Raw genomic sequence first — 53,023 nt, 5'->3', positions numbered from 1 at the left:
CTTCCTCCGTTCACCCCGGCGGCGTTCTTCACCGAGGTGAACCTGGTCAGCCCGATCGCACTGGGCCTGCTGGTCTCCGCATCGCTGTATCTGTACGGCGTGTGGCGCCTGCGTCAGCGCGGCGACCACTGGCCGCCAGGGCGGACAGCGGCGTTCATCGCAGGTGGACTCGGGTCCGTCGCGGCGGTGACGGTGACCGGCATCGAGGCGTACGACACGACCCTGATCTCGGTCCACATGGTCCAGCACATGGTGCTGTCCATGGTGGGCCCGATCTTCCTGGCCCTCGGCGCGCCGACCACACTGGCCCTGCGGGTGCTCCAGGCGCAGCCGCGCAAGGCGCTGCTGGCCGTCCTGCACAGCCGCTACGTGCGCGTGCTGACGTTCCCGCTGGTCGCGTTCGGGCTGTTCATCGCGAACCCGTTCGTCCTCTATTTCACCGACGCGTACCGGCAGACCCTCGAACACGTATGGGTGCACGAGTTCGTCCACTTCCACTTCATCGTGACCGGCTGCCTGTTCTTCTGGCCGCTGCTGGGCCTGGACCCGCTGCCCAACCGCTGGCCGTACCCGGGCCGCGCCCTGCTCATGGTGCTGAGCGTGCCGTTCCACACGGTGCTCGGGCTGACGATCATGCAGAGCACCGTGCTGCTCGGCGGCGACTGGTACCCGAACCTGGGCCTGAGCTGGCTGAACCCGAAGGCCGACCAGGTGACCGCGGGCGGCATCCTCTGGGCCGGCGGCGAGATCGTCAGCGTCACGATGCTGGGCATCCTGGTGGTCCAGTGGGTCCGCCAGTCGGAGCGGGAGGCCCGGCGGATCGACCGGGCGCTGGACCGTGAGGAGGCCAAGGCCGCGGCAGGGCAAGATGTGACCCGACCGGAACCCGACGCCGGGTAACAAGTTCGGTACGATCCCCCGGGACCTAGGACGTGAGGTGGGGCACAAGATGAGCGAGTACACCGTTCTGCTCTACAGCGATGACGCGGCGGTGCGAGACCGGATCCGGCTCGCCATCGGCACGCGGCCCGCCGCTGATCTGAAGGTCGAGTTCGCGGAGGCTTCCACCTGGGAAGAGTGCCGCCGCCTGCTCGACGAGTACGAGATCGATCTGATGATGCTGGACGGCGAGGCGACCCCCGCCGGCGGCATCGGGATCGCTCGCCAGACCAAGGACGAGTACCTCAACCCCCCGCCCACGTGCGTCGTGATCGCCCGGGCCGCGGACCGCTGGCTCGCGGCCTACGCGCAGGTGGACGCGACCCTGGTGGCTCCGCTGGACCCGGTCACGACCGGGCAGACGGTGGCCGGACTGCTCCGCGCGCGCCGCGACGGGGCGATCCCGCTGGGGACCCTGGGCACCATTCCCCGCTGACGTCGACAAACCGACACATAACCCCTGGAGGCAGCGCCATGGGCGCACGCACCTGGCCCAATCTGACGAGCGCCCTGCTGCGTGGCGAGGAGCTCGCCACCGCGGACACCGCGTGGGCCATGGGCGAGATCATGGCCGGCAACGCGACCCCGGTGCAGATAGCCGGGTTCGCGGTGGCGCTGCGGGCCAAGGGTGAGACCCCGTCGGAGCTGGCCGGCCTGGTCGAGGCGATGATCGCCAGTGCCACGCTGGTCCGGCTCCCGGAGGAGACCCGGACCAGCGCGGTCGACGTGGTCGGCACCGGCGGCGACCGGGCCAACACGGTCAACATCTCCACCCTGGCCGCGATCGTGGTGGCCTCCGCCGGGGTGCCGGTGGTCAAGCACGGCAACCGGTCGGCCTCGTCGACGACCGGCTCGGCCGACCTGCTGGAGCACTTCGGCCTGCCGCTCGACCTGGGCCCGGCCGGCGTGGCCCGGTCGGTCGCCGAGGCCGGCATCGGCTTCTGCTTCGCGGCCCGCTACCACCCCGGCATGCGGCACGCCGCCGTCACCCGGCGCGAGCTGGGCGTGCCCACGTTCTTCAACGTGCTCGGCCCGCTGACCAACCCGGCCCGGCCCACCTCGGCCATGGTCGGGTGCTTCGACCCGCGGATGGCGCCGGTGATGGCCGAGGTGTTCGCCCAGCGCGGCGACTCGGCGCTGGTGGTCCGCGGCGAGGACGGCCTGGACGAGTTCACCACCGCGGCGCCCACCCGGGTCTGGATGGCCCGGGACGGCAAGGTCGAGGAGCTGCTGCTGGACTCGGTGGAGCTGGGCCTGGCGCGCAGCCAGCCGGCGGATCTGCGGGGCGGCGAGGTGGCGTTCAACGCCGACGTCGCGCACCGCCTGTTCGCCGGTGAGAGCGGTCCGGTGCGGGACGCGGTGGTCCTGAACGCGGCAGGCGCGTTCGCGGCGCAGAGTGGCTTTCCGGGCGATTTCCGGGAGACGCTGCGGGCCGGGATCGAGCGGGCTGCCGAGGCGATCGACTCCGGCGCCACGGCCGCTCAGCTGGAGCGCTGGGTGACGGCCGCGCAGGCCGCCAAGGCCGCCGAGTAATCGGGAATTCCTTCAACACGCCGCTGCGAATGCCCGACTACGTCCGATTCACGTGACAATGTCCTGAAGGACATTCGGGTAATTCCACCTTCCCCTGAAGGAGACACCCGTGCAGGAACGCGAACTCCGATGCGTCATCTGCGACGGCGACATGCTCTTCGAGGTGCCGCCCTGCGAGGACGGCCACGACGAGTGCCCCGAGCTGGTCTGTACCCGCTGCGGCGCCGCCGAGGTGGTCGCCCCGATCGTCGTACACCTCTGGATGCCCGGTAAGGGCAGACGCATAGCGCCCGCACAGCGCACCGCAGCCTGACAGACGTCGAAGGCCCGCACCCCCGAGGGGATGCGGGCCTTCGACGTCGAACAGTCAGATCAGAGGTGGGCTTCCGGATGGCGGGTGCCCGAGTAGTACTCGAAGAGCAGGCCGCACGACGTGACGATCACGCAGATCAGGCCGAAGGCCACCAGCCACCACATCCAGAACACCAGGCCGAGACCGGCCACGGCCGCCGACAGGGCGATACCGAACGGCCAGTAGCTGCCCGGGCTGAAGAAGCCGACCTCGCCGGCGCCCTCGGCGATCTCGCCGTCCTCCCGGTCCTCCGGCCGCAGGTCGATACGGCGGGCGACGAACCAGAAGAAGCCGGCGCACATCGAGCAGAGCAGACCGGAAAGGATCAGGGCGACGACGCCGACCCACTCGGTGCCGCCCCGGAAACCGGCCGCGTCGGGATCGGTGCCCGAGATGTTCCCGGTGTTGAGGGTGTAGACCCCGTAGACGGCTGCCGCGGCGAACAGGAACGCGGCGACCGCGGCGAAGATCTTGTACTCGGTCCTCACGTCAGTCCTGCTTCCCTGCGGCTACGGTCTCGGGCTGGTTCCAGGTGTGCGCCTGGCGCCGGGTGTTGAACGGCGAGGTCTTGGTCGCGTACACCTCGTTGCCGGTGTACCCGATCGCCCCCATCGCCTCCTGGGTCGACGAGCCCGACTTCTTCGCCTCGAGGAACTGGTCGAACTTCTCCGGCGAGACGACGACCAGCTCGAAGTTCATGAAGGCGTGGTAGGTGCCGCACAGCTCGGCGCACCGGCCGACGTAGCGGCCCTCCTTGTCGAGGGTCACCTCGAACACGTTGCGCACGTTGCCCGGGAACACGTCCCGCTTGAACAGCATCTCCGGCACCCAGAACGAGTGGATGACGTCCTTGCTGGTCTCCTCGAACCGGATCTTCTGGCCGACCGGCAGCACCAGCAGCGGGATCACGTCGGATGAGCCGACGGTCGAGGCGACCGTCTCGGCTTCCTCGCCCATCCCGTCGCGGTAGTTGAACTGCCAGTTCCACTTGAACGCGACGACCTCGACGACCTGGTCGGGGTTCTTCGACAGCTTGTCGACGTTGGTCTGCACGATCGCGGTGTAGTAGAAGAGCACCGCGACGATCAGGACCGGCGTGACCGTGTAGAGGATCTCCATCGGCATGTTGAACCGGGTCTGCACGGGCAGCTCGTCGCCGCGCTTGCGATACCGGATCACGCACCAGAAGATCAGGCCCCACACACCGACGCCGACCGTGAGGGCCGCGATGGTCGACGCGATCCAGAGGTCATACATCTCGTGTGCCTGGAGGCTGATGCCCCGGCTCGGCCAGCCGAAGTGGCCGAATGCGTCGCCCCAGTCCGCGATCGAACAGCCCGAGAGCAGCACCAGCAGCGTCGCGCCGCCGAGACCCAGCCCGGCCGCCCGGCCCACTGCCCGCGGCCTAGAGGCCGAACTCCTTGCGCCCACCTGCTTCTGCCTCCTTAGCAGCGCCGCCTGCCGAAACCGGACACCTGGCGGCAAGGCTCACCGACGGTCGCACACTACTCGACCAGGAACGGTCCGCCCGCCACCGGGGGGCCGTCGCGGAAAACACCCGGACAACCGGACGATACCGTTCCGTGTGTGGATTACACAGGCGATCCGGCCGGGGCGCACGCTTACCTGGACGCCGCTACCGCGGCGCCCCTGCATCCGGTAGCGCGTGAGGCACTGCTGGCCGCCCTCTCCGACGGATGGGCCGACCCGGCAAAGCTCTACGCGGCGGGGCGGCGGGCCCAGCAACTGCGCGACGCGGCCACCGCGGTGGTCGCCGAGATTCTGGGTGTACGCCCGGACGAGCTCACCTTCTGGCCGTCGGGCACCGCGGCCGCGCAGGCGGCAATCCTCGGCGGCCTGGGTGGCCGGAAACGGGCCGGCCGCACCCTGGTCCACTCGGCGATCGAGCACTCGGCCGTCCTGCACGCGGCCCGCACCGCCGACGCGGTGGAGGTCGGCGTGGACCGGCTGGGCCGGCTCGACCTGGACGCCTGGGCGGACGCGGTCCAGGCCGGCGGAGTGGCGCTGGCGAGCCTGATCGGCGCCAGTCACGAGGTGGGAACGGTGCAGCCGGTGTCGGCCGCGGCCGGGTTCTGCGCCGACGCGGGCGTGCCGCTCTTCGTGGACGCCGCCCAGATCGTCGGCCGGGCGCCGATCCCTTCCGGCTGGTCGCTGCTGAGCGCGAGCGCGCACAAATGGGGCGGACCGCCGGGAGTGGGCGTGCTGGTGGTCCGCAAAGGTGTGCGCTGGCTTTCCCCGTACCCCTCTGATGATCTTCATCGCCCCGGGAACCCGGGCGCGCTCGCCCTCCCGGAAGTGGTCGCGGCGGCCGCGAGCCTGCGTGCCGTGGTGAGTGAGGCGCAGGCCGAGGCGGCGCGGCTGAGCCCGCTCGTGGACCGGATCCGCGAGCGTGTCGCGGCCACCGTGCCGGACGTGGAGATCGTCGGCGACCCGGTGGACCGGCTGCCGCACCTGGTGACGTTCAGCTGCCTCTATGTGGACGGGGAGGCGCTGCTGCACGCCCTGGACCGGCACGGATTCGCCGTCTCGTCCGGTTCATCCTGCACGTCGTCGACGCTGCGTCCCAGTCATGTGCTGGAGGCGATGGGTGTTCTCAGTCACGGCAACGTGCGGGTCTCGCTGCACCGGGACACGTCCGAGGCGGACGTCGAACGGTTCCTGGCCGTGCTGCCGGAGCTGGTGGCCGGCATCCGGAAGGAGGCCGGGATCTGATCACCCTCGACTGCCGTGGGCTACGCTGCCCGATTCCGGTGATCCGGCTGGCGAAAGCGATGCCGCAGGCAGAGATCGGCGAGATCGTACGGGTGCTCGCCGACGACCCGGCCGCGGCCGGCGACATCCCCGCCTGGTGCCGGATGAAGGGCCAGGAGTTCGTCGCGGCCGACGGCCACGCCTACGACGTACGAAAGATCACCTGAGATAGTCGATGACCTGCGGGACCGGGTCCTTGGCCAGGTGGGTGTCGACGACCAGGCGCGGGCCCAGGTAGGGCTCGTACTCGGCCTGGCGCTCCAGGACGCGCACCCAGTCCGGGACGCCCTCGTGATCGCGGGCCTTGTAACGCTCCTCGACCCGGCGGCGGTGCTCCACGTCGTCGCCGCAGACCACCTCGACCACGCGCAGCGGAACCCGCATCCGGTCGGCCAGATCGGTCCACAGCTCGCGGGCCGCCTTGACCGGGTTGACCGCGTCGATGATCACGTGGTGACCGATCCTGATCTGCTCCTCGGCGAGCGCGGCGACCACACCGTAGGCGGCGAAGCCGGGCCGTGGCTCGTGCACCCCGTATCGCTGCAGGGTGAAGTCGACCGTGTCGACGGCGAGGACCGCCGCGGGCAGCTCGGCTGCGACCGCGGCGGCCAGGGTGCTCTTGCCGACTCCGGGGAGACCGGCGAAAACCGCTAGAACCATGACTTGAGGTCTACGCCCTCACGCCGGGAGGAAGGGCGCGATCTCGGCAGCCGCCTCTTCGCCGTACGCCTCGGACAGCCGCTTGCTGAAGTCGGAGGGGCGGATGTCGTACTCCTGGGTGCCGATGGTCTCCAGCACCAGCGCCGCCACCAGCGAGCCGACCTGCGCGGCCCGCTCGAGCCCGAGACCCCAGGAGACGGCCGCGAAGAAGCCGGCCCGGAAGCCGTCGCCGACACCCGTCGGGTCCTCGCCGATCACACCCGGGATGACCGGCACGTGGATACGCTCGATGTCGCGCCCGGTGATCTCGACGCCGTCCTTGCCGAGCGTGGTCACGCGGACCCGTACCTGCTCGAGCACCTGGTCACCGGTGAGGCCGGCCTTGGTCTCCAGCAGGGACCGCTCGTACTCGTTGGTCATCAGGTACTCCGCGCCGCTGATCAGGCTCAGCACGTCGGAGCCGTCCATCCGGGCGAGCTGCTGCGACGGGTCCGCGATGAACCGGTAACCGCGCTCACGGCACTCCTGGGAGTGCCGGATCATGGCGGCCGGGTCGTTCGCGCCGACCAGCACCAGGTCCAGGCCACCGGCCCGCTCGCTCACCGGCGCCAGCTCGATGTTGCGCGCCTCGGCCATCGCGCCCGCGTAGAACGAGGCGATCTGGTTCAGGTCGTCGTCGGTGGTGCAGACGAACCGGGCGGTGTGCGCCACGTCGCTGATGTGCACCGAGTCACAGTCGACGCCGTGCCGCTCGAGCCACGACCGGTAGTCGGCGAAGTCCGCACCGACCGCACCGACCAGGATCGGCCGCAGACCCAGCTTGGCCATGCCGAACGCGATGTTCGGAGCCACGCCACCGCGCCGGACCACCAGATCGTCGACGAGGAAGGAGAGCGAGACCTTGTGCAACTGGTCCGCGATGAGCTGCTCGGCGAACTTGCCGGGGAAGTGCATCAGGTGGTCGGTGGCGATCGAACCGGTGACGGCGATCTTCATGTCGGCCCTCGGGGGTCGGGAAACAGGGGGCGTTACGGGTTGAGACTACCGGTCGGTTACAGCAGACAGGCCGTCCCGTTAACGGGACGGCCTGTCTCGGTGTTGCTGTCGGCTCAGTGGAACGAGTCACCACAGGCGCAGGAGTTCTGCGCATTCGGGTTGTCGATCGTGAAGCCCTGAGCGTCGATGCGGTCGGCGAAGTCGATGGTCGCGCCCGCCAGGTAGGGAGCGCTCATCCGGTCCACCACGACTTCGACGCCGCCGAAGTCGCTGACGACGTCTCCGTCGAGCGAACGCTCGTCGAAGAAGAGCTGGTAGCGCAGGCCGGAGCAGCCACCGGGCTGTACGGCGATGCGCAGGCGCAGGTCGTCGCGCCCTTCCTGCTCGATCAGGGCCTTGACCTTCACCGCGGCGACGTCGGTGAGGTTGATGCCGGACGGGGCAGTCGCCTCGGTCGACTCGGTGTGCGCTTCAGTGGTCACTAGGTATCTCCCTGCCAGGTGCGGTCATGTGCCGTACCAGGCAACGCTAACCCCATTCCCTCCGATTCCCAATCCGGGGGAACGCAGATCACCCCGCTACCTACCTGCTCCACTGGCCGGCGAGCCGGGCGGCGAGTTCACGCAGGCCACGGGCCGGTTCAGCGAGAGCCGTCTCGACATTGCCGAAATGCTCCACGAGAGTGTGCGTCTCGGTCACCCCGGCGGCCGAGGCCTCACGCTGACCGGTCTCGTTGCGCCCGGCCAGCACCACGCAGGGCAGGCCACGGTCCCGGGCACCGGCTGCGATCCCGGCCACCACCTTGCCGCGCAGCGACTGGTGGTCGAACGAGCCCTCACCGGTGATCACCAGGTCGGCGGCGTCGAGTTCGGCGTCCAGGCCGATCAGATTCGTGACCAGGTTGATACCCGAGGTCACCCGGCCACCGAGCGCGATCAGCGCGGCACCGATGCCGCCGGCCGCTCCCCCGCCCGGCTGCACGGCCAGGTCCTTGACGTCGAAGGCCCGTTCCAGAACACCGGAGAAGTGCTCCAGCGCTGCGTCCAGCAGCAGTACGTCCTCGCGGGAGGCGCCCTTCTGCGGGCCGAAGACGTTGCTGGCGCCGTGCAGGCCGGTCAGCGGGTTGTCGACGTCGGTCGCCGCGACCAGGCGGGCCTGGCGCAGCTGCGGGACTCCGTCCAGCGAGACCGCGGCGCCCAGGGCCGCTCCGCCGTACGGCAGGGCGTAACCGGCCACGTCCAGCGGGGCTGCGCCGAGAGCGGCCAGCATCCCGGCGCCGGCGTCGTTGACCGCCGAGCCGCCGAGCCCCACGACGATCTCGGCCGCGCCGGACTCCACCGCCGCGGCGATCAGCAGGCCCAGGCCGTACGACGTGGTGGTCCTGGGGTCTCTCTCCTCGGGCGTCAGCAGGTGGAGCCCGCACGCCTGGGCGCTCTCGACATAGGCGACGCCACCGGCCAGCAGGATCTCGCCGCGGGCGGGACGGCCCAGTGGATCGACCGTGTCGACCGGGATGCGCCGGCCGTCGAGGGCGGTGGCCAGCACCTCGACGAAACCGGGGCCGCCGTCGGCGAGCGGGCGCTGGACGAGGACGTCACCGGGAGCGGACCAGCCGTCGGCGACGGCTCGGGCGACTTCGGGGGCGGAGAGGGTGCCGGCGAACTTGTCCGGACAGATCAGTACGCGCACCCCGCGAGTGTGGCAGCACACTCATCCACGCGCAGCTACCGTCCCATCCGCTGTGCGAACATGACTGACGTGACGTCGACCTGGACCGAACCCTCGAACACCCCGCTGGCCCTGCTCCTGCTCGGCAAGGGCACCGATCCGGCGAGCGAGCGCGGGGTGGACTGCCCCGGCGATCTGCCCGCACCCAGCGACCCCGATCTGGTGGCCCGCGCCACCGCCGCGAAAGCCGCGCTCGGCGACCGCGTGTTCGTCCTGGGACATCACTACCAGCGTGACGAGGTCATCCAGTTCGCCGACGTCACCGGTGACTCCTTCAAGCTCGCGCAGCAGGCCGCGGCCCGGCCGGACGCCGAGTTCATCGTGTTCTGCGGCGTGCACTTCATGGCCGAGAGTGCGGACATCCTGACCGGTACAGGGCAGCGCGTGATCCTGCCGGACCTGGCGGCCGGCTGCTCGATGGCCGACATGGCCGTGCTCGGGCAGGTCGAGACGGCCTGGGAGCACTTCGAGGACCTCGGCATCACCGACCAGATCGTGCCGGTGACGTACATGAACTCGTCCGCCGACATCAAGGGCTTCGTCGGGCGCAACAACGGTGTGGTCTGCACCTCGTCGAACGCCAAGCGGGCTCTCGACTGGTCGTTCGAGCAGGGCTCGAAGGTGTTCTTCCTGCCCGACCAGCACCTCGGCCGCAACACCGCCGTACTCGAGATGGGTTTCGACCTCGACGACTGCGTCCTCTACGACCCGCACAAGCCCCAGGGCGGCCTCACCGACGAGCAGCTGATCAACGCCAGGATGATCCTGTGGCGCGGCCACTGCTCGGTGCACGGCCGGTTCACCATCGACAGCGTCCGTGAGGTCCGCGAGCGCGTCCCCGGCGTCAACGTGCTGGTCCACCCCGAGTGCCGGCACGACGTGGTGCGCGCCGCCGACTACGTCGGCTCGACCGAGTACATCATCAAGGCCCTGGACGCGGCGCCGGCCGGTTCGGCGTGGGCGGTGGGCACCGAGCTCAATCTGGTACGCCGTCTCGCGCTCGCCCACCCGGACAAGCAGATCATGTTCCTCGACCGGGCGGTCTGCTACTGCTCCACCATGAACCGGATCGACCTCCCCCACCTGGTGTGGACTCTCGAGGAGCTGGTGGCCGGTCGCGTCCCGAACGTGATCACGGTCGACGAGAAGACGGCACGCGAGGCTCGGGTCGCTCTCGACCAGATGCTCGCCCTTCCGTGACGGTGGGTAGTCAAATGAATCCATCCATAAGGTGGATTCTTTAAGTCTGTCTTACCCAACAGCATTTGAGCGGCGTTTCGATGCTCGCCACGGCTGCCGTGGTTGTCACTCAGCGCTATGCTTCCCCGGTTGCAGAATCGGGTACCCCCGCCCGCGCTCTGCCTACTCGATCTCGGGCGCCTGCGCGCCCGCCGGCTGGAGGTTACGTTGACCGAAGATGTCCTGGTCGTGCACGGTGGCACGCCGCTGCAGGGGCAGATCCGGGTCCGTGGCGCCAAGAATCTCGTCTCGAAGGCCATGGTGGCCGCCCTGCTCGGTGAGTCCCCGAGCCGCCTCTACGACGTCCCGCGTATCCGGGACGTCGAGGTGGTCAGCGGACTCCTCGAGCTGCACGGGGTGAAGGTCTCCGCCGGCGCCGAAGACGGTGAGCTGGTGATGGACCCCACCAATGTGGAGAGCGCCAGCACCGACCAGATCAACGTGCACGCGGGCTCGAGCCGGATCCCGATCCTGCTCTGCGGCCCGCTGCTGCACCGGCTCGGTCACGCGTTCATCCCGGACCTGGGCGGCTGCCACATCGGCCCGCGGCCCATCGACTTCCACATCAGGGCGCTGCGCGAGTTCGGCGCGGTCGTCGACAAGACCCCCGAGGGCATGCACCTGAGCGCCCCGAACGGTCTGCACGGCGCCAAGCTGGAACTCCCGTACCCGAGCGTCGGCGCCACCGAGCAGGTGCTGCTCACCGCGGTCCGCGCCGAGGGCGTCACCGAGCTGCGCAACGCCGCCATCGAGCCCGAGATCATGGACCTGATCTGCATCCTGCAGAAGATGGGCGCCATCATCACGGTGCACACCGACCGGGTCATCGAGATCCAGGGCGTCCCCCGGCTGTACGGCTACGAGCACAAGCCGATCCCGGACCGCATCGAGGCCGCCAGCTGGGCCGCCGCCGCGCTCGCCACCCGTGGCGAGATCGAGGTGGTCGGTGCCCGCCAGGCCGACATGATGACGTTCCTGAACGTCTTCCGGTCCATCGGCGGTGAGCTGAAGATCACTGACGACCGGGTGGCCCGCGACGGTGTGACCGGCGCCGAGGGTGGCATCAAGTTCTGGCACCCGGGCGGCGAGCTGAAGGCCGTCGCGCTGGAGACCGATGTGCACCCCGGCTTCATGACCGACTGGCAGCAGCCGCTCGTCGTCGCGCTCACCCAGGCCCGGGGCATTTCGATCATGCACGAGACGGTGTACGAGCAGCGGCTCGGATACACCGAGGCGCTCAACTCGATGGGCGCCACCATCCAGGTCTACCGGGACTGCCTCGGCGGCACCCCGTGCCGTTTCGGCCGCCGCAACTTCATGCACTCCGCGGTCATCGCCGGCCCGTCCAAGCTGCACGCGGCCGATCTGCGCATCCCCGACCTGCGGGCCGGGTTCGCGCACCTCATCGCGGCCCTGGCCGCCGAGGGCACCTCACGGGTGTACGGCGTCGACCTGATCAAGCGGGGCTACGAAGATTTCGAGGCCAAGCTGGCCGCTCTCGGCGCTCACGTCGAGCGGCCCTGATCAGGGTTTTTGTCACGATCGACGGCGCGGTGTGTAACACACCGCGCCGTTTGGCTACGCTTCTGGGGTGTCCCCGCTGTTTCGCCGTAAGAGCACCGACCTCGTAGCCGACGCGACCGCCTCGGTGGCCGAGCCGGAATCCGCCGTGCCCACCCGCAAGGGCTACACCCCCAGCAAGAAAGAGCTGGGCGTGGTCACCCCGAAACGGACCGTCCAGGGCCGCCGCGTCCAGGATCCGGCGCCGGCCAGCCGCAAGGAGGCCTACAAGCAGCTGCGCGAGCGGCAGCGGGCCGAGCGGCTCGAGGCGTCCGAGGGCATGCGCAACGGTGACGAGCGCTACCTGCTCGCCCGTGACCGGGGCCCGGAGCGGTCGCTGGTCCGCGACATCGTCGACTCCCGCCGCACCGCCGGGTCCTACTTCATCGCCGGCGCGGTGATTGTGCTGATCGGCTCGTCGATCGCGATCCCGGCCGTGCAGCTCGCCAGCAACCTGCTGTGGGCCGCGCTGGCGCTCGCCGTGCTGATCGACAGCATCCTCATCAGCCGGCGCATCAAGAAGCTGGTCCGGGCTCGTTTTCCGGAGACCACGCAGCGGCTGGGCGGGCTTTACTTCTACGGCATCATGCGCGGTCTCACGTTCCGCCGGATGCGGGTCCCCAAGCCGAAGGTCGACCTGGGCGCCTCCGTCTGACCCCTGCCCCGCGCCCATCCTCCGTGCCCACGGTGGCCGCCCGCCGCGGCCACGGTGGCCGCCGCCCGCCGCCCGCCGCCCGCCGCCACGATCTTGCGAGGTTGCGCCGTTCCGGCAGCCGCAACCCCACAAGATCTGCTTCACGCCCGACGCGACGACCACCACAGACTTGCCGCACCGCCATCGCGGCCGCCCCGCACCGCCGCCCGCCGCGCTCCGCCCGCCGCGCTCCGCCACGATCTTGCGAGGTTGCGCCGTTCCGGCAGCCGCAACCCCACAAGATCTGCTTCACGCCCGACGCGACGACCACCGCAGACTTGCCGCACCGCCATCGCGGCCGCCCCGCGCCGCCGCCCGCCGCGCCGCCGCCCGCCGCCCGCCGCCCGCCGCCACGACCTTGTGAGGTTGCGCCGCCTGGGCAGCCGCAACCTCACGAGATCTGTCGGAGACTGGACGTGATGGTCACCGCGGCGTGAAGCGAGCGGAGGCAGCAGTGCTGGGGTGGCTATTCGAGGCCGGCCAGGCGTAGTAGGGCGGTCACGGCGGCTGCGGCGATCACCACCACTACGAATGGCGCCTTTCTCCAGGCCAGCAGGGCGCCGACCAGGACTCCCGCGGGGCGGGCGAAGCCGGCGAACTCGCTTCCGGCCATCAGCGCAGCGGTGGCAGCGAGCGCGGCCAGCAGTGCGGCGGCCGAGATCGGCAGCAGGCGCTGCAGCGAGGCCGAGAGTTCCAGGCGGTCACGGAGCAGCACTCCGCTGAGGCGGAACGCGTAGGTTCCGGCGGCCAGCACCAGGATCGCGGCGATCATCGGCGTTTCCCCTCAGAGACACAGCCGCCGCGCTCGGCCAGATGCACCGGCCGGTCAGCAGCAGCAGCGGGTGGGGCTACGGGCTCTGAAGCTGCGGTGCCCGAAGCTGCGGTGCCCGAAGCGGCGGTGCCCGGAGCTGCGGTGCCCGAAGCTGCGGCCTCTGAAGCTGCGGTACCTGGAACTACGGCCTCTGAAGCTGCGGCCTCTGAAGCTGCGGCCTCTGAAGCTGCGGTACCTGGACCCGCGGTTCCTGGACCTGCGGCTCCCGGACCAGCGGTTCCTGAAGCTGCGGTTCCTGAAGCTGCGGGCTCTCGAGCTGCGAGCTCTGGGGCTGCAGGTCCTGGAGCTGGGGGCGGGGGTGCGTTGCGGCGGCGGCCGGGGCGGAAGAGGACGGCCAGGCCCAGGAGGGCGCACATCACCGGCAGGCCGGCCGGCAGGATCGGGGTCAGGAGGACGGCCACGGCCGCGCCGGTCAAGGCTGCCAGGCGGGTTTCGCGGTCGCGTAGGGACGGCAGGATCAGGGCTATCAGGCCGGCCGGGAAGGCGGCGTCCAAGCCTAGGGCGTTCGGGTCGCCGGTGGCGCCACCCAGCAGGACACCCAGGATCACGCCGGTGTTCCACGTCACGAAGAGGGTGGCGCCGACCGTCCAGTAGATTTTGCGGCGCGCGGCCGGGTCGGATTCGGCCAGGGCGAAGGCCACCGTCTCGTCGGTCATGATGTGGCTGCCGATCAGGCGGTCGCGCCAGCGGGGGCCGATGGTGTCGGCGACCGCCAGGCCGAACGGCAGGTGGCGGGCGTTGAGCAGCAGGCCGGCCAGGACGGCCGCGATCGGGTTGCCGGCCGCCAGCAGGCCCACGGCCAGGAACTGGGCGCCCCCGGCGAAGACCAGCACCGACATCATGACCGGAACCCAGGCGGGTAGCCCGTACGCGATGGTGATGGCTCCGAAGGACGCGCCGACCGCAAGCGTGGCGGCTGCCAGGGCGCCGATGTCTCGCAGCTGGGCGCGTGTTCGATATAACGTCCCCATAGTTCGACATGCTGAACGATACGCGAGTGTTCGTCAAACCGAACGCTGTAGACCGATGGAGCGAACATGCAGCAGCCGGCACCGCCGCTGGCCGTCATCGCCGCCGCCCTGCGCCGGGAGCGGGACCGGGCCGGGATCTCGCTGACCGAGCTGGCCCGGCGGGCCGGACTGGCCAAGTCGACCCTGTCCCAGCTGGAGTCCGGCAGCGGCAACCCGAGCATCGAGACGCTGTGGGCGCTCGGTGTCGCGCTCGGCGTCCCGTTCAGCCGGCTGGTCGAGCCGCCGTCGTCGCCGGTGCGCGTGGTACGGGCCGGCAGCAGCCCGCGGGTCCGGGCGGAGGGTGCCGACGTCTACGGGACGCTGCTGTCCGCCGGGGTCCCGGGCACGCGTCGCGACGTCTACGTGCTCGAACTCGAGCCGGGGGCGCGCCGGGATGCGGATCCTCACATTCCGGGCAGTGTCGAACACATGGTGGTGGCCGGGGGCCGGATCCGCACCGGGCCGGTCGATGAGCTGGTCGAGGTCGGGCCCGGTGACTACGTCACGTTCCCGGGTGACGTGCCGCACAGCTACGAGGCGCTGGAGCCGGGCTCATGGGTGATCCTGGTCATGGAACACCGCTGAGCCCAGCCGCCGAAGCATCGCGAACAGCCCGGTAGGTCAGCGCTCGGTGTAAAGGCGGGCCACCACGTCCTCGATGTCGGGTTCGACGACGGACAGGTCGCGGACCGCGACGGCGGCCACCAGGCCGGCCACCGCCACTCCGGCAGTGACCGAGTCCAGGGTGAACGTCACGCGATGACCATTAGCGGTCACCGAGGTGAGCGTCGTGCCGTCCAGGGTGAAGCCGTCGGGCAGGGGCCTGTCGAGGTCGGCGACGAGGCTGCGACGGGAACCGTACCGGGCGTGCAGCGCCTCGATGCTGCCGTCGTGCACCACCCGGCCGTGGTCGATCACGACGAGGCGCTCACAGAGGCGCTCGATGTCGGCCAGGTCGTGGGTGGTAAGCACCAGGGTCACGTCACCGGTACGGCCCAGCTCTGCCAGGAACGACCGGACCGCCTGCTTGCTCACCACGTCCAGACCGATCGTCGGCTCGTCGAGGAACAGCACCTCGGGGCCGTGCAGCAGGGCCGCCGTCAGCTCGCCGCGCATCCGCTGGCCCAGCGACAGCTGCCGGACCGGTGTGTCCAGGAACTCGTCCAGGTCCAGCAGGTCACGGCAGCGCCGCAACCGGGTCGCATGGCCGGCGGCCGGCACCCGGTAGACGTGCCGGAGCAGCTCGAACGACTCTCGCAGCGGCAGGTCCCACCACAGCTGCGAGCGCTGGCCGAACACCACGCCGATCCGCAGCGCCAGCCTGGTGCGCTGCGGGACCGGGGTCAGGCCGCACACCGACACCTCGCCGGAGGAGGGCGTCAGCACTCCGGTGAGCATCTTCAGGGTCGTCGACTTGCCGGCGCCGTTCGGGCCGATGTAACCGACCATCTCACCGCGCTCGATGGTGAGGCTCACGCCGTCCACGGCGGCTACCGTGCGTTTCAGCCGCCGGAATCGGCCTGCTTTGACCCGTACAGTGAAATCCTTCTTGAGGTCTTGCATTTTGATCATGACCCGGTGCTCCGGTAGTGGCGGATGCCGGCGCGCCAGACACCGGCGGCGATCGTGGCCGCGCCGAGCGCGACCAGCGGAGACAGGAAACCGGCCCAGGCCGGCAGACCGAGCGGATCAGCGCGGCCCAGCAGTGCGAGCGCCGGCTGGTAGGCGACGAAACCGAATCCCAGCGCGTACGCGAAGAGATTGCGGAACCAACTGCCATAAACCGAGATGGGGTACGAGGTGAAGTCGCGCCCGCCGTAGGTGAAGGCGGCACCGATCTCCCCGGAGTCGACCCACCAGAACGCCAGGCTGGCACTCAACACGAAGATCGACCCGAAGAAGACCGTCGCCGCGAGCGGGGTCAGCACGATCAGAAACAGTCGTAGCGGCGTCCAGTGGATGTCGTTGGCCGCGACCGCGACACCGAGCACCACGAGGCCGAACACCACCCGCAGCGTCTTGCGGATCGGCAGGTCCATCAGCAGGAGCTGCGGCAACGCGGGCAGCGGACGGACCAGCACCGCGTCCAGCGTCCCGGCCCGCACGTAGGTCTTCAGGCGATCCACGTTACCGACCGCGAAGTCGGCAAGGGCGAAACCGGCCGAGCTCAGGCCCACGATCAGAACCGCCTCGCGCAGCGAGAACCCGCCCACCTCCGGGGTCGCCCGGAACAGCACCAGCACCGTCAGCACGTCGAAGACGGTCGCGCCCATGTTGCCGAACACCTCGACCAGGAACGAGGCGCGATAGACGGTCACCGACCGGATCTGCGCGACACCCAGAGCCGCATAGGCCCGCCATTCACCCACCCTGTACCACCAGGCGCTTCTCGGCCCGCCGCTGCAACAGCCCGGCCAGCGCCAGCATCGCCACCGCCCACCCGGCCTGCACCACCACCAGACCGGCCTGCAATGCCGGGCCGTCCCGTTCGGCGATCACGTCGAGCGGCGCCTGCAGCAGGCTCGGCAACGGTGTCGCCAGCCACAGCATCACCAGGAACTCCTGCGGAAGCAGCCGCAGCGGGAAGTAGAGGCCACCCAGCACCCCCGAGCCGAGAGTCCACAGCGTGATCGGGCCGCGGGCGTCCTGCAACCAGTAGGCGGTCGAGTTCACGACATAACGGCACCCGAAACAGATGATCACCGCGAGGAGTACGGACAGCGCGAACAGTGGCACGGTCTGCCACCGCTGCGGGGTGTGCAGCGGGAAGAACAGGGCTCCGGCCAGCAGCGGCGGTCCGAACCGGGTCATCATGCCGTGCAATGCCCGGCCCAGGTCGGCGGCCAGATAGGCGGTGACCGGGGCGATCGGACGTAACAGGTCGGCCGCGATGTCGCCGGTGCGGATCCGATCGGCCAGCTCGGTCCAGCCCCAGATGCCGATGACGCTGAGTAGACCTTGGCCCACCCAGACATACAGGGCCAGCTGTTCGGCGTCGTAACCGCCCGGACGCTGCCCCGCGGCCTGCTCCGCCACCGCGAGCAGCACGTAACACCGGAGGAAGCCGAACACGATGTTGGTGAACGTTCCGGCTATGGTGGCTTGCCGGTAGGTCGCGTACCGCCGGAAACCCGAGCCGATCAGCGCACCGAAAGTAGCGACGGAGGCGCGGAACGGACCTAATCGAGAGATCGTCGGCACGCTGGCGTCTCGCTGGTCCACGCCGTTAATCTCCTTTCCAAACCCCCGCAACGGAGCCGGGCGACTCTACGCGGGTCCCCGGTTCGGGCGCGGCTCATTTTCTGACCGGTCTCATATATCTGACAGGTGGAGTTCGCCGTGACGGAGCGTTGCCATTCGACGGGCCACCCATGGGGCGCCCGATGAACGGCTGGAGCTCCCGGCCGGGCGACAGCTGGGACGACGAGCCCGCCTGGGTCTACGAGATCACCTGGGAGTGGGAGCCGCTGCCCGGGCAGCGCTATCCCGGCGACCCGGGCCGCCGCAAGGCCGTGCACACCCCCGTCTACGAGGCATCCCGGGGCGGATCCGCGCCGGCCAGTTCGGCACCGGTGAGCGGTGCCGGCCGTGGGCGCGCCGTCGTTCCGCCCGCTGATCAGAATCAGCCGTCACGGGACTCACGGGACTCACGGGACTCACGGGACGAGCCTTCCTGGAATCGGCCCGCTCAGACGCACAACCCGATGCCCGAACAGCGGCGCGGTGCCGCACCCGTCTACGGCCAGTCCGGGCCGGTTTCCTCCGCGCCCGTCTCGCCCGGGCGGATGCCCTCCGACGCCTCCGGGTGGGGGCGTGGGCCTCAGCCTGGCTCCCCCGATCCGTCGCCGGGTGGGCAGGGGCCGCGCGGTGGTCCTGGTCAGTTCGGCGGGCCGGGCCCGCAGGGTCGTCCGGGGCAGCAGGGACCCGGCGCCGGGCCGGTTCCTCCCGGCGGCCGTCCCGGTCCTCAGGGCGGGCCTGGTTCGCAGGGCGGGCCTGGTTCGCACGGCTTTGGTCCGGGCTCTTCCGGCGGCCATCCCGGTCCTCAGGGCGGGCCTGCTTCGCACGGCGGCGGTCAGGGATCTTCCGGTACGGCGTGGACCGGTGGACCGGGCGCACCGGGACAGCCGTCGCACGGCGGGCCCGGCCGGCATGAGGGTGGGCCCGGCCGGCATGAGGGTCACCCCGGTCGTCACGAGCACGGCGCGCCTGGCCGCTTCGGCGCGCCCGTCACACCTGCCGCCTCGGCGGGGTTCCCTCCGGGTCAGGACCCGAGCTATCACGGGCGCCGTCAGGCACCGGAGCAGCAGATCCCGCGTCAGGGTGGCCCGGAACAGCAGATCCCGCGTCACGGTGGCCCGGAACAGCAGATCCCGCGTCAGGATGGCGAGCCCCGGCCGGTCAGCGGACCGACGTCGCCCGCCGGGGCCGCCTACGGCGCGGCACGTCCGGTGCCCGCCGAGGCCTTCCCGGCCTACGCCGACGACCGCCGTACGTCCCGTGACGGGCGCACCCCGGACGCACCGTTCGACCTGCGGCCCGCACCACAGGACCGGCGCTCTCCGGCCCCGTCACGTCCGGCGGCGCAGCCGACCCGCGTCACGCCGTCGCAACCGGTGAATCCGGCCGCCGTCTACCCGGCCGTGCCGGGGCACGGGCCCGGTATGCCGGTGCCCAGCCAGAGTCGTGGCATGGCCGGCGGGGCCGCTCCGGTCTCCGGGCCGGCCGGGATTCCGGGCCAGGCCGCGTCCGGGCAGGGTGTCCCCGTCGCCGGGCACGCCGCTCAGCAGATGTCGGGACATGCCGGAGTTCCGGGCCAGCCCACATCCGGGCATGCCGGAGTTCCGGGCCAGCCCACATCCGGGCATGCCGGAGTTCCGGGCCAGCCCACATCCGGGCATGCCGGAGTTCCAGGCCAGCCCACATCCGGGCATGCCGGATCCGGGTCGGTCGGATTGTCCGGCCAGGTCGGTTCCGGGCACGGTGCGGTTTCCGGAACGGCCGGACATCCCGGTCGGGTCGCGCCCGGGCAGGGGGCGTCGGTTCCCAGCACGGGTGGGACGTACCCGGCCGGGCCGGAGACGACGCAGGCGCTGCGGGCTCCTGGTGGACCGGGTCAGGCGCCTGCGAGCGCCGCCGGATCGGATCGGCACGCCGGATCCGGCGCGGCACCTGTCTCAGGGCCGGCGGCGACGGGACCGCGCGCGGGATTCCCGGCCGCCGCCGGGTCGGTGTCGGGGCACGCCTCGGTCGCGCCGGTCTCCGGACTCGCTTCGAACGGCGGAGAGTTCGGCACGGGTGCGTCCGCGGGCCATGATTTGCGCGGGATGCCGGGCGTCGCACCAGCCTCCGGGCCTGCCGGAGCGTCACCCGGACACCCGGCAGCCGGGACCCCCGGGGCGACTGCCGGCTACCCGGCCGCCGGGACGGCTGCTGGCTACCCGCCCGCCGGGACGGCTGCTGGCTACCCGCCCGCCGGGGCGACTTCTGGCTACCCAGCCGCCGGGACGGCTGCCGACCACCCGGCCCCCGGGGCGACTGCCGGCTACCCGGCCGCTGGGCCGGCTGCCGGCTACCCGACCGCCGGGACCGCCGGGGTGGCTGCCGGGCACGGGGCGGTCGCGCCGGTCTCCGGGCCCGCCGGTGTCGTGCCGCCCGGGGCCACCGGTGGACACGCGGGGGTCGCGCCGGTGTCGGGGCCGGCCGGAGGTGCCCCTTCCGGGACCGCCGCTGGACATGCGGTCGCGCCGGTTTCCGGGACGGTGGCGCACGGCTCATCCGGCACCGGAGCAGGGGGTTCGTTCCCCCGTGGACAGGAGCCTGCCGGGGGCAGTGGCTTCGGCGGCGCCGGGTTCGGCGGTCGTGGGCATGACGACGAACAGGATCCGACCCGGCCGCTCGACCCGCGGCGGCTCGGGCATGTCCCACCCTCGGAGACCCGTCACGAGGTCACGCAGAACCTGGACGATCCGACGCGGCCCTTCGGATTGCGGCGGTCCGGGGCGGAGACGTCCGGGCTTCCCGATGAGCGGGTCCGGGCGATCGATCCCCGCGGGTTCACCCCGGCGGCGCCCGGCGCGCCGGGCAACGTCGAGCGTGGTCCCGTCGCGGATCAGTGGCAGCACGGGAACGTCCAGCCAGGAGTTCGCGCCGACGCCGCCGACCCGGCTCGGCCCGAGACCGGCCGCGGGCCGGGAACCGGATGGGGGCCGGGGGCCGGATCGGCGTCCGGCACGCCGGCCGAGGTGGGCGGTGCCCGATCGTCTCCCGCAGAGCCCGCCACGCCGTTCGCGGGAGGGGCCACCACGCCGCACGCGGCGGAGCCGGCGGTGCCGTTCGCCGCGGAGGCGGGGCTCGCTCCGGTCACCGGCGCGCCGACGGCGCCCGTTCCGACGACGGAGGAACCGGAGACCCACGGTCTCGGATGGCTCCTGTCGATGAGCGGGCTCGGGGCGACCACTCCGGTTCCCGAGGCGGAACCGGTCGAGGCGGTCGAAAGCGTCGTCCCCGAGGCACGTCCGCTGGGCTGGTTCGCTCCGGTCGAAGGGGAAGACTCCGACGACGACACCCCCGCCGGAGATACTCCCGCCGGGGACACTCCTGCCGGAGCCGAGAGCACAGACGTCACGCTCACCGAGACCGGCCCGGTGCTCAGCGAGCCCCAGGACGTTCCGGCAGCGGATGGGTCCATATCACCGCAGGACGCTCCCGGTCCGGCTGAGCCCGCCTCGCTTCAGGAAGTCTCGGCGACCGGTGAATCCGCATCGCCGCCTGACCTCCCCGCACCGGTTGCACCGGCGTCGTTCCAGGATGTTCCGGCAACCAGTGAGCCGGCAGCCCTGCAAGACTTCGCTGTACAGGGTGAGGGAACCTCGCCTCAGGAAGTCCATGCAGACAGCGAATCCGCAATGCCGCAGGACGTTCCGGCTTCGACCGCGCTCGAAACGGCTCAGGACGTTCCGGCGACCGGTGAACTCGCGGCGCCGCATGAGGTACCGACGACGGCTGAACCCGTGTCGCCTCCGGAGCTTGCGGTCAGGGACGAGTTCGCGTGGCCGGGGGATGTTCCCGCCTCGCCTCACGACGTCCCGGCAGCCGGTGGCGTCGCTGCACCGCACGATGTTCCGGCAACGGCTGAAATCGCGTCGGCTCCGGAGCTCCCGGCGGGAGAGGAGACCGCCTGGTCGCGGGACCTCTCGGTGCCGGGTGGCCTCGGGGCGGACGACGGTACGGGTTCGGCCACGGCCTCGCCGGTTGAGGATGTCCGGGCTTCCGGCCGGTCCGTGTCGCTCGATGGTGATGCGGTTGCTTCGGATGACGGCATCGCGGCTACGGACGGGTACACGTCGGCTAAGGACATCACGGCGGCGATCTCGGCCGGCTCCGGGGCTGCGGGGAATGACGACTCGTCTACCGGGCTCGCCGCTGGTGAAGGCCTCACGGCTGAGACTGCGACGGCTGAGGACTCCGGCGCGTGGCCGGATCGGGTGGAAAGCTCGCGGTACGAGTCCGGTGCCGTCGAGGACGACTCGCCGGGCTCTGAGGACGGAGACGTCGAGGACACTCCGGCCCAGCTCGAACCGGATGCCGCCCCGCCGGAGGCGGCTGAGCCGGCCCTCGCGGACGCCTCGGACAGCGTGCCGCAGTCTGATCTCGGCGAGTCGGGCGTCACACACCACGACGTGGCCGGCGGTCCGGATGACCTGAGCGGGCCGGTGACGGGTTCCGAGGACGGCCCGTCGGATACCGCAGCGGCCGGGGCCGGGGTGGTCGCCGGATCGTCGCCGGTCGAGGAGGAGGACGAGGAGGAGGACGAGGACACGGTCTTCGTCTCGCGGGTGCTTTCGGCCGAACCGGAGACCACCGTGGCCGAGGATGCGGATCCGGTCGGCGAGCCGGGTGTCTCGTCGCTCCCGCACGGTGATCCGGGCGGATTGTGGAAGGTCGAAGAGCCGGCTTCGGAGACTCTCGACGAGCCCACGCTCGTCGTCAGCCGCCGGACGGACGCCGAGGACGTCACACTCTCACCTGAGGCGGCCGATGAGCCGACCGCGGTGGTGGTGGCCGGGTCCGATGAGGAGACCCTCGTCACCCGGGCAGAGCCGGTCGAGGACATCGACGAGGCCGGCGGGAAGCCCGACGTGGCGCTTGCCGGACCCGGGGTGGCCGAGGAGGGCACCGCTCCGGAGGGGGCCGCTCCGGACGTACCGCAGAAGAAAGACCTCGAAGCCGGTGCCGCGGCAGAGACCGATGGGGAACCGGCGTCGCGCAAGGGTCTGCCGGAGGCGAAGGTCGAGCCGGTACGCCAGCGGCGGGACCAGCCGGCTCCGGCCGACCGGCGGCGGGCCGATCCTGAGCAGATCCTGGCGTCCTACCCGTGGACCTTTGACCCGCAGACGCTGCGGGAGCAGGTCGACGAGCCGGACCGGCTGTGGGATGTGGCGGATCGGCTCACCGACCGGCTGGAGTTCGCCGAGCGGGACAACGTCCGGGCGGGGCTGCTGAGTCTGCGTGCGGTGGTTCATCGGATCCTGGGTGAGCTGGACGACGCGCTCGCCGACGGGCGGGAGGCGCTGCGGCACGCGGAGGCCGCCGGTGATCTGCGGACCACCGCGATCGCGCGGGCCCGGCTGGCGCACGTGCTGCAGTGGCGGGGTGAGTTCGCCGAGGCGGACCGGATCTATGCCGAGATCGACTCGCCGGAGCTGCCTTCGCGGCTGCGGGCGGAGATCCGGGAGCTGGCCGGGCGGTCGGCGTTCGAGCAGGGGCGTTATCTCGAGGCGGTCAATCACTTCGAAAGAGCCTTGGATGTACGCCGGGGCGAGGACCCGGACCTGGTCGAGCGGATCGAGCTGGCTCTCGACGCGGTCGCGCGGCGCACCGGTGACGGCTGGGGACCCTACCCGCGGAGCCGGGACGAGGTGCTCGGGCTGCCGGACGCTCCGGTTCCGCTGCTCGACGACGGTGCCGGGCTGTGGGGGTACGCCGCCGCGGTCGAGCCGCGCTATGCGGAGGCGCTGCCGTTCGCCGAGGGTGGCGCCTGGGTGCGTAAGCCCGATTCGGCCGCGTGGGAGCTGATCGACCCGCACGGTGAGCTGCTGATTCCGGCGGCTCACGGGTACGTCCGGGTGAGCCGGTTCTCCGAGGGCGTCGCCTGGGTGGCCCGTGACGACGGTGGCTGGTTCGCCATCGACCGGGAGAACCGGATGGTCGGGGCGGCCGGCGGGTTCGAGGAGGCGCGGCCGTTCCGGCGCGGGCTGGCCCTGGTGCGGCAGGGTGGCGTCTGGGGCGCCGTCGACCGGCACGGGCGGATCGTGGTGGCGCCGCGGTTCCAGGGGTTCGCGACGGTGCTGCACGTCGGCGGGCCGGTGGACGGGTTCACCGACGACGGGCTGGTGGTCGTGGACGCCGGCGAGCGGTTCGGGGTGCTGGACCGGGCCGGGCGGGTCGTGATCGAGCCGGTGCACGCGGCCGTGGTGATCCACCCGGGGGCGTTCCTGGTGCGTAACGCCGCCGGGTTGTGGGGCGCGCTGAGCCGTACCGGCGCGCCGATGATCGACATGGGCCACCGTGACGTCGCCTCGCTGGTCGACGCGCTGCCGGAGGAGACACGGCCGGTTCTCTAACCTGAGGGGATGGAATTCCGTCATCTCGGCCGTTCCGGCCTGTTGGTCAGCGAGATCGCCTACGGCAACTGGATCACCCACGGTTCACAGGTGGAGGAGGAGGCCGCGATCGCCTGTGTGCGCGCGGCCCTCGACTCCGGCATCACCACCTTCGACACCGCCGACGTCTACGCCGGCACCCGTGCCGAGGAGGTGCTGGGCCGGGCGCTGAAGGGTGAGCGCCGTCAGGGGCTGGAGATCTTCACGAAGGTGTTCTGGCGGACCGGTCCCGGCCGGAACGACAGCGGCCTGTCCCGCAAGCACATCATGGAGTCGATCGACGGGTCGCTGCGGCGGCTCGGCACCGACTACGTCGACCTCTACCAGGCCCACCGGTACGACCATCACACTCCGCTCGAGGAGACGATGGAGGCCTTCGGCGATGTCGTACGCCAGGGCAAGGCGCACTACATCGGCGTGTCGGAGTGGACCGCCGAGCAGATCCGGGCCGCGAAGCCGCTCGCCGACGAACTGCGTGTCCGGCTCGTCTCCAACCAGCCGCAGTACTCGATGCTGTGGCGGGTCATCGAGGCCGAGGTGGTGCCCGCCTCGCAGGAGCTGGGGCTCGGTCAGATCGTCTGGTCGCCGCTGGCGCAGGGCGTGCTGACCGGCAAGTACAAGGCGGGGCAGCAGCCGCCGGCCGGTTCGCGGGCCACGGACGAGAAGTCCGGAGCCGGGTTCATCGCCCGCTGGATGGAGGACGACGTGCTGAACGCGGTCGCCCGGCTCGAACCGCTGGCGGCCGAGGCCGGGCTCACCATGGCCCAGCTGGCCGTCGCGTGGGTGCTGCAGAACCGGAACGTCTCCGCGGCGATCATCGGAGCGTCCCGGCCCGAGCAGGTCAGGGACAACGTCAAGGCGTCCGGGGTGAAACTGGACGACGGCCTGCTGAAGGCGATCGACGAGATCGTGGAGCCGGTCGTGACCCGCGATCCGTCGCTCACCTCCAGCCCGGCCGAGCGTCCGTGACGCCTTCTTACTGCGCTTACTGCCAGAACCTCATGAGCTGCAGTCCGGCGGCGTAGAGCTCCCAGTCGACGCCGATCAGCCCGGCCAGCCAGTCCACGCCGGTGAAGAACCACGTGCCCACCTGGGTCTGCCACAGCAGCAGGAACAGCACCAGGAAGCCCCAGGGCGCGATCAGGTTCCACGCGCGCTGGTAGGCCGGGCTGAGCCACGGCTGGATGATGCCGCCGCCGTCCAGGCCCGGAATCGGCAGGAAGTTCAGCACGCTCGCCGTCACCTGCAGGAACGCCAGCGCGGCCAGGGCCGCCCAGAACGGCCCGTGGCTGTCGTCGGTGAGCGTCACCCGGCCACCGCCGACGACCACCTCCGGCGCCAGGCCGGTCAGGAAGGGGAACGCCACCACGATCGCGAGGACCACGTTGGTCAGCGGGCCGGCCGCGCTGATCAGTGAGTCCTTCACCTTGCTCTGGATGTAGCGGTGGTCGACCCAGACCGCGCCACCGGGCAGGCCGATGCCGCCGAGGATCACCACGACCACCGGCAGCACGATCGACAGCAGCGGGTGGGTGTACTTCAGCGGATTGAGCCGCAGGTAGCCCCGCTCGGCGACGGTCACGTCACCGGAGAAGTAGCCGAGCACGGCGTGGGCGTACTCGTGCAGGCAGAGCGAGATCAGCCAGCCCGAAATGATGAACAGGAAGACGTCGATCTTGATGTTGCCGAAGTTCGTCCAGGTCATCACACCGCTCACCGCGAAGACGGCGACGATACCGACGAAGACCGGGCTCGGCACGAAAGCGTTGCGTGGAGTGCGGGTGTAGACCGGTTCGTACGTCACGGCGATCCGCTCACTCGGCCGGGAGAAGGCTCATCTGGTAGTCGACCCGGTCGTCCTCGACCAGGGTGACCGTGCTGACCCCGGCGGCCTGCAACTGCCGCCACTCCTGGCCGATCCACGACTCGGCGTCGGCCTGACTGCTGAACGACTCGTCCGGGCCTTCGACCGGCTTGCCGTCGACGTCTTCGTACCGCCAACTCCACGGCATACAGCCGCCCCCTCACGTCATACCTCGGTGGGCTTCCACCCTACGGGTTCCGGCTGTGCGACCCGGCTCTAAGGTACGGGGCATGTCCGAAGATCGGTGGAACACGGTTCTGGTGCTCGGTGGTATCCGGTCCGGCAAATCCGGGTTCGCCGAGTCCCTGGTGGCCGGCGCGACCTCGGTGCGGTACGTGGCCACCGCGACCGGCGGCGAGGACGACCCGGAGTGGCTGGCCCGCATCGAAGCTCATCAGCGGCGGCGCCCGCAGTCCTGGACGACAGAGGAGACCGGCGCGGATCCGGCGGCGCTCACCGAGTTGCTCCGGCAGGCCGGGGCGGACGAGACCGTGCTCGTCGACGACCTGGGCGGCTGGGTGGCCGCGGTGCTGAACCCGGCCCGGCAGCCCAACGACGACGAGGCCGACGTGGCGGCGCTCGCGGCGGCCGTCCGTGAGACCGCGGCCCGGGTGGTGCTGGTCAGCCCCGAGGTCGGGTTGTCGCTGGTGCCGGTGACACCGGTCGGGCGGGCGTTCACGGACGCGCTGGGCACGACGAACCAGTCGCTGGCCGAGGCCGCCGACGGTGTCGCGCTCGTCGTCGCCGGGCAGCCGACCTGGCTCAAGGGCGGCCCGCTCGCCCCGATCAAGGCGGCCCCGGCCGTCTCCCGGCCGATCGCCGTGCCCACGCCGTCGACGCCCGCGCCCCCGCCGCCGCCCGTCACCGTGGTCGCGCCCGAGCCCGAGCCCGAGCCGGCGCCCGTGCCCGCGCAGGTCAGCGCGCTGTCCGGCGCCACGATGACGCTGCCGCTGGTCGCGTCCGGGCTCACCGAGATCACCCCCGGCATGGACCTGCCCCTGCCCAGCTCCGACGCCGGCCCGGACGCGCGGGAGCGCCTGTCCCGGCTGGACCTGCCGGGCGGCGGGCTCGGCACGCTCGAGGAGGCCGTCGAGTTCGCCGCGGCCACCCAGGACACGGTCACCCCGCGGGCCTGGACGACAGCCCGGCTCGTGGTGATCGGCGGCCGGCGCAGCGGCGGGGCGATCGCCGGCACCGACACCGCCGATGTGGAGCGCCGGATCGCCGAGGCCGAGACCGGAACCGGTCTGCTCGGCCGCCTGGCCGGCCAGGCCGGAGCAGACATCTCGGTGCTGCGGACCGAGCCGGCCGGCGCCATGGAGGACGGGCCGGTCGCCGACGAGGCCGCCGTCGAGACCGCACTCCGGCAGGGCTGGCAGCTCGCCGACGGCGCCGCCGACGCGGGGCGCGACGTGATCGTGCTGGCCGGCATCAGCGCCGGCATCGAGGCCGCCGCGACCGCGGTGCTCGCCGCCACCACCGGGGCCGAGCCGGTCGCCACGCTGCCGCGGGTGCCGGCGCCCGGCGGCCGGTTCGACGACGCGGCCTGGATGGTCCGCTGCGCCACGGTCCGCGACGCCATGCACCGGATCCGGCAGGAGCCGCGCGGCGCCACGGACATCCTGCGGGAGATCGGCGGCCTGGACATCGCGGTCGCCACCGGGCTGCTGCTCGGCGCCGCCGCCCGCCGCATCCCGGTGCTGGTCGACGGCCCGCTCGGGATCGCCGCCGGGCTCGTCGCCCGCGACCTGGCCAGCCAGACCCGGCACTGGTGCCTGCTGCCGGAGGCGGGCACGCTCACGCTGGTCAAGCAGGGTGCGGACGTGCTCGGGCTGACCGCGGTGCTGCAGATCGGGCTGGACCTCGGCGAGGGCGCGAACGCCCTGTCGGTGCTGCCCGTGCTGCGGTCGGCGATCGGGCTGGCGTCGGCGCTGCCGGTGCACCCCGCGCTGCTCGGCGAGGTCGGTGACGGCGGTCTCGGCCTGCCTGAGGAGACCGGCGACGAGTTCGACGCCGAGGAGTTCGCCGAGCCGGAGCCGCACGGTCCGGGGCCGGCCACCACGGGTGTCTGACGGGATCCGGCTGGCCGTCACGACGCTGACGGTGATGCCGCTGCGGGCGGGCCGGGTGGACCGGTCCACCGCAGCGGTGGCGATGGCGGTGGCGCCCGTGGTGGGTGCCGCGCTGGGGCTCGTGCTGGCCGGTCTGCACCTCGGCCTGCGGGCTGCGGGGTCGCCGGACCTGGTCGCGGCCGGGATTACGGTCGCGGCGGGGGCGCTGCTGACCCGCGGGCTGCATCTGGACGGGCTGGCGGACACGGTGGACGCGCTCGGGTCGTACCGCTCGGGGGCCGCGGCCCTGGAGATCATGAAGAAGCCCGACATCGGGCCGTTCGGGGTGGTCGCGCTGGCCGTCACCGTGCTGATTCAGGCCGGGGCGCTCACCGCGGCCGGTCCGTGGGCGATCGTGACGGCCTGGGCGGCCGGACGGCTCGCGATCACGGTGGCCTGCCGCCGTGGGGTGCCGCCGGCCCGTCCGGACGGTCTGGGCGCGATGGTGGCTTCCACGGTGCCGCTGTGGGCGGTCGCGGCCGGCGCGGCCTCCGTCGTGGCTCTCGGTCTCGCGGCGGTCCCTGATCGTCCGTGGCAGGGGCCGGCCGCCGTCGTCATCTCACTGTTCGCGGTGGTCCTGCTTCTGCGTCATGCGGTACGCCGATTCGGCGGCATCACCGGCGACGTGCTGGGCGCGTCCGTCGAGCTGGCGGTGACGCTCACCCTCGTGACCGTCACCCTCGCCTGAACCCTCGCCATCCCAGCCGGGTCATACCGCTGTCTTCCGCGGCCTGAGACAGCGGTGCGGCACAGCCACCGGAATCCCGCCGGGTCGTACCGCTGTCTCGGAGCGGCCGAGACAGAGCGGTACGACCCGGCTGCGGAGATCCGTCAGTGGGTGGACGGGGTCACGAATGGCGGCTTGACCAGGCGGGCCTCGGTCCGGCGGCCGCGGATGTCGATCTCCACGAGGTCGCCGTCGGTCAGGGCGGCGTCGGTGTCGATGAGGGCCAGCGCGATGCCGACCTTCTTCGTCGGGGAGAACGTGCCGCTGGTCGTCTCACCCACGGCGCGCTCCCCCGCGTACACACTCATGTGCCCTCGTGGGATGCCGCGCCCGGTGACTTCCAGGCCCCGCAGCTGCCGCCGCGGCCCGGCGGTCTTCTCGGCCTGAAGGGCCGCCTTGCCCCAGAAAGCCGGTTTGTCCCAGCCGACCGCCCAGCCGGAGCGGGCCTGGACCGGGCTGATGTCGAGGGTCAGCTCCTGGCCGTGCAGCGGGTAGCCCATCTCGGTGCGCAGCGTGTCGCGGGCGCCGAGCCCGCACGGGCGGACACCGGCGTCGATCACCGCGTCCCAGACGGCGGGCGCGTCGTCCCACCCGACGACGAGCTCGTAGCCGTGCTCGCCGGTGTACCCGGTGCGGCAGACGGTCAGCTCGACCGCCGCTGACGAGGCGCCCCGGAAGGACGCCGTGTCGAACGACATGTAGCCGTGGCCGGTGGGCAGGCCGAGCTTGCCGAGGATCTCGGCCGACTGCGGGCCCTGAACGGCCAGGATCGCGAAGTCGCGGTGCTCGTCGGTGACCGTCAGCCCGTCCGGGGCGGCCGCGGCGAGGCGGCGGACCACCTCGGCGGTGTTGGCCGCGTTCGGGATCAGGAAGACGTGGTCGTCGTCGTGCAGGTAGGCGATCAGGTCGTCGACCACGCCGCCGCTGGAGTCGCAGCACAGCGTGTACTGCGCCTTGCCGGGGGCGATGCGGCCGAGGTCGTTGGTGAGGCAGGCGTTGACGAAGGCGGCCGCTCCGGCGCCGCGGATCCGGGCCTTGCCGAGGTGCGACACGTCGAAGACGCCGGCCGATTCACGGACCGCCGCGTGCTCCTTGAGGACGCCTCCGCCCGCATACTCCAGCGGCATGTCCCAGCCACCGAACGCGGCGAATTTCGCACCCAGCGCGGCGTGGCGATCATGCAGAGGGGACTGAAGCGACGCGGCAGACATGAGACTCAACTTACCGGTGACCTTGGCCAGGTTTCCGAGCAGGTCAGCCGTTTGACGACCCCTAAACCGGCCACCACATCGGCACGTCCAAAGCATCGGCCAACCGGTCGGACATCCCCGGGACAACGCCGTCCCGTGGGAGTTCGCTCCCCCGGACACACGATCCCCGCCGCATACGCTGCGTAGCAGAGTCGTCACATGGATCTCATCGCCGAGTACCGCAGCCACCTCACCGACCTCGCCCGCTCCCCCCGCACCATCGACGACTACGAGGGCATCCTCCGCCGGGCCGACCGCCAGCTCCCCCACGGCCTCGCCGGCGCCTCCGCCGACGAACTACGTGCCTGGATCTTCGTCGACCGGAGAGGCCCAGCGTCGCGCCTGCTCTACCGCACCATCGTCTGCGGCTTCTTCGCCTGGGCGACCTGCCCGCCCGACGACCCGGACACCCCATGGCTCGACTACGACCCATCCCGGCACCTCCCGCAGGTGCGGCGGCCGCGCCGTAAGCCGAAGCCCGTCAGTACCGAGCAGCTCACCGACATGCTCGGCCGGGCGACCGCCCCGTACCGAACCTGGTTCCTGCTCGCGGCCTACGCCGGGCTGCGGTGCGTGGAGATCTCCCGCTGCGACCGGGAGCACGTCACCGAGGCCCAGGTATGGGTGCCGTCGGGCAAGGGCGACCGGGAGCGCTACGTGCCGACGCACCCGGCACTGTGGCGGGCGGTCGCCGACCTGCCGGCCGGACCGATCGCCCTGGACCACGACGGCGTGACCCGGCTGACCCCACAGAAGGTCGCACACCGCGGTAACCACCAGCTGCGCAAGATGCAGGCCGGCGCGTCGATGCACCGCTTGCGGCACTGGTTCGGCACGCAGACGTACGCCCGGACCAAGGATCTCCGGACCGTCCAGGACCTGCTGGGGCACGCCGACGTGTCCACGACGCAGGGGTATGTCGAAGTCGTCGACGCGCAGCGCACCGCGGCGGTCGCGGCTCTGCCAGACTTGACGTGAAACACCAAAGGAGGCGCCGGGCTCAGTGAGAATGAGCCCGGCGCCTCTGTCTGTGCGGTTCAGCGGTAGCGGCGTACCACCCTTGCCCGGCGCCATCGCGTGTTCGCGGTACCGGCTGCGGTGATGGTGCGCTGGTTGCGGCGTTCGGCGTACTCGATGCGCGGCGACCAGGTCTCACGGCGGCTGACAACGATGACCTCGACGAGCCCGGCACGGAGCAGGTCGTAGGCAGCGTTCCAGTCACGGACGATGCCGTAGAAGTGGTAGCCGCACGCTTCACAGTGTTCGAGGCTGGCGGCGGTGGTTTCGTCGGCTCCTTCTGGACAGAGAACTGCAGCGCTTGTAGGCACGATCCCCCCGATCGTTTCCTGTTCCCGCAGGTAGCGGGGCTGGGGAGACAGTCAATCTTGGTTACCCGCCCGACCACATCCCGTAACCGGCCCGTCACGCAGTCGATCGTTTTCGGTCACCTCTCAGCCGAACGGTTAACTTTCCGTGCGACTGCCCGATTGGAACATGCGTTCCATTGCCTGCGCCGATCCGACCGTGCATGATGTCGCCCGACTAGAGACGCCTCCGGCACTGCCGGAGGCGTCAGGGATCATCTCCATAGCGTCAGGACCATGCCGCGCACGGGCCGTCTCATGGGTGCCGCCGAGATCGCGGCGCGGCTCCGCGTAGGCGAGACCAGGGCCAAGCACTACACCAGCCTCCCCACCTGGCCCGCCACCTACGACGAACTCGCCATGGGCCGCGTCTGGGCCACCGAGGACGTCGAGGCATGGATCGTCGAGCACCGGCCCGACCTCAACGAAGACGCGGACGAGTAGCCAGGGCCAGCTGACGCAGGAACCCCACCGCCTGCTCGCGGTCCTGATGCGTGCCGATCGGGGCAGAATCCCCGGGCCGCCAGGACGCCCAGCGAACGGGGAGATCGGGTAGCTGCTCGGTTGCCACGTAGCCCAGCACCTCACTGCCGTCGACGATGAGTTCGCGGGTCATGCGCGCCTCCATCCGCCGACCGCGACACCGCAGTGCGGGCACGGCTCCTGCCGCTGGTTGGGGTTCGTGCCGGCCGGGAAGTCCGTCTTCTTGCCGCAGAGGTAGTGCAGCCAGGTCACCATCGGCGCCACGCCCCGGACGGGTCGCGCCAGCCGAACAGCAGGCGGCTGTCGGGGATGGGCCCGAACTCGCGGCCGGGCGGGTAGGTGGCACTCAGGCGCACGTAGGCGCCGTGGTCGGTTCGGCGTGAGACGATCGCGAACCGCTGGAACTGAAGGATGTACGGGTCGTCGTCGGTCGGCACCACAGTCACTTCGGCACCTACGTGCGGTCGCATACCGCCTCCCCAGGAAGAGCGGCAGGGCGGACATTCCACTGGTCACCGCCTCGCCGCGGGCTGGCGCGGACGGACGGGGTTCGCCCATCTCTGGGATCCCAGAACCGCCCGCACCGCAGGACTTTAGGACCCGCTAGGAGGATCGTCTAGAGCAACCGGGTCTTACGTACCAGTAAGGGTGAAGTCACTTAGCGTCTGATCTTGTGGACCTGAGCGACGTACGCATCATGGGCACGGCCGAGATCGCCGCGCTGCTCAACGTCACGCCCGCACGGGTCTCGCAGATCGCCGACAGCCGCAAACTCGACTTCCCGCGCCCGCGCTGGGAGATCAAGGCAGGCCGGGTCTGGCTCGCCCAGGACGTCGAGGCGTGGGTCGCCGAGCATCGGCCAGCGCTCGCCGAGGAACCCGAGGGTTCGTAGCTACCCGCGCGGCCCGTACTTCCGGTTGAGCGTCGACTTGCTCAGCCCGGTCTCTTCGCACAGCACCGTGTCCGGCACGCCCGCGACCCGCGCAGCGTGCGCGTCAGTCCACGCTTGATCTTCAGTGTCACGGGCTTTCTTCGCCGATTTCACCGCCACCGCGAGCAGTCTCCGCTGCTCATCGGTCAGTTCGGTGATCGGCCTTGGCATGGCGGTCACGCTATCACCCCTGTCTCACTTGACACACGGTCCTGTGTGGCGTGTACGTTGTTAGTGTTCCATTTGGCAAACTAACACACCGTCGGGATGGCGAGGCAGGACCACGTCGTCGGCCACCCCGGACCCAGACCCGCCGACTGCGGAGGAACCCCGTGACCATCACCGCCACGCCGCCGCGGCGCACCCGCGAGCAGCTCCTGACCGAAGCCCGCCAGCACGTCGGGTCCGGCTCGATCCCGTCCATCGAGACCCTGCGGGCGACCTTGCGCGTGCGCCGGGAGACCGCCGCCGACGTCTGCCGCACCCTGTCCCAGGAGCGCGCCCAGCGCCGCGCCGAACGTGCCCGCCAGGGCCGTGCCGCGTTGGCCGCGCTCGCCCGCCGGAAGAGGCCGCGCCCCCGCCCGGCCGTGGTGATCGCGTCCGTCCCCGAAATCGCCCCGGCCCCGGCCGCCGAGCTGGCCGCGCCCGCGCCGGTCGAGGTGACCGGGATCGTTCGAGACAAGGCTGTCGCGCCGGTCGCCAAGGCTGCCCAGACCCCTCCCCGCCCTGCTAAGCCGCTTCGCACGTGGCCGGTTCTGATCCTGTGCCTGCCCGCGTTCGTCGCGATCTGGGGCGGCTGGGTCGACCTCGGCGGCATGACGGGCTTCGGCGTCGTCCACCCGTTCCCCGGCATCCCCCGCCTCGAGGATTTCACGATCAACACGGCGATCACCCTGCCGTTCGGGATGGAGACCTACGCCGCCTACGCGCTGCACGTCTGGCTGTCCGGGCGCGCCCATGGCAAGGCCCTTCGCTTCGCCCGCAACTCGGCGGTCGGGTCGCTCCTGCTCGGCTTCAGCGGACAGAGCCTCTACCACCTGATGGCCGCTGCCGGCTGGACCGTCGCCCCGTGGCCGATCACCCTGCTCGTCTCCGGCATCCCCGTCGCCGTCCTCGGCATGGGTGCCGCACTCGCACACCTCGTCCGCTCAGACGCCCACCAGTAAGGAGACAGACGTGCGCGGCACGTACACCCGATGGACGCAGGGACCCGGCGGCATGCTGACCGCCGACATCCTCGGCAGCGACACCAACGTCCAGGCCTGCCCCAGCACCGGCACCGTGCTCGCCTGCGTGCCGGACCGGCCGATGTCACCGGACGAGGCCCGCATGGTCGGCGTCCGCCTGGTCGAGGCCGCGGCGCTCGCCGACGGCGACCGGAGCATCCGCAAGTAGGACCCCCGGCAACTCACCCCCCTTCACAAAGGAGAACTTCACCGTGTCGGAGACCAACGGCGGCAAGCCCCGATCCGGCTTCCTCGGCGCCGAGGACGGCGCGCTGCAGGACAACGTCGCCTTCCTGGAATGGTGCGAGCGAGCCCGGTTCGTGCTGCACGCCGGCGCCCTGGAACTCGGCATCTTCGCGTCCGAGGCCGACGCCCGGTTTCGGAAGGTGTCGCGTGGCCTGGTCATCGCCAACATGTCGTCGACCTACCGGGCCCGCCAGGTGTCCAAGCCGATCGCGCAGGCCGCCGAGGCGCTGGTGGTGGCGTCCCGGTACGTCATCACCGCGTCGAACCGGTACCAGGCCGTCTACCTGCCCGAGCTGGAAGCCGCCGGCTGGAAGGGCCACACGTCCAACTCCGCTCACGGCTTCCGGGCGATGTGATGGCGCGGAAGGCGAAGCTCCGGCCCGCCGGTGACGGGTTCGGGTCCGTACACACCGTGCGGATCCCGCTATGGCCGTACCTGGTGGCGCCACTGTGCTGCACGGCGGCGCTGCCAGGCGCCTGGGCGGGGCACCACTTCTTCGCCCGGGACGCCGGGTCCGCCGGCTGGACCGGCTTCTCCCTGGCCCTGACCGCAGTCGGGCTGACGCTGTTCGTGTTCGTCGCGTCGATGCCGCGCGGGCGGGTCATGAACTTCATGGCCACCGCGAACTCGGTGCTCGCGTTCCTGTGGCTCGTGCCGGCCACCCTGAACGGCCCGTGGTCGAAGGCGATGATCGGCACGTGGCTGCTGCTGACGCTGCTGATCTCGGTGGCGTGCGCGGTGTACCGGATCATGCGGCAGGCCCGCGGCGAGGATGACGGCAGCGGCCGGATCCTGAATGGCGAGTTCGCCGAGCTGGGCGACGCGGTGAAGCAGCTCAAGGGCGTTAAGTTCTCGCGGCCGAAGGTCGACGGGGCGAAGGTATCGGCGACGATCGAGATGCCTCCCGGCCGGACGTTCGCCGAGGTTGCCGCAGTGAAGTCCGAGCTGGCGTCACTGCTCGACGTCAAGGCAACCTCGATCCGCACCATCGATAACGCGGACTCTGAGCGCCGCGGAGTCGTCAGCGCGGTGCCCGTCGACCAGCTGCGCGATGCGATCCCCGACCCCGGCCCGTCGGCACCGGGCCGGTCCATCGCGGAGCCGATCGTGCTGGGCCGGGCCGAGGACGGCGGCGATGCCGAGGTGATCCTGCCCGGCGACCCGAAGGCCCACCGCAACGCGGTCGGCATGATGGGCGTCGTCGGCATGTCCGGCTCCGGCAAGACCGAACTGCTGCTGCGCCTGGGCAAGGAGGTCGCCACCCGCACCGACGTGGACCTGACCATCGCGGACGCCCGTAAGGCCGGGCAGCTTCCCGACTGGCTCAAGCGGGCGTCCAAGCGGGTGGCGGCCGGCGCCGACGAGGCTGAGGCGCTGCTCGACACCCTTGAAGCCCGGGTCGCCGAACGTGCCGGGCAGCTCGGCAAGCGGGGTTTCAAGCAGTGGGAGCAGGGGTGTGGCCTGCCGTTCGAGGTCTACATCATCTTCGAGGCCGCGAAGGTGGTCGCCGGAAACCCGGCGATCGTCGACCTGGCCGAGTCGGTCCGCTCGGTCGGCATGTGCCTGATCCTCGAAATGCAGCGGGCCACCTACGACCGGCTGCCGACGTCGGCGCGCAGCAACATCACCACGTGGGTCGTCCTCGGCGTCGAACGCGACGAGGATGCCGTCGCGGCCCTGTCGGAGGAGACGCTCCAGGCCGGAGCCGCACCGTGGAAGTGGAAGAACGCCCGGCCCGGCTACTTCTACCTGGAGTGGGCGGGCCGGGACCGCGAGCTGTGGTCGGCGCCGTGCCGGTCGTTCATCGAGAGCGACGAGCAGCGGGCCGCCGACGTCGCCGAGGTGCTCGGCTGGACGGACGCTCCCGTCGCGGACGTCCAGCCGGCACCGAAGCCGGAGGTGGAACCCGAGCCGGAGGAGATGCCGGGGCTGGATCCGGGCGACCCGCCGGACGACGTCGACCCGGCCGAGCCGATCCGGGTGCCGGACGACTTGCCCCGGATTCCGCTGGGGGAGGGCCGCAAGCTGCCGACCGCGGTCGCCATGGACCTGCTCCGCTCGCACATCTGCGACCTCGGCGACGCCGGCGCCGAGTACGTGAAGCCGTCCGAACTCGGGGATGTGCTGGCGCAGACAGGCCTGTCCGGGTCGTGGCTGTACCAGGCGCTCAAGGACCTGACTGCGGGCGACGAGCCGCTGCTGGCCAAGCCTCAGCGGGGCGTCTACCGGATCCTGATGCCTGCCCCGGTGTGACGACGAGTGATCAAGGCCGGGCTCATGCGCACGGTGCACACCGTGCGATCGGGTCCGGCCGGGTCCTGTGTAGGGGCCCTGTGAATGCGCCATATGAAAGACGGTGCGAACCGTGTGAACGATACGAAGTCACGGAGAGTGAATCATGGGAGTAGGGATCGCCTTCGGGTTCGGGGTGATCGTCGGCGCCCTCGCAGCCTTCGCCGGTGGCCGACGATACGAGGCCGCCGCGGCGGCGAGCATGGTCGCGGCCGGCTACGTCAGCATCGCGCGGGCTCGATGGCGGGCCGCCTTCCGGTCGGTCGCGCTGGCGGCGCTCGTCATCGCCGTGGGGGCAGCCGTGGTGATGGCCAGCAGGTGACCCCAGACGCAGAGAACCGCCCCACCCGGCCGCGATGGCCAGGTGGGGCGGTTCTGTGACGGGCGCAGGAAGGTCTACGGGTTCGTTCGGCGCACCGCGCTCGGGTCGTTGGGCTCACCGACGGTCGACGTGACGATCGACGTCAGCAGCGAGGCGATCGCTGCCAGGGCGCCGACGGAGGCGACGTCGCCCCAGTTGACGTCCAGCACGCCCATGCCGTCGCCGGTGAGCAGCGCGAGGGAGGCCTGCGCGAACGTCTTCACGGCGCGCTCGGCCGCCTGCTTCCAGAAGTTACCGGTCCACATCTTGTTGGCTCCTGTCGGACGAGTGTTCTAATGGCGGGATGGAGTGAACTCCCGGATCCGCAGCCGGACTAGGTGATCAGGCCCTCGGGCCATGCCGGCGGCGGAGGCGGGTTGCCGTCCGCGATGTGCCGCCGCAGCTGGCCGATGTAGTCACCCTGGATCCGCACGTGCCGCTCCAGTGCCGTGATCCGCGCACGGTCATCGGCCCGGCCGGCGCGCAGTTCCTTGATGTCCTCTTGGTGCTGGTCGATCATCTGGTGACCGGCGTCGGATTTCAGCTTCCGGTCCGAGCTGCGCCGAGTGAGCACGGCGGAAACGACGACCCCGATCAGCGTGAGCACAGCCCCCGCAACGCCGATCAGAGGGTCCATGGGCGCCACCTTCCCGAAGACCGGCGCGCTGCCGGAGGGATGCCGCCCGCGACCAGGAACACGAAGCCCGCGAATGCGAGCCAGATGACTGCGCTGACGTAGCCGAGCGGCACCTGGCCGGCGATCCAGCCGAACAGCGCGTTCAGCCCCCACGCCACCTTCAGTCCCACAGCGCACATGAAAGCCGGGGTGTCGTACGTCCGGAACGCGTACCAGAGGCAGATCGCGCCGACCGCGCCCCAGCAGAACGCCCATACGGTGAGCGGTGCGACTGCGTCCATCCAGGCGTTCAGCGGCGACATGGGGCGTGCGCTGGTCAGCAGGTTCAGGCAGTACACGAGGTCGAGCAGGGTGAAGAAGAGCAGCGCGGCACCGCGGCGGCCGATCCGCTGGGGAAGGGCGGCGCGCACCTGCTCGGTCACGACGCGAGACGCTCGGCGAGCTTCTGCGCTACCAGCTCGGCCAGGCCGTCAGGCAGAGACTCGGCGACCTGGGCGGCCACGGCCTCCTCGTCGAGCAGATCCTGACCGGCCAGTGCCGTCGCGGTCGCGGCCGGCAGGCTGAGCACCTGGGCGCGCAGCGACTCGATCGCCGCATCGTCTCCGGCGTTGTAAGCGGCGAGCGCGTCGAGGACAGCCTTGCGGGTGGCGGCCTGGCGGGCGTCCTCCCAGGCGAACAGGGTCCGCACGGTTCGCCTGGTTCCGTCCGCCATGACGATGTCGCGGCTGAGCAGCTCGTCGACGATTTCCTTGGCAGTGGCCATGTCGTCCTCCTCGACGCCCCAGGGGCGCGTGTCGCTCTCGGCTCGGGTCTCGTAGCGCCCTGAGAAGTGCGCGTGGTTGGTGTGAGGGTCGGAGCCGCCGTAATCGCGCGGCTCGAAGTCGTTGTCCTTGTCGTAGATCTTCCGATCGAAGATCACGTAGTTGAGGCGGCACATGTCGTCCGGGTCGAGCCACTTCGCCCGCTCGCCCGCGATAACGGCCATCACGAGGGACCGGAAGGACCGGCCCGCCGGCCATGGCCCGGTCGAGTCGATGTCGAGGGCGTGGACCTCGTTCTTCGAGTCAGCGTCGTGGTCGCGTAGAACGCGGGAGTCCTCGTCCGGGGTGTGGTCGGAGGACGAGGTGTGGCTGCTGTCGCCGATCGCGCCGTCAGCGCCCTTGTCGCGGCCCGGTGCGATGGCGTTGAACTCAGTGCGCAGCTGGACGAGGGAGGGAATGAGCACCCATGCGGCCATCGGTCCTCCTACGGCGTCGGCGGGATCTGGGCGAGCATGTCCGCAGGCCAGGGGCCGGGGGTGTATGCGGCGGCCAGGCGGGTCTGCCACTCGGCGTCCAGCACGATGCCCTTGTCGTGCAGCGCCTTCGTGACCATGCCGATGAGGGCGAGCAGGCTGAGGTTCTGCACGTACAGCTCGCGGGCGACGCCGTAGATGTTGACCCCTATCTGCTGCGTCGCCGAGGTCTGCGCGGCGAGCAGGAAGGGCACGTATTCCGGGGTGGTGAGCACCTTGCCTCCTAGAACGGGACGACGTTGATGCGGCGAGTCGCGAAGGTTCCGGTGCCGCCGCTGACGCGGTACGCCATGGTGAAGACGTTGGAGCCGGGGGTGAGGTTCTCTTCCAGGTAGGTGATGCCGTGGAAGAGCTGCCCGGTCAGGTCGTAAGAGGACGCCCAGTTGTCGGACGCTGCGATCGACGACGCTCCGGAGATCGCCACGCTGGTCCACACGTTCGTGCCGCCCACCGAGGTGCTCTGGCGGCAATGGAACGCGATCAGCGCCTTCGGGCCCGTCGTCACCGTGACCGCCGGCCCCGCCGTGCCCGCGCCGCCGGACAGTGTTGAGGTGTACGACACGGACGTCGTGGTCTCGCCGCCGTTCTGGCCGGCCGCGTCCGGGGTGCGCTGGGCGATGACGTTGGTGCCGCTGACCGCGAAGATGGAGCCCGCGACGCTGGCGAGTGCCGGGGCCGTCATCAGGAGGTTGTCGCGGACGCTGGCGTTCCACTGTGCCGCGGTGAGCGAAGCATTCGCGACCGCAGTTAACGGCGTGGACCATGCCATGGGGTCAGGCTCCGATCTCGCGGCGCCCGGCCGCGACCAGCTGCTGGTGGAGGATGCCGCCGACTGCCCGGCCGTCGAGGGTGGCGAGCAGGACCGGCCGCTCCCCGGCCAGCCCGGCGAGCGCCAGGATTTCGGGGGTGAGGCAGCCGTGGGCGGCGTTCTCGGCGAGTAGGTCCTCAAGGGTTTCGCCGGGCAGCCAGTTCCGGGTTCGCCCGACCGGCCGCATCTCCAGGATCGCCTCGATGGCCTGCGGGTCGGCGGGCCAGATCACGGGGGCGTCGATGCCGCAGCCGCCGAGCCCGGTGCACACGAAGAGGTTCTGGCCAGGATCGAGGGCGAGCGCATTGGTGCACAGCGGCCGTGGGCAGCGAGCCACCCACCGGCCCCAGTTCGCCTCGGCATAGGCCACGCCCGCCAGCGCGAGATCGGACATGCAGCGGCCTGCCTCTCGGGTCTACGGTGCGGGGATGAGTGATGCTGTGCAGGCGTTCGAACGGTGGCAGGCGCGGTGGACGCCGGAAGCCATGTCGGCCCGGGCGGCGGAGGAGCGAGCGGAGCGGGGGCAGGTACGCGAGGCGTCGCCCTTGGCGGAGCTGACCCTCGACGCCTTATGGGAGAAGCTCGGCTTTAGCCGCGAATACGCCGAGCACCTCGTCCAGCCCTACTGCTCCTGCGAATGCGGGCACGACGGCTGGCAGTACTGCCAGCACGCCAATGACCTCGGTTGGCCGGACCGGGAGTGGATCCGCTAGTAGCTGAAGACGCCCTGGTCGAAGCCCTGGCCTGCGGTGTCGAAGCGGAACATGGTGGCCGGGTTGTCGAGACCGTCGCCGACGAACCGGCCGTCGTCGAAGCCCCGGCCTGCCACGTCGAACGTGAACGGCGTGCTGACGACTGCTGGGATCTTCTCCAGGCCGAACGTGGTCACGTGCTCCAGGCCGCCGCTGCCGACGGTGTGCGAGATCTGCTCGATGAAGCAATCGCTATCCAGGCCGGTCAATGACTCGGTCAGGTGGATCCGGTCGGACAGGTTCCGGCCCAGGCACTCGGCGAGCCGGGCCGCCCCGCCTGCTCCGCGCATCGTCACGGTGATTGTCGGGAGCCGCTCGGAACGGCGCCCGACAATCAGCTGCAGGATCGCCAGGGTGTCGTACGGGTTCGCCCAGGTCGGCAGACGGCCGCCGTCGAGCGACTTACGGCCGTACTGGGCAATTGACGACGGCTCCTCCACGGTCACGGTCACCGTCGTCGACGTGATCGCCTGCGCACGCAAGCTCAGATCCTGGACGATCGCGCCGGCGGCCGAGGTGAGGGTGATAACGGTGGACTGCCCGGACGTCCGGGAGATGCCGATGGAAACCGTGCCGGACACCAGCGTGTAGTCGGTGCCCGCTACCGGGTTGAGAGCGCCGGTGAACGGCTGCCCGGCCTGCGCGGTCACCGTGACCGGGGTGCCGGCCGGGATGGTGATCAGGCCCTGCGAGGACCACACCTGCGACGGGCTGACCGCCACGGTGCGGACCTGCACGTCGGCGGAGACCGCGTTGACGATCTCCTTCCAGCCGTGGTTGTAGCTGACCGGGTCGGAGATGCACGGCTCGGTCCCGGACGACCGCCACGTTGATTGGACGTTCAGCGACTGGGTGCGGGTGAGACGGTGGTGCCGGTCCCGGAAGACGATCCGGCCCTGCCCGTCGACCGTGACCAGGGCGGCCGGGCCCTCCGAGTCGGCGAGCTGCATCAGGGCGTCGAACGCGTCGGTGTCGTCGAGCCACCAGAACGGCAGCACGGACACGCCGGCGTCCAGGTCGCGGGCGTCGGCGGGCCAGCCGATCGCGTCGAGCAGGTAGCCGATCGCCTCGCCGGTCTTGATCGCCTGGTACAGCGGGGTGGTCACCTGCACGCCACGCATCCGGCCTAGCGCGTCCATGCAGGTGGCGGGGACGGCCCGGTCGTTGATGCCCGGCTTGATCTCGAAGTCGTCGAGGTAGCCGGTGTACAGGACGGTCGTGGTGGCGCCGGATGTCGCCTGGAACTTCACCGGCCGCCCGGGCGTGACGAACCCGGCGACCGGCGAAGACGTGTTCTCCGGCGAGTAGTCGCGGCTGCGGTTGTCCAGCATGAACCCGGCCTCGCCGGGCGAGGTGGGGCTGAACTGGCGGGCCTGGTCGCGGCCGTACCGGAAGGTGAGCGGCTGGCGCTGGTCGAGGGTGCGGGCGGTGACGTCGTCGACGGCGGTGTCGGCGAACCCGTTGGCGAGCCAGTCGATCAGCAGGCGGTAGGCGGCAGGCATCAGATCCGCCCCCTGCGCTTCAGGTTGTCGACCGCCCCGGACAGCCAGTTGTCGACCTCGGCCGGGCTGCCGATGACACCGTGGTTCTCCAGCACGATCGTCACCGAGGTCCCGCCGCCGGCGCCTCCGCCGTGCATCGGGGTGACCCGCTCCGGCTGCCAGTTCTCACCGAACGAGTAGGTGTTGCCGGACGCGCCGACGCCGAAGACGGGCTCCTGGATGACACCGCCGTCCTTCATGGCGATGTGGATGTGGTTGCGGTGCGCCTCCATCAGGGACGCGTTGAAGCTGCCCTTGTTGACGCCGCGGGTGTACGCGTAGTCCCGGTTCCGGGTGCGGTGGATCAGCTCCAACGGCCGCTTGGCCGCGAGGAACGAGGCCAACGCGTCCTGGTTGTAGCCCATCCAGTCGACGGCGCGCCCGCTCCCGTGCCACAGCGGGTCGCCGGGCCGGTAGCTGTTGCCGAACTCGCCGGACAACGGGCCCGTGGCCTTGATCAGTGCGACGATGTTGCGCCACACCCCGGAGTCGCCACGCTGCGCGCCCGGACCGGACGGCCACGACCCGAAGTCCGGGGTGACCGCCTTTGCCACTTCGGCACGCGACGGGATCCGCGTCATCGCCGACGTGGCCGGGAACGGCCACGTCGCGACCCGGCCGCCGCTGGCGTAACCGGGCGCCTGACCGGTCGCGTTCATCTCGTCGAGCAGCCCCGGGTGCGCCGCCTCGATCTTCTGCCGCGACGCCTTCTTGATCACGAACTCGTCGGCGTGAACGACGCCGGCCGGGTCCCACTTGCTACCGGGTCCGGTCCAGCCGCCCTCGGCATACCAGCGGCCGTCCTCGCCCTTGATCGGCCCGTGGAAGCCCTTCGGGATGGTCCCCTTCTTCAGGGCCTGCTGGTAGACGCTGAGCCTCTGGAGCTGCGCCTCCGTGACTGCGACACCGGACGATGACACCTTGGTGTTGACCTTGTCGGGGATCTCCTCGTAGGAGCCGACAAGTCTGTCGATCTCCTTCTTCGTGAACCCGGCCTGCCGCATGGTCTTCTTCAAGTTCTCGACGTCGCGCGCGTACTTGCCGTTGGCGACATCGAGGGTCTCACCCTCGTCAATGCGGGCCTGCCGGAGGTCTTCGATGGCCTCCAGCTGGTCGAGGACCGCGGTACGGTTCTTGCGGCCTTCCTCGCTGTTCAGCGACAGGGTGCGCGCACCCGTCTTCAGCTCCGCGGTGAGGGTGACCGTCGATTCCTTCAGCTTCAGGACCGCCCGGTCGGCGGACATCTGCTGGTTGAACAGCTCCTCGAACTGCTTGTTCAGCGCCTCGGTTTGGTCCTTGGCCTGCTCGGCGGCGACAACGTAGTCGTCGAGGGAGTCCGCCGTCTTGACGGTCTGCTTGCCAGCCACCTCGACCGCGGCCGCGTACTGGGGGAACTGCTTCTTGAAGTCCTCCATTGACACGCCGTTGACCGCGAGGGTCTGCGCCAGCCGGTCGAAGGCGGCCTTGGCCTCCGAGGCCTTGCCGCCGGAGACGAGCTGGGCGAGTGCCTGGTCGACGGAAGTGACGCGTTCCTTGGTCCGGGCCAGCGACGTGTTCGTGCCGTCAAGGCCCGGGATGATGGACTCGAGGCCGCCCTGCAGCCCGCGCGCCCATGCGTCCTTCGTGGTGTCACGCGCCATGATCTGGAACGTGCCCTGCAGATCCTTGAGGTCGTCGCCGAGCACCCGGGACGTCTCGCCAGCGAGTTTGCCGGTGCCGGAGTAGTCCGCCAGCCCCTTCGCCAGCGCCTCGATCTGTGGGTTCAGGTCGGACTGGAAGGCCGAGATGCCCGCCTGCGCTATTTCGAACGCCACGAACGCCGCCGTCGCACGGCCCGCCCACTTCGTCGTCGCTTCCAGGCCGCGTGCCGCACGCTCCCCGCCGGGACCTGTGCCACGAAGCTCCTCGAGGGCGTCCGCGTTCGCACGGCGCATCTTCACCCAGCCGGCAGCACCGAGCGCCAGCACGCCGCCGAGGGCGGCCAGGATCGTCATGCCGCCGGACACCACCGGTGGCAGCTGCCCGATCTCGTCCACCAGCGCCTCAGCGGACTTCGCGATCACCCGCAGGCCGGAGTTCGCGCCGCCACCCGCCTCGATCGCCAGCGTCTCCAGCGACCCCTTGAGCCGTTCGAGGTCGCCGGCAAGGTTGTCGGTGAGCTTCGCCGCGGTCTCGCTGGCGAATCCGGCGTCGTTGACCTTGCCGATCCAGGAGTCGATGCCGGCGCCGCCCTGCTCGTACAGGATGCTCGCGCCACGGACCGCGTCGGCGCCGAAGATCTGCGCCATGGCGTTCGCCCGGACCTCCGGGGTCAGCTTGGACATCTTGTCCTTGAGCTGCTGCGCCAGCGCGGACAGGCCGACGAACTGGCCCTGCGCGTCGTAGGCGCTGATGCCGAGCTCTTCCATCAGGTCTTTGGTCTTGCCGGACGGCGCCTGGAGCATCAGCAGCATCTGCTTGAAGCTGGTGCCCGCGTCGGAACCGGTCAGGCCCGCTGACGCGAACGCCGCCAGGCCGCCGGTGGTCTCCTCGATGGTCAGGCCGGTCTGCGCGGCCACGAGGCCGGCCTGGTTGAGGGCCTCGCCCATGTCGTGGACGGTGCCCTGAGCCTTGCCCGCGGCGGCCGCGAGCAGGTCGGCGATGTGCGGGATGTCCGCGCCCTTGAGCTTGAACTGCGTCATCGCCGACGCCGCGGTCTCCGCTGCCTCGGCAACGTCCAGCTGACCGGCGGCTGCGAGGTCCAGGGCGCCGTCGAGGCCGCCGCCGAGGATGTCGGAGGTCGCCACACCGGCCTTGGCCAGTTCGGTGGTTGCCTGCGCCGCCTTCGTGGCGCTGTACTGCGTGTCGCGGCCCGCATCGAGGGTCGCCTGGCGCAGCTGCTCCATCTCCGCCGCGCTGGCGCGGGTGGCCGCACCGACGGCGGACATCGCCTTCTCGTAGTCCATGGACAGCTTGACCGTGGCGCCCGCCATGCCGAGCAGGGCAACGCCCGCAACGGCAGCCCCGTCGGCAACGGCATCGAGCTGGCCGCCCTTGGCGGCCTTGTCCATCTCGCCACGGAAGTCGGCGGTGGCCCGGCCTGCCTCACGCATCTTGCGCTGGTAGTCAGAGACCTCGGCGGTGAGCCGGACACCTACGGTGCGCAGCGCCATCAGGTCACCTCCGGTCCTTGGTGGTCGTCGTCCAGAGGTAGGAGCCCGCGTACGGCTTGGTCGTCTTTCCGCCGTCGGTAAGCGCGTTCCACTGCTCGATGCGCGCGTAGGTGGCCCGGCACACCTTGTAGGAGGCGGTGAACTCCGGGCCCTGCTCTTCGTGCGAGGTGCACACCCGCTGGGGCCGCCCGCACTTCGGGCACAGGCCCTCGCGGTACAGCGCCAGAGCGATCAGTTCGGCCCGGTCCAACTCGGTGTACCGGGGCTCCCGGACGGTGACCGACCGATAGAGCCGGCCGCGGCGGTCGTAGTAGTGCCGGGTCTCCTCGGCAGGTTCGCGGCCTTCGAGCTGCGACGGCGGAATGCCAAGGCGTTCGGCGACTTCTACTCGTCTGCGGTAGCCCGCCTCATCCTCGAAGCGGCGAGCGAGAAAGGGATGTTGATGTCACCGCGGTTCAGCAGCCAGGCGGCCATGTGCAAGTCCTGGTACTGGCTGCTGGAGATGACTCCGAACAGCTTCTCCCAGTCGTCCTCATCCATCTCGGGGCTGACGGTGCACACGCGAATCATGTCCTCGTAGAACGTCGACGTGTCGAGCAGGATGCTCTTGTCGGCCTCTATGATCTCGCCGTCGTCGCCGCGCCGAGGCGGATGCCGCTCCAAAAGCTCACGCCAGGTCGGACGGTCGTCGCGCGGGTTCTTCTTCTGCGGCAACGCGCGGAGAACGAACGTCTCGGTCGACTCGCGCATCTCTGCCTCGAGGGCTTCGATCCGTTCAGCGATGGCCGCGGCACCGTTGCCCGCGAGGCTGTTGCCAGGGTTGCGCTGCGCCTGCTCCAGCTCGCGTTCAGCCTCTTCATGCTCGGCGACCAGGTCGCCGTTGAGGCAGAGCTGGACGGTTCGCTCCGGCAGCCGGGCCTTGGCGATCTTGTCCTTGATGCTGCTCATGCGTCACGGCCCAGGTACTCCAGCGCGCCAGGCAGTAGGTGAGCATCGTGCGGACTCGGATCGCCACACTGACCCGCGCAGGGCGAAGTCAACTCAGTGGCCGGATCAAGTTGCTTGATGGCCTCGATGGTCGCCGCCGGAAGGCGCAGGTTCAGCTTGTCGGCGCCAAGCGTCAGATAGACCCTTGGCGGAAGCCCACCGCCTTCGAATTGCACCTGCACTCCGCCATCAACGATCGCGGAGGCCAGGTCAACGCCGTCGACCTCGACGTGCCAGGTGTTCTTGTCGTCCTTGAAAATCTCGACCTTGCTCATGGTTCTCCTACCCGATACCCGATGAAGCGCCCGGCCGGCGTCGGGTGGCACCGGCCGGGCACGAAAAAGCCACCTCGATCGAGGTGGCAAAAGGGGAAGTTGACCAGGTCAGGCGACGGCGGCGCGCAGCGACGGCCCGGTGCCACCGGAACCGGCGGTGATCTTGATGCCGATCTCGTACCGCTCGACGGTGTTCGGCTCGAAGTCGACGCGGGCGACCTCGGCACACTTCGCCGGGTACACCTCGACACCCTGAGCCGACGCCCACGCGGTGGCCTGCGCGATCGACCGGCGCACCACCAGGAACCCGGCCGTGTCCTTCAGCAGCGTGGTGAAGATCGTGTCCGTGCCGGACTGCTTCTTGAGCCGCAGCTTCGTGCCCGAGAACGACACCCGGCCGTTGTCGGTCGCGTTGAACGTCGACGCCAGCGACGACACATCCACGTCGGCCGTCTCCGGCTGCAGGCCCATCAGACCGTCGGCGGTGATCGTCGCCGTCAGGTCGATACCCGCGTTCAGCTCGGTGGTCGTCGGGGCGTTCTGGTTGGCGATGGTCGTGACCCAGTAGACCCGAATCTTGCCATCGCCGGTGATGTCCGGCATCGACTACTCCTTCTTGTCGGCCGCGGCCGTGCCGGGCTTCGTGGTCTTGATCGGCTCGGCCGCCGGGACCGGCGCGCCGGGAACATCGGGGACGCCGGGCGTCCAGCCGCGACCGGCCCACGCGTCGAGCTGCGCGGCCTCCCACGACATGCGGACCGCACCAAGCGCCGGGTCCTCGTTGCGGACCCACACGAAGTCGTGCCGGTCCGGCTCGTCGGCCTCGGTCCAACCGTTGACTTGAATCAGGTGGTCACGCAGCTCGGCGCCCTCGACGGGGGCACGCACGCCCTCCGGGTCGGCGAGCCAGTACCTGGGCTTCTGAGCCACGTCACACCCTCTTCAGTTCGTAGGTGACACCGGTGAGTGCGCCGGAGAACGTCACGGTCGCGAGTCCGGTCGCCGGGCTGATGGCGGAGAGCGGGATCAACGTCTCCCGCACGCCGGTCGCCGGGGCGGCCAGCGTCGGAGGCGTGCCCGGGTTGGAGGAAGCTGTCGCGCCGGGGTCGAGTACGACCACGTTGGTTGCCGTGCCGGTCGTGATGACCCGAAGCAGCACGCCTGCCGGGCCGAAGCTCGACGCGGCGATGGTGTCCGACGCCGTTGGGGTAATCGGTGCGGGCGTACTGAGCGCGCCCGCGCTGATGGTTTGTGAAGCCTGGAGCGCCACGGGACGCACCCCCTTGTGGAGTAATTCGGTTATGGATTCCGCCGAACAGCGGACGGTGATCTGGTGTGCGCGGGCCGTACCCTCACGGCCATGGATCGGGATGAGCAGATGGTCAGCGAGTTCATCGCCGGCCGTGAGGTGCCGGAGATCGCCGCGCGCTACGGGGTGGCCGAGGCCTACGTGGACCGGGTGATCGAGCAGGCCAGCCTCAAGCCGGCGCGCCGCAGCCGGGACTGGAGCCTCAACCCGCTCGGCAACCGGCTGCTCTACTCCGTCTTGATCGCGCTGGTCGTCAACCTGGCGACAGACACCTGGTTCGGCTGGGTCGTTGGCGCTGCGCTGCTCATGCTGACCAGCGCGATCGTCACTGCAGGCCGGAACCGCTAGGCCGGCAGCGACCGCCAGCCGTAGACGTGCACCTCGTCGAACACCGGGGCCCCGGGGATCTCCTCGTTGCGGCGCACCGGCTGTCCCTCACGCCAGCGCACCGGGAAGCAGATCCGGCCAGCCACGGTAGGCACCACGTCGAGGACCGCCCCTCGGGTGCGCGATGCCGTGGCACGCGCCGACTGGGCGGTGATGCCGACGTTGTGCACGTACATCGAGATGTCGAGGGCCGTGGACGCCAGCGTGAGGCTGAGGGCGTCCGGGGCGAGCAGCCCGTCAGGGGTCTCGAACATCGGGTAGACGAGCACGTACTGGGCGGGCGGGGTGCCACCGACCTGGCTGTCGAACGTCGTCAGGCCGGTGCCGGAGATCAGGGCCAGGAATGCGGCCGCGTGGTCTTCGAGGATGTTGCTCACCGGTCACCCTCCGCCAGCCGGACCGCCAGGTCTTCCATCGCGCGCGCGAACTTCGGCTCCTCCGCGCGGGCGGCCGGGGCCATGAACGGCTGCGGCGCCGACCAAACGGTGCCGTACTCGTTCTCGATGAAGCCGGCCAGGTTGCCGCCGCGGCGCTGCTGCTCGGGCCCTACCTCGCCCCATGCGCCGGTCGGTGTCGGATGGCTGTCGTAGGTGATGCTGCCGGGCAGCGACGGCACGTGCTCGATCGACTGGGCGCGCTGCCGTGCGTCGTTCTTAATGTTGAGCAGGCCCTTCGCGACGACCTTGCGCGTCTCCTCGGGCGACTTCGCGGCGGCATTCGCCAGGTCCTCGCCGAGGATGCGAAGCTCCCGGTCCTCGAACTCGACGCCCATCAGGACCCCGTGACCTCGAGGCACTGCACGCGGCGTGCGGTCTTGTGCGTGGCGTGCGCCAGGTCGTGGATCCGGAAGACGCGGCCGGGCAGGTCCGGGTCGTTCTCCGACGCGGTGATTGTGATCCGGTCGCCGACCTCAAGGCCGGTCACCGACATGGGTAGCTGCACCTCGAGGCGGAGCATCAGCAGCCGATCCTCGCCCGCATCCTCACGCTGGGCCTGGGCGGTTGCCTGCTGGACGCGGCACTTCCCGGTGTACAGCGTGGTGGCCGGCTCGGTGACCTCGCCGGTGGTGGTGTCCGTGACCCGGTCGCCGATCCGGATGATCGTGCACGCGTCTTCCATGCCCTCTTCGGCCTTGGCGCGGCCGCGGGCGAGGACGCTGGCGCGGGACATCAGGCCGCCAGGGGTGCCAGGCTGAACGTCCAGGTCGTAATCGTGATCGTGTCGCCCGTGTTCACGGTTTTGCTGGCCGTGAGCTGGGTGGAGAAGTAGAAGGTGCCTGCCGAACTGGCCGAGTGGCAGGAGGCGTCGGTGACAACCTCGCCGTTCGTGCCGGCCCATGACGTCCAGGACGGCTGCGTCGATAGCGACATCGACCCGGCCGAGGCGGCACCGAAGCCCATCGCCTGCCGGGTGGTCGTCGACGACACCGCGGTGGTGCCGGACGCGCCCGGGTCACCGGTGTGCAGCTGCGCGAACAGGGTGGCCGGGGCAGTGAAGGTGACGCCATTGCCGCCGCCGCGCATGCTGTTGAGCCAGGCGTTGGCCAGGTTGACGGTAGACAGTCCGCGGGCCATCTCACGCCTCCTTCATCAGGTGGTTCAGCAGGTCGGCACCGCGGAGCTCCTCGGCCCCGGCGGTGACCGTGTTGCAGCTGCCGTCGGGGCAGCCCGCCGCGCGGCAGCAGTCCATGTGCCGGTCGGAGGTGCCGGTGTCGAGCAGGTCGGAGAGGAGGCGGTCGGCCTCGTCGGCGGGGGCGGCTTCGAGGACGAGGCGGACCGCTTCGGGGGTCGGCCGCGGGAAGGCGTCCGGGTCGCCGCCGGCGAGGACGTGGCGGGGGTGGTCGTCGACGCCTCCGCACAGGTCGCAGACGCGCAGTGCGCGGCCGCCGCCGATGTTCTTGGCCATGGCTCTCCCTACGGTCGGAGCGTGATGCCCGCGTACGGGCGGGCGGTGGTTCCGGCGTTCGGCCGGTAGGTGATCTTTCCGCCCGCTGTGGCGCTGGCGGTCAGGGTGGCCAGGGCGGGCAGGGCGGCTAGGGCTTGCCGGGCGGGCATGGCCCCGGCGGTCAGCGTGGCCGTTGCGGCGAGCGAAGCGGCAGCGACCGCTGTCCTCTGGGAGGCGGCGGCCAGGGCGGCTGTGACGGCAAGTGCCGCACCGGCAGGCTGGAGCCTCGTCGCCCCGGCAGCCAAGGTTGCTGTGGCCGCCAGCGCTGCTGCGGCTGTTTGCGGGGCCGTGCCCGTATCTGCCCCGGCGGTCAGGGTCACGGTTGCGGCGATGCCAGCGCTGGTGGGCTTGGTTGCAGCGGTCGTCGCTGCGAGCGTGACCGTGACGGGCAGGGCGGCTGTCGGCTGCGCTGTCCGACCGGCTCCGGTGGCCAGGGTGGCGGTCGCCGCGAGAGCGGCTTGCGCAGGTCGCATCCCTGTCGCGCCGGCAGTGACGGTGGCGGTTGCTGCCGTTGCGGCTCCGGCGACCGCCACACGGTTCGCGCCGGCCGCGAGGGTGGCGGTGACGGCGAGGGCGGCCGCGCCGGTGACGGGCGTGCTTGCCGCGGCAACATCGAAGACGGCGGAGATCGTCTCGCGCTGGCCGTTGCCCCACGCGCCGGTATAGGAGATCGAGACGGTCGGCGACCAGGTGGAGGCCGTCACGTTGATCTGGTGCCCGACGGTGAAGTAGCTGCCGTCGGTGCCGGACGCGGCGACGAACGCGTCGGCGTCCTCGACCAGGGAGCCGGGCCAGGTCGCGGACGCGCCGGTTTCGCTGCCGATCGCGACCCGGCCGATCGCGGCGATCGTCACCTGCGCAGCGCCGGACAGCCCGGTCAGGCCGACAAGGGTGTCGTTGCTGCCGGTCGTGGAGTCCACGCCGGTGACGGTCGACCCGGTCGGGAACTCGTAGATCACGTAGTTGACGGGGTAGTTGGACCCGTTGTGCGTGACCGTGATCGACGAATCGCCCGCGCTGGTCTTGGTGAACAGGCTGCACTCGCCGGTCGCGACCGGGCCGGCCTGCTTCGTCCAGCCCGATGCCGTGTTGGTGACCGCGCCGTGGATGAAGACCACGAGCAGGCTGCCGGACGTCGAGGTGAACCCGAAGTTGATCGTGTGGCTGGTGGTGCCGTTACGCGCCGCTGTACCGGCCGCCTTGTTGAGCCAGGGCGGCTCGGTGGTGACCGCCACGTCAGCCCCTCGCGGCGATCAGCTTCACCGACCCGGGCGGGCGCCCGTACTGCCGCCGCAGGGCTCGGGCGAGCGGCCCGTCGGGGTCGAGGGCAGCTTCGATGGTGGCGGCCATCTCCGCGTACCGGACGCTGTAGTCGTCGATCTGTTCGCTCACGATCGCGCCCGAGCCGGCAGCGGTGTTGTAGCCGGTCTTCGCCAGGTCGAACACGACGCTGCGGGCGAGCTGCAGCCGCTGGTGCCCGACCGGATAGCCGTGGGTGTAGACGACGGTGACCGTGGACGGGGCGTTCCAGTACGGCAAGGTCGCCGACCGCCAGCCCATCGACCGCCACAGCCGGCCCCGCTGTAACTGCGCCTGATAGTCGGTGACCACGGTGGCACCGACCGTGGCGGAGGTGACATCCGTGACCGGCCGCTCGGGTAGCGGCAGGTAGAGACTGTTGTCGCAGACGTCCAGGTCGATAACGGCCTCGTCGTCGACGACCTCGATAATGCGCTGCCCGGCCGCGGACTGAACAACACCGGTAGCGATCTCAATAGCCAGGGTCGCTGTTGCGGTGTCGACGTCCTGCTGCATCAGGGAGGCAAGCTCCTCGGCTGTGACGAGCATGTCGGCCACGGTGCTCGCCTCCCTTCTGCTGTCTCAGCGCTTGGCGACGCCCGCGGCCGTGTTGGCTGCGGTCACCTGCGCCTTGCGGGCGGTCTCGGCGGCGGCGTCGTCGGTCTCCGGCGTCGGCGCGCCGGAGGTGACACCGGCGATGGTGTAGTTCTCGTTCGGGGTCGGGTCGACCTCGACGCCACGGAAACCGCGCGCCTGGTCCTCGTCGACCTTGGCCTGAACCTCGGCGGTAGACCTGTCGGCGTTGACCGCGTCGTCCTTGGCCTTCTGGCCCGCTTCGGAGGTTTCCGGGTGGTTCCGGTTCGTGCTGACGCCCATGACGGGCCTCCTTCTAGGCGTAGCGGGCGGAGACGGTCACGCAGACCAGCCCGCCCGGGTCGGCGATGCCGGTGCCGACCGCGGTGGACTGCCACTGCAGGATGTCGCCGGCGGCGACGGTGAGGTTGGCGGGCGTGCCGGACAGGGTGACGGTGTTCTCGTCGCTGGCGGCCGCGTTGACGCCGGAGTTGTACTGGATGGTGGCGACCACCGTGTTGCCCGCGCCGGACTGGCCTTTGTTGACCAGGGAGACGGAGCGGGTGTTGGTGTTCGCCCCGGTGATCGCGGCGATCGGGGCGTAGGTCACCGAGGCGACCGTGCCGTCCGAGTCGACGCGGAACAGGTTGGCGTTACGGCTGTTGCCGGCGGTCGCCTCGGGCTGGACCGGGTTCTGCAGGACCTTGCCGAATGGTGCGGTCATGGGTCAGGTCTCCGATCAGGACGCGTTGTTGAGGCGGGCGACCGGGTAGCGGTTGCCTTCGGTCGGCTGGTCGTAGTTCAGGAGGTTGGCGACCTGCCACCCGACGCGGAAGGTGAGACGCAGGGCGGTCATGTCCTGCTGGGCCAGGTTGTAGATGATCTGGCCGGTGTTGTCCTGGATGACGGCCTCGGTGAGGACCTTCATCGTGATGTCCTGGCGGACACCGGCGACGAAGTTGCTCCAGTCGCCGGCGAACGCCAGCGGGGTGCCGACGCCGGTGGGCCACAGGCCGCGCATCGGGTAGACGATGGGGGCGCCGTCGATCTCGGTCAGCGCGCCGTTGACGCGGCCGACGTCGGTCTTCTGGCCGGTGGTGTCGCGGGCGGCACGGAGCCGGGCGCGCGCGGTGCGAGCCGCGACGACGCCGGTCATGTCGAAACCGTCGGCCTCGATCGTGGCGATCGTGGCGTCGAAGTCGCCCATGAATCCGCCCTGTGCGGCGGTGGCG

General features: G+C 70.6%; 68 protein-coding genes (2 of these 68 only partly in view). 24 read left to right on the top strand and 44 right to left on the bottom strand.

All coding sequences use genetic code 11. The features are described 5' to 3' along the window. The 4 genes from CLV67_RS09980 to CLV67_RS09965 form a co-directional block, all read left to right on the top strand. Positions 1 to 900, top strand: partial view of a cytochrome c oxidase assembly protein gene (locus CLV67_RS09980; protein WP_239166271.1) — the 3' portion only. 51 nt of this gene lie to the left of the window's left edge; only the last 900 of its 951 coding nucleotides appear in the window; the start codon falls outside the window, past its left edge; it ends in the stop codon at positions 898 to 900. 49 nt (positions 901 to 949) lie between these two features. Then, on the top strand, positions 950 to 1,375 hold the full coding sequence (locus CLV67_RS09975) for a response regulator (RefSeq protein ID WP_106317156.1): 426 nt from the start codon (positions 950 to 952) through the stop codon (positions 1,373 to 1,375). Between the two features lie 38 nt (positions 1,376 to 1,413). Next, the gene (gene trpD, locus CLV67_RS09970; protein WP_106316885.1) at positions 1,414 to 2,472 is read left to right on the top strand and encodes an anthranilate phosphoribosyltransferase; all 1,059 of its coding nucleotides are present in this window, start codon (positions 1,414 to 1,416) and stop codon (positions 2,470 to 2,472) included. A gap of 109 nt (positions 2,473 to 2,581) precedes the next feature. Beyond that, the gene (locus tag CLV67_RS09965; protein ID WP_106316884.1) at positions 2,582 to 2,785 is read left to right on the top strand and encodes a hypothetical protein; all 204 of its coding nucleotides are present in this window, start codon (positions 2,582 to 2,584) and stop codon (positions 2,783 to 2,785) included. A 59-nt stretch (positions 2,786 to 2,844) separates the two neighbouring features. Here the strand turns inward: CLV67_RS09965 and CLV67_RS09960 are convergent, their stop codons facing one another. Both CLV67_RS09960 and ctaC read right to left on the bottom strand, forming a co-directional pair. After that, positions 2,845 to 3,312 carry a cytochrome c oxidase subunit 4 gene (locus tag CLV67_RS09960; protein WP_106316883.1) on the bottom strand — a complete coding sequence of 156 codons (468 nt, stop codon included), beginning with the start codon at positions 3,310 to 3,312 and terminating at the stop codon, positions 2,845 to 2,847. A gap of 1 nt (position 3,313) precedes the next feature. Continuing rightward, positions 3,314 to 4,255 (bottom strand): aa3-type cytochrome oxidase subunit II, encoded by a 942-nt coding sequence (gene ctaC, locus CLV67_RS09955; RefSeq protein WP_106316882.1) that lies wholly within the window; start codon positions 4,253 to 4,255, stop codon positions 3,314 to 3,316. 156 nt (positions 4,256 to 4,411) lie between these two features. On the opposite strand from ctaC, the gene CLV67_RS09950 reads away from it, so the two are divergent. Both CLV67_RS09950 and CLV67_RS09945 read left to right on the top strand, forming a co-directional pair. Then, positions 4,412 to 5,557, top strand: a complete 1,146-nt coding sequence (locus CLV67_RS09950; protein ID WP_203737058.1) for a cysteine desulfurase family protein — start codon at positions 4,412 to 4,414, stop codon at positions 5,555 to 5,557. Beyond that, positions 5,554 to 5,763, top strand: coding sequence for a sulfurtransferase TusA family protein (locus CLV67_RS09945; protein WP_106316881.1), 210 nt, complete (start codon positions 5,554 to 5,556; stop codon positions 5,761 to 5,763). Before CLV67_RS09950 ends, CLV67_RS09945 begins: the two co-directional genes overlap by 4 nt. Here CLV67_RS09945 and CLV67_RS09940 read toward each other — a convergent pair. From CLV67_RS09940 to CLV67_RS09925, 4 genes are all read right to left on the bottom strand, one after another. Further along, a complete protein-coding gene (locus CLV67_RS09940) occupies positions 5,756 to 6,256 on the bottom strand; it encodes a P-loop nucleotide/nucleoside kinase family protein (protein WP_106316880.1) in 501 nt (166 codons plus the stop codon). The two genes, CLV67_RS09945 and CLV67_RS09940, sit on opposite strands and share 8 nt — an antisense overlap. 18 nt (positions 6,257 to 6,274) lie before the next feature. Further along, positions 6,275 to 7,252 carry a carbohydrate kinase family protein gene (locus tag CLV67_RS09935; protein ID WP_106316879.1) on the bottom strand — a complete coding sequence of 326 codons (978 nt, stop codon included), beginning with the start codon at positions 7,250 to 7,252 and terminating at the stop codon, positions 6,275 to 6,277. 113 nt (positions 7,253 to 7,365) lie between these two features. After that, positions 7,366 to 7,734 carry an iron-sulfur cluster insertion protein ErpA gene (gene erpA / locus CLV67_RS09930; protein WP_106316878.1) on the bottom strand — a complete coding sequence of 123 codons (369 nt, stop codon included), beginning with the start codon at positions 7,732 to 7,734 and terminating at the stop codon, positions 7,366 to 7,368. A gap of 100 nt (positions 7,735 to 7,834) precedes the next feature. Continuing rightward, positions 7,835 to 8,941: a glycerate kinase family protein gene (locus CLV67_RS09925; protein ID WP_106316877.1), complete on the bottom strand. Its 1,107-nt coding sequence runs from the start codon at positions 8,939 to 8,941 to the stop codon at positions 7,835 to 7,837. Between the two features lie 60 nt (positions 8,942 to 9,001). Here CLV67_RS09925 and nadA point away from each other — a divergent pair, with 60 nt between their 5' ends. The 3 genes from nadA (at position 9,002) to CLV67_RS09910 (ending at position 12,434) form a co-directional block, all read left to right on the top strand. Next, positions 9,002 to 10,180, top strand: a complete 1,179-nt coding sequence (gene nadA / locus CLV67_RS09920) for a quinolinate synthase NadA (RefSeq protein WP_106316876.1) — start codon at positions 9,002 to 9,004, stop codon at positions 10,178 to 10,180. 207 nt (positions 10,181 to 10,387) lie between these two features. Next, on the top strand, positions 10,388 to 11,743 hold the full coding sequence (gene murA, locus CLV67_RS09915; protein ID WP_106316875.1) for a UDP-N-acetylglucosamine 1-carboxyvinyltransferase: 1,356 nt from the start codon (positions 10,388 to 10,390) through the stop codon (positions 11,741 to 11,743). 67 nt (positions 11,744 to 11,810) lie between these two features. Next, positions 11,811 to 12,434, top strand: a complete 624-nt coding sequence (locus tag CLV67_RS09910) for a DUF3043 domain-containing protein (RefSeq protein ID WP_106316874.1) — start codon at positions 11,811 to 11,813, stop codon at positions 12,432 to 12,434. A 505-nt stretch (positions 12,435 to 12,939) separates the two neighbouring features. On the opposite strand, the gene CLV67_RS09905 is transcribed toward CLV67_RS09910, so the two are convergent. Both CLV67_RS09905 and CLV67_RS53245 read right to left on the bottom strand, forming a co-directional pair. Then, entirely contained in the window at positions 12,940 to 13,245 is a 306-nt protein-coding gene (locus CLV67_RS09905; protein WP_106316873.1) for an AzlD domain-containing protein, read from the bottom strand. Continuing rightward, a complete protein-coding gene (locus CLV67_RS53245; protein WP_239166270.1) occupies positions 13,242 to 14,276 on the bottom strand; it encodes an AzlC family ABC transporter permease in 1,035 nt (344 codons plus the stop codon). The genes CLV67_RS09905 and CLV67_RS53245 overlap by 4 nt, the downstream gene beginning before the upstream one ends. A 66-nt stretch (positions 14,277 to 14,342) precedes the next feature. Between CLV67_RS53245 and CLV67_RS09895 the strand changes: the two genes are divergently transcribed. Then, a complete protein-coding gene (locus tag CLV67_RS09895; protein WP_106316872.1) occupies positions 14,343 to 14,900 on the top strand; it encodes a helix-turn-helix domain-containing protein in 558 nt (185 codons plus the stop codon). Between the two features lie 36 nt (positions 14,901 to 14,936). Here CLV67_RS09895 and CLV67_RS09890 read toward each other — a convergent pair whose 3' ends face one another. Genes CLV67_RS09890 through CLV67_RS09880 form a run of 3 tightly spaced genes read right to left on the bottom strand, consistent with a single transcriptional unit; the run spans position 14,937 to position 17,537 of the window. Continuing rightward, on the bottom strand, positions 14,937 to 15,887 hold the full coding sequence (locus CLV67_RS09890; RefSeq protein ID WP_106316871.1) for an ABC transporter ATP-binding protein: 951 nt from the start codon (positions 15,885 to 15,887) through the stop codon (positions 14,937 to 14,939). After that, entirely contained in the window at positions 15,884 to 16,684 is an 801-nt protein-coding gene (locus CLV67_RS09885) for an ABC transporter permease (RefSeq protein WP_106316870.1), read from the bottom strand. The genes CLV67_RS09890 and CLV67_RS09885 overlap by 4 nt, the downstream gene beginning before the upstream one ends. Then, positions 16,677 to 17,537, bottom strand: coding sequence for an ABC transporter permease (locus CLV67_RS09880; protein ID WP_106316869.1), 861 nt, complete (start codon positions 17,535 to 17,537; stop codon positions 16,677 to 16,679). The genes CLV67_RS09885 and CLV67_RS09880 overlap by 8 nt, the downstream gene beginning before the upstream one ends. Before the next feature lie 4,262 nt (positions 17,538 to 21,799). Between CLV67_RS09880 and CLV67_RS51000 the strand changes: the two genes are divergently transcribed. Together CLV67_RS51000 and CLV67_RS09870 are read left to right on the top strand one after the other, a co-directional pair. Next, entirely contained in the window at positions 21,800 to 23,938 is a 2,139-nt protein-coding gene (locus tag CLV67_RS51000) for a WG repeat-containing protein (protein ID WP_146169045.1), read from the top strand. Positions 23,939 to 23,947: 9 nt separating this feature from the next. Beyond that, on the top strand, positions 23,948 to 24,946 hold the full coding sequence (locus CLV67_RS09870) for an aldo/keto reductase family protein (protein ID WP_106316867.1): 999 nt from the start codon (positions 23,948 to 23,950) through the stop codon (positions 24,944 to 24,946). 16 nt (positions 24,947 to 24,962) lie between these two features. Here the strand turns inward: CLV67_RS09870 and CLV67_RS09865 are convergent, their stop codons facing one another. Both CLV67_RS09865 and CLV67_RS09860 read right to left on the bottom strand, forming a co-directional pair. Beyond that, complete coding sequence (locus CLV67_RS09865; RefSeq protein ID WP_106316866.1) at positions 24,963 to 25,781, bottom strand: site-2 protease family protein; 819 nt, start codon at positions 25,779 to 25,781, stop codon at positions 24,963 to 24,965. A 10-nt stretch (positions 25,782 to 25,791) separates the two neighbouring features. Next, positions 25,792 to 25,989, bottom strand: coding sequence for a hypothetical protein (locus CLV67_RS09860; protein WP_106316865.1), 198 nt, complete (start codon positions 25,987 to 25,989; stop codon positions 25,792 to 25,794). 82 nt (positions 25,990 to 26,071) lie between these two features. Here CLV67_RS09860 and CLV67_RS09855 point away from each other — a divergent pair, with 82 nt between their 5' ends. Together CLV67_RS09855 and CLV67_RS09850 are read left to right on the top strand one after the other, a co-directional pair. Beyond that, a complete protein-coding gene (locus CLV67_RS09855) occupies positions 26,072 to 27,913 on the top strand; it encodes a bifunctional adenosylcobinamide kinase/adenosylcobinamide-phosphate guanylyltransferase (protein WP_106316864.1) in 1,842 nt (613 codons plus the stop codon). Next, positions 27,906 to 28,640: an adenosylcobinamide-GDP ribazoletransferase gene (locus tag CLV67_RS09850; RefSeq protein ID WP_275414899.1), complete on the top strand. Its 735-nt coding sequence runs from the start codon at positions 27,906 to 27,908 to the stop codon at positions 28,638 to 28,640. The genes CLV67_RS09855 and CLV67_RS09850 overlap by 8 nt, the downstream gene beginning before the upstream one ends. A gap of 143 nt (positions 28,641 to 28,783) precedes the next feature. Here CLV67_RS09850 and gcvT read toward each other — a convergent pair whose 3' ends face one another. Beyond that, positions 28,784 to 29,890 carry a glycine cleavage system aminomethyltransferase GcvT gene (gcvT, locus tag CLV67_RS09845; protein ID WP_106316863.1) on the bottom strand — a complete coding sequence of 369 codons (1,107 nt, stop codon included), beginning with the start codon at positions 29,888 to 29,890 and terminating at the stop codon, positions 28,784 to 28,786. Between the two features lie 198 nt (positions 29,891 to 30,088). Here gcvT and CLV67_RS09840 point away from each other — a divergent pair, with 198 nt between their 5' ends. Then, complete coding sequence (locus tag CLV67_RS09840) at positions 30,089 to 30,907, top strand: tyrosine-type recombinase/integrase (RefSeq protein ID WP_106316862.1); 819 nt, start codon at positions 30,089 to 30,091, stop codon at positions 30,905 to 30,907. Positions 30,908 to 30,966: 59 nt separating this feature from the next. On the opposite strand, the gene CLV67_RS09835 is transcribed toward CLV67_RS09840, so the two are convergent. Next, the gene (locus CLV67_RS09835) at positions 30,967 to 31,257 is read right to left on the bottom strand and encodes a hypothetical protein (protein ID WP_106316861.1); all 291 of its coding nucleotides are present in this window, start codon (positions 31,255 to 31,257) and stop codon (positions 30,967 to 30,969) included. 273 nt (positions 31,258 to 31,530) lie between these two features. Here CLV67_RS09835 and CLV67_RS09830 point away from each other — a divergent pair, with 273 nt between their 5' ends. Next, positions 31,531 to 31,737: a DNA-binding protein gene (locus CLV67_RS09830; RefSeq protein ID WP_203737057.1), complete on the top strand. Its 207-nt coding sequence runs from the start codon at positions 31,531 to 31,533 to the stop codon at positions 31,735 to 31,737. On the opposite strand, the gene CLV67_RS09825 is transcribed toward CLV67_RS09830, so the two are convergent. The 3 genes from CLV67_RS09825 to CLV67_RS09820 are packed head-to-tail and all read right to left on the bottom strand — an operon-like array spanning position 31,715 to position 32,222. Continuing rightward, complete coding sequence (locus CLV67_RS09825; protein ID WP_106316860.1) at positions 31,715 to 31,909, bottom strand: hypothetical protein; 195 nt, start codon at positions 31,907 to 31,909, stop codon at positions 31,715 to 31,717. The two genes, CLV67_RS09830 and CLV67_RS09825, sit on opposite strands and share 23 nt — an antisense overlap. Next, positions 31,906 to 32,031 carry a hypothetical protein gene (locus CLV67_RS54195; RefSeq protein ID WP_275414898.1) on the bottom strand — a complete coding sequence of 42 codons (126 nt, stop codon included), beginning with the start codon at positions 32,029 to 32,031 and terminating at the stop codon, positions 31,906 to 31,908. The genes CLV67_RS09825 and CLV67_RS54195 overlap by 4 nt, the downstream gene beginning before the upstream one ends. Next, positions 32,025 to 32,222 (bottom strand): hypothetical protein, encoded by a 198-nt coding sequence (locus CLV67_RS09820; RefSeq protein WP_146169044.1) that lies wholly within the window; start codon positions 32,220 to 32,222, stop codon positions 32,025 to 32,027. The genes CLV67_RS54195 and CLV67_RS09820 overlap by 7 nt, the downstream gene beginning before the upstream one ends. 227 nt (positions 32,223 to 32,449) lie before the next feature. On the opposite strand from CLV67_RS09820, the gene CLV67_RS09815 reads away from it, so the two are divergent. Continuing rightward, the gene (locus tag CLV67_RS09815; RefSeq protein WP_239166269.1) at positions 32,450 to 32,668 is read left to right on the top strand and encodes a DNA-binding protein; all 219 of its coding nucleotides are present in this window, start codon (positions 32,450 to 32,452) and stop codon (positions 32,666 to 32,668) included. Here CLV67_RS09815 and CLV67_RS09810 read toward each other — a convergent pair whose 3' ends face one another. After that, positions 32,669 to 32,887: a hypothetical protein gene (locus tag CLV67_RS09810; RefSeq protein ID WP_106316858.1), complete on the bottom strand. Its 219-nt coding sequence runs from the start codon at positions 32,885 to 32,887 to the stop codon at positions 32,669 to 32,671. It lies immediately after the preceding gene. Between the two features lie 152 nt (positions 32,888 to 33,039). On the opposite strand from CLV67_RS09810, the gene CLV67_RS09805 reads away from it, so the two are divergent. From CLV67_RS09805 to CLV67_RS09790, 5 genes are all read left to right on the top strand, one after another. Further along, on the top strand, positions 33,040 to 33,873 hold the full coding sequence (locus CLV67_RS09805) for an ABC transporter permease (protein ID WP_239166268.1): 834 nt from the start codon (positions 33,040 to 33,042) through the stop codon (positions 33,871 to 33,873). A 10-nt stretch (positions 33,874 to 33,883) separates the two neighbouring features. Then, positions 33,884 to 34,102 carry a hypothetical protein gene (locus CLV67_RS50995; protein WP_146169043.1) on the top strand — a complete coding sequence of 73 codons (219 nt, stop codon included), beginning with the start codon at positions 33,884 to 33,886 and terminating at the stop codon, positions 34,100 to 34,102. A 43-nt stretch (positions 34,103 to 34,145) separates the two neighbouring features. Next, complete coding sequence (locus CLV67_RS09800) at positions 34,146 to 34,535, top strand: hypothetical protein (protein WP_106316857.1); 390 nt, start codon at positions 34,146 to 34,148, stop codon at positions 34,533 to 34,535. A 56-nt stretch (positions 34,536 to 34,591) separates the two neighbouring features. Continuing rightward, positions 34,592 to 36,433, top strand: coding sequence for a hypothetical protein (locus tag CLV67_RS09795; RefSeq protein ID WP_146169042.1), 1,842 nt, complete (start codon positions 34,592 to 34,594; stop codon positions 36,431 to 36,433). Positions 36,434 to 36,578: 145 nt separating this feature from the next. Beyond that, positions 36,579 to 36,794: a hypothetical protein gene (locus CLV67_RS09790; protein ID WP_106316855.1), complete on the top strand. Its 216-nt coding sequence runs from the start codon at positions 36,579 to 36,581 to the stop codon at positions 36,792 to 36,794. A gap of 74 nt (positions 36,795 to 36,868) precedes the next feature. On the opposite strand, the gene CLV67_RS09785 is transcribed toward CLV67_RS09790, so the two are convergent. From CLV67_RS09785 to CLV67_RS09755, 7 genes are all read right to left on the bottom strand, one after another. Beyond that, positions 36,869 to 37,099 carry a holin gene (locus CLV67_RS09785; RefSeq protein ID WP_106316854.1) on the bottom strand — a complete coding sequence of 77 codons (231 nt, stop codon included), beginning with the start codon at positions 37,097 to 37,099 and terminating at the stop codon, positions 36,869 to 36,871. Between the two features lie 68 nt (positions 37,100 to 37,167). Then, positions 37,168 to 37,470, bottom strand: coding sequence for a hypothetical protein (locus CLV67_RS09780; RefSeq protein ID WP_106316853.1), 303 nt, complete (start codon positions 37,468 to 37,470; stop codon positions 37,168 to 37,170). Further along, positions 37,458 to 37,892, bottom strand: coding sequence for a hypothetical protein (locus CLV67_RS09775; RefSeq protein ID WP_106316852.1), 435 nt, complete (start codon positions 37,890 to 37,892; stop codon positions 37,458 to 37,460). The genes CLV67_RS09780 and CLV67_RS09775 overlap by 13 nt, the downstream gene beginning before the upstream one ends. After that, the gene (locus CLV67_RS09770) at positions 37,889 to 38,707 is read right to left on the bottom strand and encodes a hypothetical protein (protein WP_106316851.1); all 819 of its coding nucleotides are present in this window, start codon (positions 38,705 to 38,707) and stop codon (positions 37,889 to 37,891) included. The genes CLV67_RS09775 and CLV67_RS09770 overlap by 4 nt, the downstream gene beginning before the upstream one ends. Before the next feature lie 8 nt (positions 38,708 to 38,715). After that, positions 38,716 to 38,979, bottom strand: coding sequence for a hypothetical protein (locus tag CLV67_RS09765; RefSeq protein WP_106316850.1), 264 nt, complete (start codon positions 38,977 to 38,979; stop codon positions 38,716 to 38,718). An 8-nt stretch (positions 38,980 to 38,987) separates the two neighbouring features. Beyond that, the gene (locus tag CLV67_RS09760) at positions 38,988 to 39,533 is read right to left on the bottom strand and encodes a hypothetical protein (protein ID WP_146169041.1); all 546 of its coding nucleotides are present in this window, start codon (positions 39,531 to 39,533) and stop codon (positions 38,988 to 38,990) included. A 4-nt stretch (positions 39,534 to 39,537) separates the two neighbouring features. Further along, the gene (locus CLV67_RS09755) at positions 39,538 to 39,966 is read right to left on the bottom strand and encodes a hypothetical protein (protein ID WP_106316848.1); all 429 of its coding nucleotides are present in this window, start codon (positions 39,964 to 39,966) and stop codon (positions 39,538 to 39,540) included. Between the two features lie 34 nt (positions 39,967 to 40,000). Here CLV67_RS09755 and CLV67_RS09750 point away from each other — a divergent pair, with 34 nt between their 5' ends. Then, the gene (locus CLV67_RS09750; RefSeq protein WP_146169040.1) at positions 40,001 to 40,285 is read left to right on the top strand and encodes a hypothetical protein; all 285 of its coding nucleotides are present in this window, start codon (positions 40,001 to 40,003) and stop codon (positions 40,283 to 40,285) included. Here CLV67_RS09750 and CLV67_RS09745 read toward each other — a convergent pair. The 8 genes from CLV67_RS09745 to CLV67_RS09710 all read right to left on the bottom strand — a co-directional run bounded on the left by CLV67_RS09745 (position 40,282) and on the right by CLV67_RS09710 (position 47,549). Beyond that, complete coding sequence (locus CLV67_RS09745; protein ID WP_106316846.1) at positions 40,282 to 41,826, bottom strand: hypothetical protein; 1,545 nt, start codon at positions 41,824 to 41,826, stop codon at positions 40,282 to 40,284. The two genes, CLV67_RS09750 and CLV67_RS09745, sit on opposite strands and share 4 nt — an antisense overlap. Next, positions 41,826 to 45,017: a phage tail tape measure protein gene (locus CLV67_RS09740; protein WP_106316845.1), complete on the bottom strand. Its 3,192-nt coding sequence runs from the start codon at positions 45,015 to 45,017 to the stop codon at positions 41,826 to 41,828. Before CLV67_RS09740 ends, CLV67_RS09745 begins: the two co-directional genes overlap by 1 nt. Before the next feature lie 4 nt (positions 45,018 to 45,021). Further along, a complete protein-coding gene (locus tag CLV67_RS09735) occupies positions 45,022 to 45,267 on the bottom strand; it encodes a hypothetical protein (RefSeq protein ID WP_106316844.1) in 246 nt (81 codons plus the stop codon). A gap of 134 nt (positions 45,268 to 45,401) precedes the next feature. After that, positions 45,402 to 45,965, bottom strand: coding sequence for a hypothetical protein (locus CLV67_RS09730; protein WP_106316843.1), 564 nt, complete (start codon positions 45,963 to 45,965; stop codon positions 45,402 to 45,404). Continuing rightward, the gene (locus CLV67_RS09725) at positions 45,962 to 46,279 is read right to left on the bottom strand and encodes a hypothetical protein (protein ID WP_106316842.1); all 318 of its coding nucleotides are present in this window, start codon (positions 46,277 to 46,279) and stop codon (positions 45,962 to 45,964) included. The genes CLV67_RS09730 and CLV67_RS09725 overlap by 4 nt, the downstream gene beginning before the upstream one ends. 108 nt (positions 46,280 to 46,387) lie before the next feature. After that, positions 46,388 to 46,882, bottom strand: a complete 495-nt coding sequence (locus CLV67_RS09720) for a phage tail tube protein (protein ID WP_106316841.1) — start codon at positions 46,880 to 46,882, stop codon at positions 46,388 to 46,390. Between the two features lie 3 nt (positions 46,883 to 46,885). Continuing rightward, the gene (locus CLV67_RS09715) at positions 46,886 to 47,209 is read right to left on the bottom strand and encodes a hypothetical protein (protein WP_106316840.1); all 324 of its coding nucleotides are present in this window, start codon (positions 47,207 to 47,209) and stop codon (positions 46,886 to 46,888) included. A 1-nt stretch (position 47,210) separates the two neighbouring features. Beyond that, the gene (locus CLV67_RS09710) at positions 47,211 to 47,549 is read right to left on the bottom strand and encodes a hypothetical protein (protein ID WP_146169039.1); all 339 of its coding nucleotides are present in this window, start codon (positions 47,547 to 47,549) and stop codon (positions 47,211 to 47,213) included. Positions 47,550 to 47,639: 90 nt separating this feature from the next. Here CLV67_RS09710 and CLV67_RS09705 point away from each other — a divergent pair, with 90 nt between their 5' ends. After that, positions 47,640 to 47,936, top strand: coding sequence for a hypothetical protein (locus tag CLV67_RS09705; protein ID WP_106316838.1), 297 nt, complete (start codon positions 47,640 to 47,642; stop codon positions 47,934 to 47,936). Here CLV67_RS09705 and CLV67_RS09700 read toward each other — a convergent pair. The 10 genes in view from CLV67_RS09700 to CLV67_RS09655 are tightly spaced (at most 33 nt apart) and all read right to left on the bottom strand, a layout consistent with a single transcriptional unit that may run on beyond the window. Then, the gene (locus CLV67_RS09700) at positions 47,933 to 48,352 is read right to left on the bottom strand and encodes a hypothetical protein (protein WP_106316837.1); all 420 of its coding nucleotides are present in this window, start codon (positions 48,350 to 48,352) and stop codon (positions 47,933 to 47,935) included. The genes CLV67_RS09705 and CLV67_RS09700 overlap by 4 nt on opposite strands. After that, positions 48,349 to 48,747, bottom strand: a complete 399-nt coding sequence (locus CLV67_RS09695; protein WP_106316836.1) for a hypothetical protein — start codon at positions 48,745 to 48,747, stop codon at positions 48,349 to 48,351. The genes CLV67_RS09700 and CLV67_RS09695 overlap by 4 nt, the downstream gene beginning before the upstream one ends. Further along, on the bottom strand, positions 48,747 to 49,145 hold the full coding sequence (locus CLV67_RS09690) for a DUF6093 family protein (protein ID WP_106316835.1): 399 nt from the start codon (positions 49,143 to 49,145) through the stop codon (positions 48,747 to 48,749). The genes CLV67_RS09695 and CLV67_RS09690 overlap by 1 nt, the downstream gene beginning before the upstream one ends. Further along, positions 49,145 to 49,549 (bottom strand): phage tail fiber protein, encoded by a 405-nt coding sequence (locus CLV67_RS09685; protein ID WP_106316834.1) that lies wholly within the window; start codon positions 49,547 to 49,549, stop codon positions 49,145 to 49,147. Before CLV67_RS09685 ends, CLV67_RS09690 begins: the two co-directional genes overlap by 1 nt. A 1-nt stretch (position 49,550) precedes the next feature. Beyond that, on the bottom strand, positions 49,551 to 49,880 hold the full coding sequence (locus CLV67_RS09680) for a hypothetical protein (RefSeq protein ID WP_106316833.1): 330 nt from the start codon (positions 49,878 to 49,880) through the stop codon (positions 49,551 to 49,553). An 8-nt stretch (positions 49,881 to 49,888) separates the two neighbouring features. Continuing rightward, positions 49,889 to 51,154, bottom strand: coding sequence for a hypothetical protein (locus tag CLV67_RS09675; RefSeq protein ID WP_106316832.1), 1,266 nt, complete (start codon positions 51,152 to 51,154; stop codon positions 49,889 to 49,891). A gap of 1 nt (position 51,155) precedes the next feature. Further along, complete coding sequence (locus CLV67_RS09670; protein ID WP_146169038.1) at positions 51,156 to 51,767, bottom strand: hypothetical protein; 612 nt, start codon at positions 51,765 to 51,767, stop codon at positions 51,156 to 51,158. A 33-nt stretch (positions 51,768 to 51,800) separates the two neighbouring features. Beyond that, on the bottom strand, positions 51,801 to 52,094 hold the full coding sequence (locus CLV67_RS09665; RefSeq protein WP_106316830.1) for a hypothetical protein: 294 nt from the start codon (positions 52,092 to 52,094) through the stop codon (positions 51,801 to 51,803). A 13-nt stretch (positions 52,095 to 52,107) separates the two neighbouring features. Next, positions 52,108 to 52,515, bottom strand: a complete 408-nt coding sequence (locus CLV67_RS09660) for a hypothetical protein (RefSeq protein ID WP_106316829.1) — start codon at positions 52,513 to 52,515, stop codon at positions 52,108 to 52,110. 15 nt (positions 52,516 to 52,530) lie between these two features. Next, positions 52,531 to 53,023, bottom strand: partial view of a phage major capsid protein gene (locus tag CLV67_RS09655; protein ID WP_106316828.1) — the 3' portion only. The gene runs 458 nt beyond the window's last position; 493 of the gene's 951 nt are visible here — the last part of the coding sequence; its start codon lies beyond the right edge, outside the window; its stop codon occupies positions 52,531 to 52,533.

It is taken from the genome of Actinoplanes italicus, from assembly GCF_003001815.1.
GTDB lineage: Bacteria > Actinomycetota > Actinomycetes > Mycobacteriales > Micromonosporaceae > Actinoplanes > Actinoplanes italicus.
This window is presented reverse-complemented; position numbering and strand designations above follow the sequence as displayed.

Excerpts from the sequence above, each read along its gene's own strand:
- CLV67_RS09975 (WP_106317156.1), top strand. The coding sequence starts at position 950 with ATGAGCGAGTACACCGTTCTGCTCTACAGCGATGACGCGGCGGTGCGA.
- trpD (WP_106316885.1), top strand. The coding sequence starts at position 1,414 with ATGGGCGCACGCACCTGGCCCAATCTGACGAGCGCCCTGCTGCGTGGC.
- CLV67_RS09940 (WP_106316880.1), bottom strand. The coding sequence starts at position 6,256 with ATGGTTCTAGCGGTTTTCGCCGGTCTCCCCGGAGTCGGCAAGAGCACC.
- CLV67_RS09935 (WP_106316879.1), bottom strand. The coding sequence starts at position 7,252 with ATGAAGATCGCCGTCACCGGTTCGATCGCCACCGACCACCTGATGCAC.
- nadA (WP_106316876.1), top strand. The coding sequence starts at position 9,002 with ATGACTGACGTGACGTCGACCTGGACCGAACCCTCGAACACCCCGCTG.
- CLV67_RS09905 (WP_106316873.1), bottom strand. The coding sequence starts at position 13,245 with ATGATCGCCGCGATCCTGGTGCTGGCCGCCGGAACCTACGCGTTCCGC.
- CLV67_RS53245 (WP_239166270.1), bottom strand. The coding sequence starts at position 14,276 with ATGGGGACGTTATATCGAACACGCGCCCAGCTGCGAGACATCGGCGCC.
- CLV67_RS09895 (WP_106316872.1), top strand. The coding sequence starts at position 14,343 with ATGCAGCAGCCGGCACCGCCGCTGGCCGTCATCGCCGCCGCCCTGCGC.
- CLV67_RS09890 (WP_106316871.1), bottom strand. The coding sequence starts at position 15,887 with ATGATCAAAATGCAAGACCTCAAGAAGGATTTCACTGTACGGGTCAAA.
- CLV67_RS09870 (WP_106316867.1), top strand. The coding sequence starts at position 23,948 with ATGGAATTCCGTCATCTCGGCCGTTCCGGCCTGTTGGTCAGCGAGATC.
- CLV67_RS09860 (WP_106316865.1), bottom strand. The coding sequence starts at position 25,989 with ATGCCGTGGAGTTGGCGGTACGAAGACGTCGACGGCAAGCCGGTCGAA.
- CLV67_RS09855 (WP_106316864.1), top strand. The coding sequence starts at position 26,072 with ATGTCCGAAGATCGGTGGAACACGGTTCTGGTGCTCGGTGGTATCCGG.
- gcvT (WP_106316863.1), bottom strand. The coding sequence starts at position 29,890 with ATGTCTGCCGCGTCGCTTCAGTCCCCTCTGCATGATCGCCACGCCGCG.
- CLV67_RS09840 (WP_106316862.1), top strand. The coding sequence starts at position 30,089 with ATGGATCTCATCGCCGAGTACCGCAGCCACCTCACCGACCTCGCCCGC.
- CLV67_RS09830 (WP_203737057.1), top strand. The coding sequence starts at position 31,531 with ATGCCGCGCACGGGCCGTCTCATGGGTGCCGCCGAGATCGCGGCGCGG.
- CLV67_RS09825 (WP_106316860.1), bottom strand. The coding sequence starts at position 31,909 with ATGACCCGCGAACTCATCGTCGACGGCAGTGAGGTGCTGGGCTACGTG.
- CLV67_RS54195 (WP_275414898.1), bottom strand. The coding sequence starts at position 32,031 with ATGGTGACCTGGCTGCACTACCTCTGCGGCAAGAAGACGGACTTCCCG.
- CLV67_RS09790 (WP_106316855.1), top strand. The coding sequence starts at position 36,579 with ATGGGAGTAGGGATCGCCTTCGGGTTCGGGGTGATCGTCGGCGCCCTC.
- CLV67_RS09785 (WP_106316854.1), bottom strand. The coding sequence starts at position 37,099 with ATGTGGACCGGTAACTTCTGGAAGCAGGCGGCCGAGCGCGCCGTGAAG.
- CLV67_RS09780 (WP_106316853.1), bottom strand. The coding sequence starts at position 37,470 with ATGGACCCTCTGATCGGCGTTGCGGGGGCTGTGCTCACGCTGATCGGG.
- CLV67_RS09770 (WP_106316851.1), bottom strand. The coding sequence starts at position 38,707 with ATGGCCGCATGGGTGCTCATTCCCTCCCTCGTCCAGCTGCGCACTGAG.
- CLV67_RS09760 (WP_146169041.1), bottom strand. The coding sequence starts at position 39,533 with ATGGCATGGTCCACGCCGTTAACTGCGGTCGCGAATGCTTCGCTCACC.
- CLV67_RS09755 (WP_106316848.1), bottom strand. The coding sequence starts at position 39,966 with ATGTCCGATCTCGCGCTGGCGGGCGTGGCCTATGCCGAGGCGAACTGG.
- CLV67_RS09750 (WP_146169040.1), top strand. The coding sequence starts at position 40,001 with ATGAGTGATGCTGTGCAGGCGTTCGAACGGTGGCAGGCGCGGTGGACG.
- CLV67_RS09745 (WP_106316846.1), bottom strand. The coding sequence starts at position 41,826 with ATGCCTGCCGCCTACCGCCTGCTGATCGACTGGCTCGCCAACGGGTTC.
- CLV67_RS09740 (WP_106316845.1), bottom strand. The coding sequence starts at position 45,017 with ATGGCGCTGCGCACCGTAGGTGTCCGGCTCACCGCCGAGGTCTCTGAC.
- CLV67_RS09730 (WP_106316843.1), bottom strand. The coding sequence starts at position 45,965 with ATGAGCAGCATCAAGGACAAGATCGCCAAGGCCCGGCTGCCGGAGCGA.
- CLV67_RS09725 (WP_106316842.1), bottom strand. The coding sequence starts at position 46,279 with ATGAGCAAGGTCGAGATTTTCAAGGACGACAAGAACACCTGGCACGTC.
- CLV67_RS09720 (WP_106316841.1), bottom strand. The coding sequence starts at position 46,882 with ATGCCGGACATCACCGGCGATGGCAAGATTCGGGTCTACTGGGTCACG.
- CLV67_RS09705 (WP_106316838.1), top strand. The coding sequence starts at position 47,640 with ATGGATCGGGATGAGCAGATGGTCAGCGAGTTCATCGCCGGCCGTGAG.
- CLV67_RS09695 (WP_106316836.1), bottom strand. The coding sequence starts at position 48,747 with ATGGGCGTCGAGTTCGAGGACCGGGAGCTTCGCATCCTCGGCGAGGAC.
- CLV67_RS09690 (WP_106316835.1), bottom strand. The coding sequence starts at position 49,145 with ATGTCCCGCGCCAGCGTCCTCGCCCGCGGCCGCGCCAAGGCCGAAGAG.
- CLV67_RS09685 (WP_106316834.1), bottom strand. The coding sequence starts at position 49,549 with ATGGCCCGCGGACTGTCTACCGTCAACCTGGCCAACGCCTGGCTCAAC.
- CLV67_RS09680 (WP_106316833.1), bottom strand. The coding sequence starts at position 49,880 with ATGGCCAAGAACATCGGCGGCGGCCGCGCACTGCGCGTCTGCGACCTG.
- CLV67_RS09670 (WP_146169038.1), bottom strand. The coding sequence starts at position 51,767 with ATGCTCGTCACAGCCGAGGAGCTTGCCTCCCTGATGCAGCAGGACGTC.
- CLV67_RS09665 (WP_106316830.1), bottom strand. The coding sequence starts at position 52,094 with ATGGGCGTCAGCACGAACCGGAACCACCCGGAAACCTCCGAAGCGGGC.
- CLV67_RS09660 (WP_106316829.1), bottom strand. The coding sequence starts at position 52,515 with ATGACCGCACCATTCGGCAAGGTCCTGCAGAACCCGGTCCAGCCCGAG.